The following is a 46,603-nucleotide window of genomic DNA, read 5'->3' as shown; positions in this document are numbered from 1 at the left end:
GGGGGTGGGGTTCGCGTGGCTTCCGCAGGCCGCGGCGGGGTGGGTTGCTGGGCTTCGGGTTGCTGGCCTTCGGGGGGCTGCGGCGTGGTGGGCCCGGTTCGGGGCAGGTGCCCGGGTGCCGCCAGTTGCGAGCGAGCTGCCACGGCATCGGCGGGCTGCGGGAGGAGCTCCTCGGGCGCGGCGGGTCGGGAGCCGGCTCGATCGGCTTCCACCGGCCGCGGCGGGGTGGGTTGCTCGGTGCTCGGCTCGGCCGGGGCGGGGGGCTCGGCCCCTTGGGTGGCTTGGGTGGCTTCGGTGGTGAGGCCAGGAGCCGGGAGCTGGTCGCCGCTCGGTGAGGGAGGGCTGAGCTTTTCGGTCCGCTCGGTCTCGGCGGCGGAGGATTCGGCCGGATCCGGGCCGGCCGGTGCGGGGGATCCGGGGAACCGGGGCGGTGCCGCGGCCTCGGTGCCCGCGACCGCTGGGCGCGCCGGGGGGTCGGCCGGGCTCGGTTCTTCCTGGGCGGAAGGCGCGAGCACTTCGGTGGGTTCGGCTTCGGTGGGTGGGGAAGTGGCCTCGGTGCCGGGGAACGCCGGCCGCGCCGGGGGATCGACCGGGGGATCCGTGGCCGGGCGGGGTTCGTCCTGCGCCGGAGAGGTGAGCCCCTCCGTGCGCTCGGACTCGGCGGCCGGAGAAACGGCCTCCTCGGCAGCCGAAGGGGCCTCCGCGGAAGGCTGCGGCTCGGCCGCGGGCTCCGGCCGGGCCCCGACCGGCGTCTCGGTCCGCCAGCCGGCCGGGCCTGCCGTGGTCGGGCCCGCCGTCGCTGGGCCCGCTGCGGTCGGCCCCGCCGTCGCTGGGCCCGCCGTGGCCGGTACCCCAGCTTCCGACCCCCGCGCGGCCAACCCCGCAGCCGCAGCGACCGGAGCCGCAGCGACCGGAGCACCAGCCGCCGGAGCACCCACCACCGCCGGCGGGGCACCGTCCCAAAGGGACTCCTCCGGTGGTGCGTCGTCGGTCAGCCTGCTGAAGCCCTCGGCCAGCAGGACCTCGTCCGAAAACTCCGGGGCCGATGGTGCCAGGCCGCGGATCAACGCCCGCACCTGGTCCACCGATCGCGGGCGGTGGGCCGTGGCCAGGGACACCGTGGCCGCCAGCATGGTCGTCGGGGTCGGGTGCAGGACGCGGACCGGGCCGGCCAGGTCGGCAGGCGGCTGGTCGACCGTCTCCACGTACGGGCCCACCGCGATGATCGTGCCCACCGGGGCCGTTCCCGGGACCAATGCCGCAATTTGCCGTTCGCAAGCCTGGGAAACGTCCAACGCCTCCGTGGCCGGGTTCACCGAAGCGTCGTCCGCGACCAGGGGCCAGCCGTCCGCCTTCCACGGGCCGCCCAGCGGCGCCTCCAGGCGCAGGGCCGGGTCCGGCAGGTCCACGCCGATCACGATGATCACGCCGTGGGGGAGGAGCACCACCGCCTCGATCGGGCGGTCGGCCACCGCGCCGACGCCGACCAGGGCGATGCCGCCGATCACGGTGCTGCCGCGGCCCAGGGACGCCAGTGCCGCCCGGATGTCGTCCGCCACCCGGGACTGCTGCCGCTCCAGGCGCACCAGTCGCACCGCTTTCCCCTCCCTGCTCGTCGTTCCGGGTCAACACGCTAGCGCGCCCAGCGCAACGAACCCCGCGACACGGGCGCGCCGCGGCCGCTTGCCCTCCGAAAGTGGGGCGGGGGGTGACTTGTGGTGTTCATGTGGCCAAACAGCACGGTTGGGGTGCAGAATGTGCTACAACGCATCGGAGGCGGCATTCGGGAGCCGCACTGAGGCCGCGCTGCAGCTCGAAGTAGGGCGTAGGGGAAGACGTCCCTCGTCGAGCAAGCGGAGGTAGCAGTGAGCACCCGTGGCAGCACCCGAGGTGTGGTGTACGTCCACTCGTCGCCGTCTGCGGTGTGTCCGCACGTCGAGTGGGCCATTTCGGGCACCCTGGGTGCCCGCGTTGACCTGAAGTGGACGGCGCAGCCGGCCAGTCCGGGTCAGCTTCGCGCCGAATGCGGCTGGCGCGCGCCCGCGGGCACCGGCGCCAAACTGGCGGCCGCGCTCAAGGCGTGGCCGATGATTCGGTTCGAGGTCACCGAAGAGCCCAGCGCGGGCGTCGACGGCGAGCGGTTCTGCTTCGCGCCCGGCCTCGGCCTGTGGCACGGCCGGACCAGCGCCAACGGCGACATCGTGGTGGGCGAGGACCAGCTGCGCGCGCTCGTCAGCATGACCCGCGGCGGCGAATCCCTCGCGCACAAGCTGGACGAACTCCTCGCCGCGAGCTGGGACGAGGCGCTCGAGCCCTTCCGCCACGCCGGTGACGGCGCGCCGGTGACCTGGCTGCACCAGGTCGGCTGAGGCCCGGGACGGGGGCCGGTACGCTCTCCGGCGTGACCACCCCCGCCCCCAGCTCTCGCCAGCGCTGGCTGGTGCCCGTCGTGGTCGTGGTGCTGTCCGTGACCGTCGGCGGCGGCCTGCTCGCGCGCGAGCTCTACCGCCGGCCGGAGCAGCCGGCCGACGACGCCTCCGTCGCGGTGTCGACGCCGACGCCGTCGAGCAGCGGCGAGCCCGGCGCGGCGGACGACGTCCGGATGACCGACGACGCGCGGGCGCACCCGCAGGCCGAAGCCGTCCGCAAGGTCCTGACCAAGTACTTCGCGGCCATCAACACCAAGGACTACCAGCAGTGGACGGCCGTGGTCAGCGACGAGCGGGCGGCGGCCCAGTCGTCGACCGACTGGAGGAAGGGCGTTCGCACCACAAAGGACAGCGACGCGCTCGTCTACCGGATCGAGCGCTCGGCCGGGAACTCGCTGCGGGTCCTGGTCGGGTTCACCAGCCGGCAGAAGCTCGAAGACGCCCCGCTGTTCTTCCGCGAGCCCTGCATCAAGTGGCGGCTCGTCATCCCGATGGTGGTCGAGGACAACTCCCTGAAGGTCGCCGCCGTCGACGGCGGGCCACCACCCGAACACGAGAAGTGCTGAACGCGAAGAAGGGCCCGGCCGGAGCCGGGCCCTTCTTCGGTTCGGGGAACTCAGGCCGCCGGGGTGAACAGCAGCGCGGTGTTGTGGCCGCCGAACCCGAACGAGTTGCTGATCGCCGCGGTCAGCTCGACCTTGCGCGGCTCGCCCGCGACGACGTCCAGCTGCACCCGCGGGTCCAGGTCGGTCAGGTTCCGGGTGGCCGGCACCAGGCCGTGGTACAGCGACAGGATCGTGATGATCCCCTCGACCGCGCCGGCCCCGCCGACGAGGTGGCCGAGCGACGCCTTCGGCGCCGTCACGACCACGTGCTCGCCGACCGCGTTGCGGATCGCCGCCGCCTCGCCGATGTCACCGACCACAGTGGACGTCGCGTGGGCGTTCACGTGCCCGACGTCCGCCGGGGTGACGCCGGCCATCTTCATCGCCGCGCGCATGGCGGCGATCTGGCCGATGCCCTCGGGGTGGTTGCCCGTGATGTGGTAGGCGTCCGAGGTGATGCCGTGGCCGGCGATCGTCGCGTAGACGCGCGCCCCGCGGGCCTTCGCCAGGTCCGCGCGCTCCAGGATGACCACGCCGGCGCCCTCGCCGAGGACGAAGCCGTCGCGGTTCGCGTCGAACGGCCGCGACGCGCTCGCCGGGTCGTCGTTGCGCGTGGAGACCGTGCGGGCCTGGGCGAACCCGGCCAGCGTGATCGGGTGGATGCACGCTTCGGCGCCCCCCGCGATCACGACGTCCGCGCGCCCGGAACGGATCATCTCCACGCCGCTGGCGATGCCCTCGGCACCCGAGGCGCAGGCCGAGGCCGGGGAGTGCACCCCGGCCCGCGCCTTGAGGTCGATGCCGACGTGCGCGGCCGGGCCGTTCGGCATCAGCATCGGCACGGTCAGCGGCGACACCTTGCGGAGACCCTGCTGGTGCAACAGGTCGTTCTGGGTGAGCAGGGTGACCGGGCCGCCGACGCCGGTGCCGATCGACACGCCGAGGCGGTCGGGGTCGACGTCGGTGTGCTCGTCGGTCGGCTCGCGGTACCCGGCGTCGGCCCACGCCTGCCGGGCGGCGATCAGCGCGACCTGCTCGCAGCGGTCCATCCGGCGGGCCTGCACCCGCGGGAGGACCTCCGAGGGATCGACGGCCAGCTGACCGCCGATCTTGACGGGCAGCTGCAGCTCCTCGACCCAATCGGCCTCGATCGCGCGAACCCCGCTCGCCCCGGCCAGCAGACCGTCCCAGGTGGACGTGACGTCCCCGCCGAGCGGTGTGGTGGCGCCGAGACCGGTGATCACGACGTCGATGTTGCTCATGGGAGTCTCCTCAAGGAGGGGAAAGACTTTACTTGGAGTTGGCCGACACGTAGTTCACCGCGTCGCCCACGGTCTTGAGGTTGGCGAGCTCGTCGTCCGGGATCTTGACGCCGAACTTGTCCTCGGCCTGCACGGCGATCTCGACCATCGACAGCGAGTCGATGTCCAGGTCGTCCACGAACGACTTCTCGGCGGTGACGTCGTCCTGAGCCACACCGGCGACCTCTTCGACGATCTCGGCGAGGCCGGCGAGGATCTCAGCGTTGTCAGCCATGGGGTAGTTCCCTTCTCGGTCCATCTGGGGGTCTTGGTCCCGTGGGCGAGTGCCCGCGGGGAGCGTAACGGTGATCAGGGGCAGATGAACGCCTGCCCGGCGTAGGACAGGCCCGCGCCGAACCCGACCGCCAGCACCACGTCGCCGGGCTTCGCCGTCCCGGCCTTGCGCATGTGGTCCAGCGCGAGGGGGATGGACGCCGACGAGGTGTTACCGGAGTACTTGATGTCGTCGGCGACGACCATGTCGTCGCGGGCGCCGCCGGCCCGCAGCTTCTTCGCGATCGCCTCGACGATGCGCAGGTTGGCCTGGTGCGGGATGAGCACGTCCACATCGGACGGCTTCAGCCCGGCGACCTCGAGCGCGCGCAGCGCGATCGGCGCGATCTGGGTGGTCGCCCACCGGAAGACCGACTGGCCCTCCTGGTAGATGTACTTCTGGTCGCGCATGTAGATCAGGTCGACCAGGTCGCCCGCGCTGCCCCACGAGACCGGGCCGATCTCCGGCTCGTCGGAGGCGCCGACCACCGCGGCGCCCGCGCCGTCGGCGAAGATGATCGCGTTGGCCCGGTCGACCGGGTCGACCGAGTCGGTGAGCTTCTCCGCCCCGATGACCAGGACCTTCTTCGCCGAGCCGGCCCGGATCAGGTCCGAGGCGACACCCAGGCCGTAGCAGAACCCGGCGCACGCGGCGTTGAGGTCGAACGCACCCGGGCTGGGAATGCCGATCCGGGCGGCGACCTGCGCGGCGGCGTTCGGGATGAGCGTCGGCATGGTGCAGTTCGGCAGGATGACCGTGTCCACTTCGGACGGGTCGACGCCGGCGTCTTCGAGCGCGGCCTTGCCGGCGGCGACGGCGAAGTCGGTCAGCAGCTCGTCCTTCTCGGCGAACCGGCGCTCGACGATCCCGACGCGGGCCTGGATCCACTCGTCGCTGGTGTCCATGATCTGCGAGAGGTCGTCGTTGGTGACGATCTTCTCGGGCTGCGCGCTGCCGATGCCCAGCACGCGGCTGCCGCGGGAGCCGGGGTTGAGGCTCAGGGCGGGTCGGTCGGTCACGAGGCGTCCTCCTGGCGCAGCGCCGCCAGCTCGGCCGGCGTCTTCAGCGCGGTGATAGTGGTGACGACGCCCTTGAGCTGCCGCTTGACCAGGCCGGTCAGGGTGCCCGCGGGCGCGAGTTCGATCGTGCGGGTGACGCCGAGGGAGGCCAGGCCGTCCATCGTCAGGTCCCAGCGAACCGGGCGAGTGACCTGGGAGACCAGCCGCGCCAGGTACTCCGCGCCGCTGGTGACGACGGTACCGTCCGCATTGGACAGCAGCGGGCGGACCGGGTCGGCCGGGGTCAGCTCGGCGGCGTGGGCGCGCATCGCCTCTTCGGCGGACGCCATGTAGTGCGTGTGGAACGCGCCGGCGACCTTGAGGGCACGGATCTTCGTGCCTTCGAGGGGCTCGGCGACGATCTTCGCGATCGCGTCGGCGGCACCGGAGGCGACGATCTGCCCGGCGCCGTTGCGGTTCGCCGCGGCCAGACCCTGTTCTTCGAGCCATGCGACGACCTGCTCGGGATCCCCGAGCATGACCGCGGCCATCGACGTCGGTTCCATCGCGCACGCCTTCGCCATCTCGGCCCCGCGGACGGCGGCGAGCGCGACGGCGTCTTCGGGCTTCAGCACCCCGGCGATGGCGGCGGCCGCGAGCTCGCCGACGGAGTGGCCGGCGACCGGCGCGTCCGCGGGCACCGGCGCGGTGGCCTGGAGGTGCTCGAAGGTGAGCAGCGACAGCGCGACGATCAGCGGCTGCGCGATCGCGGTGTCCTGGATCTCGTCGGCGTCCGCCTCGGTGCCGAGGTGGAGCAGATCGAGCCCGGCGCGCTCGGACCACTGCGCGACGCGCTCGCGCGCGCCGTCGAGGTCGAGCCAGGGCGTGAACATGCCGGGGGCCTGGGACCCCTGGCCGGGAGCGAGGACTGCTGCTGTCACCCTTCAAGACAACACGGGAGAGGGTGTTTCCGGGGATGCCGACGCTCACAGTGTCTGTGCGGCGTCTTTGTCGGAACCCTCCAAAGACGCGCCGCAGAAGCTCGCGCGTAACCCGGATGCCTTGTCGGGTTCAATCACCTTTCGCTGTTAAGTCCATCACGTGACGCGGCTCTCCTGCGAGGGCGGGTGCCCCTTCGGTCGAACTCTTCGGCCAGTGCGACGACGATGCCCTCGGGCCCGCGGAGGTAGCAGAGCCGGTGGTGTCCCCGTACCGCACGACTTCGCCGACGGGTTCGGCGCCGAGCGGGGCGGCCGGCCCGGCGGCGGCCAGGGCGGCCGACGCGTGGAACTTCATCAGCTCGAGCCACCGCCGCGAGGTCGTCGACGGCGATGCCGATGTTGTCCATCCGCCGGATCGTCATGGTTCCTCCTGCGTCACGCGGCCCCGGTGGCCGCTCGTGCCCCGGGGACGAAGCCGGCGACGCGGTTTCGACGTCCGCCGGTCACCAGAGGCCGCGGGCCCTCGCCAGGCGGCCGACGGTCAGGGCGATCCGCAGCACCAGCGCGTCGCGCGGGTCGGTCGGCTGGCAGCCGGTCAGGTCCGCCGCCTTCCGCAGCCGGTACCGGACCGTGTTCGGGTGGACGAACAGCGTCTTCGCGCACGTCTCCAGCACGCCGCCGCTCTCCAGGTAGGCCTCGACCGTGCGCTGCAACGTCGGGCCGGCCTCTTCCAACGGCCGGGCGATGGTGTCGACCAGCAGGCGCTCGGCCTCCGCGTCGCCCGAGAGCGCGCGCTCGGGCAGCAGGTCCGCCGACCGCACCGGTCTCGGCGCGCCCGGCCAGCCGACCACCGCCCGCAGGCCGGACAACGCCTCCGTCGCGCTGTGGTGGGCTTCGGCCAACGTCGGCACCGTCGGCCCCGCGACCACCGGGCCCTCGGCGAACGCCACCGACATCCGGGCGAGGATCTCCCGCTCCTTCACCCCGCCCTCGGTGGGGCCGCCGACCACGACCACCAGCCGGGACCCCTGCACCGACAGCAGCACCGGGCGGCCGACGCGGGCGGCGCGGCTGCGGACCTCGAACACCACCGTCGGCGGGTCCTCCGACGGCGGGTTGCCGACCAGCACCGTGGCGGCCGCGGACGGCTCCCAGCCCAGCGCGGTCGCCCGGGAGAGCACCGACTCCTCCGCATCGCCGCGGACGATGCCGTCGACGACCAGGGCCTCCAGCCGGGCGTCCCACGCGCCGCGGGCTTCCGCCGCGGCGGCGTACGAATTGGCCGCCGCGAAGGCGATTTCGCGGCCGTACCGGAGAATCCCTTCGATCAGGGCGGCCCGTTCCGCCTCGTTCGCCGCGAAATCGGGCAGCTGCTCCTCGAACACCTCGATGGCCAGCCGCACCATGCCGACCGCCTGGCGCAGGCTGACCCACCGCGACAGCTCGGCCGGCGCGTCGCGGAACGCCTCCGTCGTGAGCTTCAAGGCCTCTTTGGAGTCCCGCAGCCAGTCGACGAAGCCGGCGGCGCCGGCCTGGGTGATCAGCAGGACGCTCGCGCGCTGGTCGGCGGGCAGCCGGGCGAACCAGGGCAGCCGCCGTTCCATCACCGCGATGCTCGCGCTCGCCAGGCTGCCGGACGCGTGCTCCAGCCGCCGGAGCGTCTTCGCGGACAGTCCGTGGTGCTTGGGCACCCGGCGCGGGGCGGCGGTTCCATCCATGGCGCCCGCGATCCTACGTGCCCGCAACTTTGGTACCCCCGCGCGGCAACGCGCGAGGGTGGTCGACGCGTGTACGCACTGCCTAGGATCGGGCCACACGAGAACGGGGGAACCGGATGTGACCGGTTTAGAGATCGACGGGATATCCAAACGCTTCGGGGACGTGGTCGCCCTCCACGAGATGACGTTCGACGTCCGGCCGGGCGAACTGTTCGGCTTCGTCGGCAGCAACGGCGCCGGCAAGACCACGACCATGCGGATCGCGCTCGGCGTGCTGTCCGCCGACGCCGGCGAAGTCCGCTACGACGGCGCGCCGGTGACGCACGAAACGCGCCGCCACATCGGGTACATGCCCGAAGAACGCGGCCTCTACCCGAAGATGAAGGTGGCCGAGCAGCTGACGTACCTCGCGCGGCTGCACGGCATGCCGGCGGCCGACGCACGGGCGTCGGCCGGGAAGTGGACCGAACGGCTGGGCGTCGCCGCCCGCCGGGACGACGAGGTGCAGAAACTCAGCCTCGGCAACCAGCAGCGCGTCCAGCTGGCCGCGGCCCTGGTGCACGAGCCGCGGATCCTGGTGCTCGACGAGCCGTTCTCCGGCCTCGACCCGGTCGCGGTCGACGTGATGAGCCAGGTGCTCAAGGAAAAGGCGGCCGAGGGGGTGCCGGTCGTGTTCTCCAGCCACCAGCTCGATCTGGTGGAACGGCTCTGCGACCGGGTCGGGATCGTCCGCAGTGGACGGATGGTGGCCGTCGGCACGGTGGCGGAGCTGCGGGCCGGCGGCGCGCTGCGGCTGCGGGTCGACGTCCCCGATGCCGGCGACGGGTGGGCCGACGGCCTGCCCGGGGTCAAGGTGCTCGGCCGGACGGGCTCGGTGACCGAGCTCGAACTCGGCGAGGGCGCCGACGACCAGGCCGTGCTCAAGGCGGCGCTGGCCACCGGGCCGGTCCGCGAGTTCGCCCGCGAGCAGCCGTCGCTGACCGAACTGTTCCGCTCGGTCGTCACCCACGAGGAGGTGGCCGCGTGAGCACCCCGGTCCCGGACGTCCGGATGAGCCCCGCGGCGGCGGCGGGCCTGGTCGCCTCCCGCGAGATCAGCATCCGCCTGAAGTCGAAGGCCTACCGCATCAGCACCGCGGTGACGCTGTTGCTGATCGTGGCCGGCATCCTCGTGATCAAGCTGATCAGCGGCAACGGCGGTGCCGACGCGAAGGTCGGGTTCACCACCGCGACCGCCGGTTTCTCGGCACCGCTGCAGGCGGCCGGGAAGACCCTCGGCGAGACCATCGAGACCACGCAGGTGCCCGACGAGGCCGCCGGGCGGGCGAAGCTGGCCGACGGCTCGCTCGACGCGCTGCTCACCGGGGACGGCACGAGCGTGCACGTCCAGGTGAAGAAGGACCTCGACGGCAAGTTCGCGAACGTCCTGCAGCTCGTCTCCCAGCAGGTCGCGGTCGGTCAGCAGGTCACCGCGCTGGGCGGGGACCCGGCCCGGTTCCAGGCCGCCGTCGCCTCGGCGAAGTTCGTCGAGGACCCTCCGCTGGAGCAGCCGTACGACTACAACGGCCAGCAGCTCGTGCTGGGCATCATCGCCGGCATCCTGATCTACATGTCCCTGCTGATGAACGGCCAGATCGTCGCGCAGGGCGTCGTCGAGGAGAAGACCTCGCGGGTGGTCGAGCTGCTGCTGTCGACGATCAAGCCGTGGCAGCTGATGGCGGGCAAGGTGCTCGGCATCGGGGCGGTCGGGCTGATCCAGATGATCGTGATCGGCGTCGGCGGGCTGGTGGCCGGGCTGGCCATGGACGTGCTGACGATCTCCGTATCGGCCGCCGTGGGCACGGTCGTCTGGCTGATCGTCTGGTACTTGCTCGGGTTCTTGATGTACTCGATCGTGTTCGCCGCGCTCGGGGCGCTGGTTTCGCGGCAGGAAGACGTCGGCGGCGTGACGACGCCGGCCCTGATGTTCGTGATCGCCGGGTACGTGATCGGCATTTCCGTGCTGCCGTCGGATCCGGGCAACACGTTCGTCGAAGTGCTTTCGGTGATTCCGGTGTTCTCGCCGACGCTGATGCCGATGCGGCTCGCGATGGGCGGGGTGCCCGTTTGGGAAGCCGTGGTGTCGGTGGGGCTGGTGGTGCTGCTGATTCCGGGGCTGATCTGGTTCGCCGCGCGGATCTACCGGAACGCCGTCATGCGCACCGGCGCGAAGGTGAAACTCCGCGACGCCCTGCGCGCCGCCTGAGGTATTCGCCGGCGGTAATGCTCGAGGCCGCCCGGCGCTTGCGGTTTACGCTGCGCCGGACGGCCTCGTCTCCCCGGTCCCCACCGGTAGAACCAGTATGGCCACGGGTGATCTTCGCGCGCCAGTCGTCTCACTCGATCGTGGGGCGCACGAGTTGCCGCCCTGGGGTACTTGATCGACGATCCGGGGAAAATCCGTGGAGGGAGTCGATGTGGGCGAGCAACTGAAGGACGGGCTCGGACAGGCGTGGGCCATGGTGGCCACGTTCGTCCCGAAACTCGTGGGATTCCTGGTCGTCCTGCTGATCGGCTGGCTGATCGCGAAAGCCGTCTCGAAAGGGCTGGCGATCGTGCTCGGGAAAGCCGGATTCGGGAAACTCGTCGAGCGCACCGGCCTGAGCGGGAAGATCGGCCAGCAGAAGTTCGACGCGACGGGGATCCTCGTCAAATTGGTGTATTACTTCATTCTGCTGATCGCGCTGCAGCTGGCGTTCGGCGTGTTCGGGCCGACCAACCCGGTGAGCCAGTTGCTCAACGACATCATCGCGTTCCTGCCGCGGATCGTGGTGGCTCTGGTGCTCGTCGTGGTGGCCGCGGCGATCGCGAAGGTGGTGCGGGACGTCGTCGCGTCCGCGCTGTCCGGCCGCGGGGCGGCGCGCCCGCTGTCGGTGGCGGCCTACTGGCTGATCATGGCGTTCGGCATCATCGCGGCGCTGGGCCAGGTGAACATCGCGACGGCGATCACCGGGCCGGTGCTGATCGCGGTGCTGGCGACGATCGGCGGCGTGATCGTGGTCGGCTTCGGCGGCGGCCTGATCAAGCCGGCCCAGGACCGCTGGCGCGGCTGGATGGCGAACATGGAGCACCAGCTGGAGACGCCGGCGCAGCGCACGGGCGAGATGGGCACCGGCCCGGCGGCCCCGCGCGCCAAGGTCGGCGTGGACAGCACCCCGACGTCGCCGGTCGGCACCCCGCGCCCGCAGGGCTGAGGCAGCGGGAGCGGCGCGGGCCCGGCGGTCGGGGAAGCCGCCGGGCCCGCGCCGTGCCGTGCTCCGGAGGTCTTGGACGAGTGGCTAGGTCCGGTCGGGTGGTGCACGCCGAACCGCGGGCCCACGGCCTTCGGCGTGAGAACACCCGCCGCTCGAGGTCGAGCTGGAGGTCGCCGGCAAGGCCGTCCGCTGCGTGATGGTCGACCCGGGCTGGGACGGCCTCCCCGCCGCGCCGGCGCAAGACGATCACCGCCGTCAACGGCAGGACGTTCGGCGTGCACGCGCGCGTGGTCCGCGGTGGCACGCTGCGCGTCGGCGACGTCCAGACCGTGGGATGTTCCGCCCCTCACACTCCCTGGGGAATGCGTCCGTCAGCGAGCATGTTGGGAGCGGTAGGACGAAAGGGGCGTGACGTGGACTTCCTGCTGCACCACGGGATCACCGTGCTCGGCCAGTGGATTTCGATCGCGGAGCTCGCCGGGCAGGTGTTCGCGCTCGCCGTCGTGTTCCTCGCGCAGCGCCGCACCCTGTGGACGTGGCCGGTGCAGGTCGGGGCCACCGTGCTGCTGTTCGCCGTCTACGTGTCCGCGCACCTCGGCGGGCTCGCCGCCCGGCAGGTCGCCATCCTCGCCATCTCCGTCTACGGCTGGTGGGCCTGGACGCGCCGCCAGGACCCGGTGTTCGGCGTCGTCGTCCGCACGGGCCGGCCGGTCGAACGGCTCGCCATGGTCGGCGCCTTCGTCATCGGAACCACCGTGATGGCCCTGGTCCTCGACGCCCTGCACGCGTCCTGGGCGCCCTGGCCGGACGCCGCCATCTTCGTCGGCACCCTCGTCGCCTTCGGGGCACAGGGGCTCGGGCTGGTGGAGTTCTGGCTGGTCTGGCTGGCCGTCGACGCGATCGGCGTGCCGCTGCAGATCTCGTCCGGGCTCTACTTCTCCGCCGCGATCTACATCGTGTTCGCCGGGCTCGTCGTGCACGGCTGGTGGAGCTGGAACCGCTCGGCCCGGCGCGTCGCCGCCCGGCCCGGGGTCACGGCAGCATCCAGCTGAGCGCCGCGGTGCTCTGACCCCACACGATCAGGCACATCACCAGCAGCAGCCCGACGCTCCACGGCAGCACCTTCCGCAGCAGTTTCCCTTCTTCGCCGGGCAGGTTCGCCGCCACGCAGGCGATGGTGAGGTTCTGCGGCGACACCATCTTGCCGAGGACGCCGCCGGAGCTGTTCGCCGCGGCCAGCAGGTCCGCCGGGAGGCCGGTCTGGTGCGCCGCCGTCACCTGGAGGGCGCCGAACAGCGCGTTGGCCGAGGTGTCCGACCCCGACACCGCGACGCCGAACCAGCCCAGCACCGGGGACAGGAACGCCAGGCCGGCGCCCGCGGCGGCGATGAACGTGCCGATCGTGGTCGTCTGGCCGGACAGGTTCATCACGTAGGCCAGCGCGAGCACCCCGGTGACGGTGAGGATCGCGAACCGCAGCTCCTTGACCGTCGCCAGCCACTCCCGCGCGGTGTCGCCCGCCTTCACCGCCAGGATCGCCGCGGTGAGGACGCCGGCCAGCAGCACCAGCGTGCCGCCGGTGTTGAGCAGCGGTAGCGAGAACGTGTTGCCGGACACCGGTTTCCCGTTCGGCGCGACGACGTTCAGGCCGGGCCAGTGGAACTTCCAGGTCGCCTTGTCCAGCAACCGCTTGACCGGCGGCAGCACGGCGATCGAGAAGATCACGATGATGAACAGGTACGGCAGGTACGCCTTGACGACGTCGTCCCGCGAATCCTCCGGCGGCGCTTCGGCGGTCGTCGTCCCGCCGGTGCCGATCCGGACGGCTTCGGGCACCGGGCGCCGGGTCTGGGGCAGGGCCACGAGCGCGGCCGCGCCGGCGAGCGCCGCGCCGATGTCGGCCAGCTGCGGGGACACGTAGTTCGAGGCGAGGAACTGCACGAGCCCGAACGCGACGCCGCAGACGAGCGCGGGCAGCCAGGTGTCCTTGAGACCGCGCCTGCCGTCGACGATGATCACCAGCAGCAGCGGCACGACCAGGGCGAGCAGCGGCGTCTGGCGCCCGACGATCGACGAGACCTCCTGCAGCGGCAGGCCGGTGACCTGGGCGAGGGTGACGACCGGGGTGCCCATGGCGCCGAACGCGACCGGCGCGGTGTTGGCGACCAGCGCGACGACGGCGGCCTTGACGGGGTGGAACCCGACGGCCACCAGCATCACGGCGCTGATCGCGACCGGGGCGCCGAACCCGGCCAGTGCCTCCATGAGCGCGCCGAAGCAGAAGGCGATGATCAGGGCCTGGATGCGCGGGTCGTCGGAGATCCGGCCGAACGAGCGGCGCAGGACGTCGAAGTGCCCGGTCCGGACGGTGAGCCGGTAGATCCACAGCGCGTTGACGACGATCCACATGATCGGCCACAACCCGAAGGCGGCGCCCTGCAGCGCGCCGGAGACGGCCTGCACGACCGGCATCCCGTACGCGGCGATCCCGACGACCAGCGCGACGAGCAGCCCGATCAGGGCGGCGTGGTGCGCCCGCATCCGGACGGCGCCCAGCAGGACGAGGACGGTGGCGAGCGGCAGCACGGCCACCAGCGCGGACAGGCCCAGCGAGCCCAGCGGAGTCAGATCCTGCGTGAACACGGGCGACCTCCGTTTCCACGATGCGAAAACGGCCTTTCGGCGGGTGCCCGAGATCTTCGTCACAAACCAGGCGGTCCGTCAAGAACTTGAGACCGGTTGGCCCAACGAGTCAGCGCTTCACGGCTTCGGCAGCACCGCGAGGGCGGTCTCGGCGATCGTGCGGATGCGTTCCGGCTCCACGCCGCCCTTGCCCAGTGCTTCGAGGCCGCGCAAGACCGCCAGGACCAGCCCGGCGAGGTGGTCCGGGTCCTGGCCAGTGGCGATGTCACCCGCGCGCTGAGCCCCCGCGATGCACGCCGTCAAGTGGTCCTGCAGGTCGCCGAACAGCTGCCGGCTGCGGGTCGCGACCGCCTCGTCGTGCTCGGCGCATTCGGCCGTGCTCTTCGCGATCAGGCAGCCGCGGCGCTCCTGGTCGGTGGCCACCGATTCGGCGATCGCCCGGATGTGGTCGCCGAGCCGCCGGTAGGCCGTGTCGTCGGGGCCTTCGAGCTGATGCCGCGTGCCGATGGCCAGTTCGCCGCAGTAGTGGTCGAAGACGCGCAGGAACAGCGCGTGCTTGTCGCCGAAGGCGCCGTAGAGGCTGCCCTTGCCGAGGCCGGTCGCGGCGGCGATGTCGTCGACCTTCGTGCCCGCGTAGCCGGTTTCCCAGAACTGGTCCCTGGCCGCGCGCAGCACCGCCGCCTCGTCGAAGCTCCGGGGTCTCGCCATGGCCTCAGGGTACCCATTCTTGACTGCTTGGTCCAGAACGGCGTACGTTCTGGACCAGACAGTCAAGAACTTGGGAGGAATCGTGCAGCTGGAAAACAAGACCACCGTCGTCACCGGTGGCGGCACCGGCATCGGGCTGGCCGTCGCGAAGCGGTTCGCGGCCGAAGGAGCGCACGTCTTCATCACCGGGCGCCGCAAGGAGGTGCTCGACGACGCCGTGGCGGAGATCGGCGGCAGCGTGACCGCGATCCGGGCCGACTCGGCGAACCTGGCCGACCTCGACGAGGTCTACCGCGCGGTGGCCGAGCGTGGCCGCGGGCTGGACGTCGTCGTGGCCAACTCCGGCGGCGGGAGTTTCGCCCCGCTCGGCGAGATCACCGAGGAGCAGTTCGACGCGACGTTCGCCACCAACGTCAAGGGCGTGCTTTTCACCGTGCAGAAGGCGCTGCCGCTGCTGAACGCGAACGCGTCGATCATCCTCACGGGCTCGACGACGTCGACGCGGGTCGCCCCGGCCTTCAGCGTCTACGCGGCGACGAAGGCCGCCGTCCGCAACTTCGCCCGCAGCTGGGCAGTCGACCTGAAGGGGACGGGCACGCGGGTCAACGTCCTGAGCCCGGGACCGACGCGCACCCCGGGCCTGCTCGGCCTGGTTGACGCCGACGCCCAGCAGGGCCTGGTCGACGGCCTCGTGGCCGAGGTCCCGCTGGGCCGCCTCGGCGACCCGGCGGAAATCGCCGCCGCGGCGCTGTTCCTGGCCTCCGCGGAGTCGAGCTTCGTCAACGGCGTCGAGTTCTTCGTCGACGGAGGTCAGGCGCAGGTCTAATGCGAGGTCGCGTGGGAGGGCTTCAGGTCGGCGAGGGTGCGGACGCCCAGCAGCTGCATCGTGCGGACCATCTCGGTCCGCAGGATGTCGACGCAGCGCTGGACGCCGCGCTCGCCGCCGGCCATGAGGCCGTACAGGAACGCGCGGCCGATGAGGACCGCGTCGGCGCCGCGGGCGATGGCCGCCACGATGTCGCCGCCGGACAGGATGCCGGTGTCGATCCAGACCTCGGCGCCGCCCTGGATCTCGTCGAGCACCGCCGGGAGCAACTCCAGGGGTGTCGGCGCGCGGTCGAGCTGGCGGCCGCCGTGGTTGGACAGCAGCACCGCGTCCGCGCCGTGCTTCACCACGTCGCGGGCGTCGTCGACGTTCTGCACGCCCTTGACCACCAGCTTGCCGGGCCAGGTGCGGCGCACCCAGTCGAGGTCGTCGTAGTTCAGCGTCGGGTCGAACAGCTTGTTCAGCAGCTCGGCGACGGTGCCGTCGAAGTGGTTGAGCGAGGCGAAGGTCAGCGGCTCGGTGGTGAGCAGGTTGAACCACCACGCGGGGTGCAGCGCGCCGTCGAGGAACGTCTTGAGCGTCAGCGCCGGCGGGATGGTCAGGCCGTTGCGGACGTCGCGCAGCCGCGAGCCGCCGACCGGGGTGTCCACGGTCAGCATGAGGGTGTCGTAGCCCGCGGCCCAGGCGCGATTCATCAAATCTTCACCGGCGCCGTGATCGCGCCAGACGTAGAGCTGGAACCACTTGCGGGCGCCCGGCGCGGCTTCGGCGAGGTCCTCGATCGACGTCGTCGCCATCGTCGAAAGCCCGACCGGGATGCCGTTGCGCTCGGCGACGCGGGCCACCGCGCGCTCGCCCTCGTGCTGCATCATGCGGGTGAACCCGGTGGGGGCGAAGGCGAACGGCAACGCCGACGTCTTGCCGAGGATCTCGCGCGTGGTGTCCACATCGGACACCCCGCGCAGCACGTTCGGGTGGAACTCGATGCGACGGTACGCCTGCCGGGCGCGGCGCAGGCTGTCCTCGAGCTCGGCCGCGCCGTCGGTGTAGTCGAACGCGGCCCGCGGGGTGCGCTTGCGGGCGATCATCCGCAGGTCGGCGACGGTGTGCGCGTTCGCCAGCCGCCGGTCTGTCGGGTTCAGCACGATCGGCTTCGGTCGCAGGATCTGCTGCAGCTCACTCGGCCTCGGCAGCCGGCGCTTCGTCACCTTCATCAACTCCCTGCGTGCAGCGGGACCCGACAGACATCGGATGTCTGCCGGGTCCCGAACCTAGCATCGTTTCCCCAGCGCGGGGTCACGCGTTCCCGGACTCCGACGTCTGCGGCCCGGCGGCCGCGATGTCGTCGAGCCGGTACTTCGTGGCCGCTTCGAGGACCTTCGCCTGGTCGACCTCGCCGCGCTTGGCCAGGATCGACAGCGCGCCGACGGTGATCGACTCGGCGTCGACCAGGAACTTCCGCCGCGCCGCCGGCCGGGTGTCGGAGAAGCCGAAGCCGTCCGTGCCCAGCGTCAGCATGTCGGTCGGGACGTACGGGCGGATCAGGTCCGGCACCGCGCGCATCCAGTCCGACACCGCCACGACCGGCCCGTTCGCCCCGGAAAGCGCCTCGGTGACGTACGGCACGCGCGGCTCGCTGCCCGGGTAGAGCAGGTTGTCGTGGTCGATCTCGACGGCCTCGCGCCGCAGCTCGGTCCACGACGTCGCCGACCACACCGCGGCCCGCACGCCCCACTCCTCGGCCAGCTTCCGCTGCGCCTTGAGCGCGTCCGGCATCGTGACGCCCGAGACCAGGATCTGCACCTCCGGCCCGTCGCCCTCGGGGGCGTCGGCGTACTTGTACAGGCCCTTCAGCAGGCCGTCGACGTCGAGGTTCTCCGGCTCGGCGGGCTGCTGGTACGGCTCGTTGTAGATCGTCATGTAGTAGAAGACGTTCTCGCCGTTGCCGTCCGGGCCGGTCTCGCCGTACATCCGGCGCAGGCCGTCCTTGACGATGTGCGCGATCTCGAACGACCACGCCGGGTCGTAGGCCACCGCGGCCGGGTTGGTCGCCGCCAGCAGCAGCGAGTGCCCGTCCGCGTGCTGCAGGCCCTCACCCGTCAGGGTGGTGCGGCCGGCGGTGGCGCCGAGGACGAACCCGCGGGCCATCTGGTCGGCGGCGGCGTACAGGCCGTCACCGGTCCGCTGGAACCCGAACATCGAGTAGAAGATGTAGATCGGGATCATCGGCTCGCCGTGCGTCGCGTACGACGTGCCGACGGCGGTGAACGACGCGGTGGAGCCCGCCTCGTTGATGCCCTCGTGCAGCAGCTGGCCCTTCTCGGACTCCTTGTAGGCCAGCATCAGGCTCGCGTCGACCGACGTGTACGTCTGGCCGTGCGGGTTGTAGATCTTGGCCGTCGGGAACATCGAGTCGAGGCCGAAGGTGCGGGCCTCGTCCGGGATGATCGGGACGACGCGCTTGCCGATCTCGGAGTCCTTCGCCAGCTCGCGGACCAGCCGGACGAACGCCATCGTGGTGGCGACCTCCTGCTTGCCGGAGCCCTTCCGGATGCCCTCGTAGACCTTGTCGCCGGGGAGCACGAGCGCCTTCGCGGCCTTCGGACGGCGTTCCGGCAGGAAGCCGCCGAGCGCCTTGCGGCGGCCGATCATGTACTCGATCTCGGGCGAGTTCGCGCCCGGGTGGTAGTACGGCGGCAGCTTCGGGTTGCGCTCCAGCTCCTCGTCGCTGATCGGGATCCGCTGCGAGTCGCGGAACAGCTTGAGGTCGTCGAGGGTGAGCTTCTTCATCTGGTGCGTGGCGTTGCGGCCCTCGAACGCCGGGCCCAGGCCGTAGCCCTTGATCGTGTGGGCCAGGATCACCGTCGGCTGGCCGTGGTGCTCCAGCGCCGCCTTGTAGGCCGCGTACACCTTGCGGTAGTCGTGGCCGCCGCGCTTGAGGTTCCAGATGTCGGCGTCGGAGAGGTCCTTGACCAGGTCCTTCGTCCGCGGGTCGCGGCCGAAGAAGTGCTCGCGGACGAAGGCGCCGTCGTTGGCCTTGTACGTCTGGTAGTCACCGTCCGGGGTGACGTTCATCAGGTTGACCAGCGCGCCGTCGCGGTCGGCGTGCAGCAGCGAGTCCCACTCGCGGCCCCAGATCACCTTGATGACGTTCCAGCCGGCGCCGCGGAAGTACGACTCCAGCTCCTGGATGATCTTGCCGTTGCCGCGCACCGGGCCGTCGAGCCGCTGCAGGTTGCAGTTGATCACGAAGGTCAGGTTGTCGAGGCCCTCGCCGGCGGCCACGTGGATGAGGCCCCGCGACTCGGCCTCGTCCATCTCGCCGTCGCCGAGGAACGCCCAGACGTGCTGGTCGTCGGTGTTCTTGATGCCGCGGTCGCGCAGGTAGCGGTTGAACCGCGCCTGGTAGATCGCGTTCATCGGGCCGAGGCCCATCGACACCGTCGGGTTCTCCCAGAACTCCGGCATCAGCCGCGGGTGCGGGTACGACGGCAGGCCGCCGCCCTCACCCGCGTGGCTGAACTCCTGGCGGAAGCCGTCGAGCTGCGATTCGCTCAGCCGGCCCTCGAGGAACGCGCGGGCGTAGATGCCGGGGGAGGCGTGACCCTGGATGTAGATCTGGTCGCCGCCGCCGGAGTGGTCCTTGCCGCGGAAGAAGTGGTTGAAGCCCACCTCGTAGAGGGCGGCCGAGGAGGCGTAGGTCGAGATGTGGCCGCCGACGCCGACGCCGGGGCGCTGCGCCCGGTGCACCATGATCGCCGCGTTCCAGCGGATCCAGGCCCGGTAGCGGCGCTCGATGTCCTCGTCGCCGGGGAACCACGGCTCGTTCTCGGTGGGGATGGTGTTGACGTAGTCCGTCGAGGTCAGGGCCGGGACGCCGACGTTCCGCTCCCGGGCCCGCTCGAGGATGCGCAGCATCAGGTACCTGGCTCGCTGCTGCCCGCCCCTCGCGAGGGCTTCGTCGAAGGAGTCCAGCCACTCGGCGGTCTCCTCCGGGTCGATGTCGGGCAGGTGCGCCGCCAGTCCGTCACGGATGACGCGTACGCGTGCCGGGGTCTCCTTGCCGGAGGCGCCGTCGTTCTGCGGGGCCAAGGGGTCTCCTTGCGAAAAGTTGTAGCCGGTGGTGCTCGTACTCGGGGGTGTACGACTCTCCATCGTCGTCTTCCGTCCCGGCTTCCGCACCGCTACTTGGCGGTAACATAGACCGGCCCGGTCGAGCCACTCCCAGCGCGCGGTGTATCGCGCGCGCGTTTTCTTCCTCTCCACCCTAGGGGACGACCCCCGGAGGGGTCGCAGAGCGGGGGCGCCAGGCACCCGAAACGCCGTCGCGGAGGGCCGGTGGCGGGCCGTATCCTGCGACACGAGTTGTCACAGATCCGGTGTGGACGGTTGCGCGCGGAGCCTCACCAGTGTTCGCTATCGGCAACCGGGTAGCCGAGTGTGGCCCAGGCGTACCCTTGACGGGTGCTTCGAAGCCACGCTCCGTCGTAGTTGGAGGAGTGAAAGCAGTGGTCGCCGCGGGAGACGCTGATCAGAGCAGCGTCGCCGAGAGGCTCGGCATCAAGCCCGAGATGGTGGTCCAGGAGATCGGCTGGGACGAGGACGTCGACGACGACGTCCGCGCGGCGATCGAGGAGCAGATCGGCGGGGACATCCTCGACGAGGACGCCGACGAGGTCATCGACGTGGTGCTGCTGTGGTGGCGCGAAGACGACGGCGACCTCGGTGACGCGCTCATCGACGCCAGGGGCCCCCTGGAGGAGACGGGCGTGATCTGGGTGCTCACCCCCAAGACGGGACAGCCCGGGCACGTCGAGCCGAGCGAAATCGCCGAAGCGGTGCCCGCCGTGGGCCTGGCCCAGACCGCCAACATCAGTGTCGGCCCGAACTGGATCGGCACCCGGCTGGTGTCGCCGAAGTCGAAGTCGAAGCAGCGCTGAGCCGGTCCCGCCGGACGGACACGATAGGGTTGTCGTCGCAGGCACGTGTCCGTTCGGGAGAGGAAACGCTGGTATGACCGTCGAGGTCGGTTCTCAGGCCCCTGACTTCACGCTCAACGACTACAACAAGCAGCCGGTCCAGCTGTCGTCGTTCCGGGGTGACAAGCCGGTGCTGCTGGTCTTCTACCCGTTCGCGTTCAGCGGCATCTGCACGGGCGAGCTGTGCCAGCTCCGCGACGAGTTCGCCGACTACGACAACAAGGGCGTCCAGGTCCTGGGCGTCTCGGTCGACACGCCGTTTTCGCTGAAGGCGTGGGCCGAGAAGGAGGGCTACCAGTTCCCGCTGCTGTCGGACTTCTGGCCGCACGGCGAGGTGGCCCAGGCGTACGGCGTCTTCAACTCCGACGCCGGCTTGGCGGTCCGCGGCACGTTCCTGATCGACACCTCCGGTGTGGTCAGGTTCGCCGAGGTCAACGCCCCGGGCGAGGCCCGCGACCAGCAGGGCTGGAAGAAGGCCGTGGCCGAACTGACGGCCTGAGTTTTCCGGCCGGCGGTCTCGTCGCGGGCCCGCCGGCCACCGGGCGCATAGCTCAGCGGAAGAGCACTCGGCTTACACCCGAGCGGTCGCAGGTTCGAACCCTGCTGCGCCCACCAAACCACGCTTGTTCCAACCCCATCCGGTGAATTCCCCACCGGATGGGGTTTCGTCGTTTTCGCCGCCCAGACCGTCCCTGACGTGGTCGAACGTCCCGTGGAGGTTCATTGCCCGGCCGATGCCGATCGGTGGCGTCTCCGTCCGTCTCGGCGGCCTGGTCGCGGATGCCGATGACGTCCGAGCCGCGTGGGCTGTCGAGCACGCGGCGAAGGCTCAGTGAGCACGCGGCCGACCACGGACCCGGTCCTCCCCTGATGTACCGCCTTGCGACGGAGCCTTGGTTGATCTGCAGCCGGGTCTTGTCCGGGTGCTGGCGTAGGCCGCCGGGCACTGCGAGCAGGACGTTGCCCGGCTCCCTCGCCGTGAGCCTCCTCACAGGGTTCGCTCGGTCGCCGGCTCACATTTCTGCTTGGCCAGTTCACCGCGAACGGCGTTGTGGATGTGAACGCGTGATGCGCTGGTAAGCGACGACGCCCATGTAGGAGGACTCCGCAGCAGCTGGCGCATACCGTTGACCGAGATGGGCTGGCTTGGCCGCCTGGATGACGCCCGGGTGCTCAGGTCTTTGGCGCGAGCCGCCGAGTGAGATCTGCCGCAGTCCACTCCCTGGTGGCGTACTGCTCCAGGCGCTAGCGGACGCGGTCGGCGCGCTGGGGATCGAGTACCACGGTCGCGACCGCCACGCCCTTGAACTGGCTCACGGACCTCCAGCAAGGTGGCCGGGATCAGAACTGCGCGATGTCGGCCATGGGGCGGAACCGCAGACACGTGACGTCTGGACTCTGCTTCGTCACGATCCGGTCTCTGTTGGCTGACTGGCGTACCAAACTTTCGATTGTCGCAGACTTGTGCATCACAGGTGTCTTGATTCAGACGCGAATGCTTGACTAGGACGGGGTATGTAGATGCCAAGTGATGTCATTCAGGCGAGGACATCTCTGTCTGTCGCTGATGTTGCGGGCGTGTTCCAGAGCACCTTGAGCGGTAGGCGTGTTGTCTTCGGCAAGATCGATCCGGGCGACGATCCCTTCGCCGGATTGGTGGATCAGCCGACGTTCAGCGCAGTCGCATCGCACGACAAGAACATCGGCAGCTGGGCGGTGCAGATCTACGTCTATGAGGAGAACGACTTCCGGCTGGTGGAACTGCATGCTGTTTACCACTCGGGGTTCAACCGGGCGATGAGTGGTACCAAGAACACCTACTCAAAGACGGCGAGTGTCAAGAACGCGCGCGCAGTCTTCGATGCACTGCAAAGCTCGGACCCGTCGGTGGTGCTTGTCTAGATTCACTGGCGGGTGATGCCACCGTCTCGGGGCGGTCAGCGCTGATCAGCACCGGCATCAGCTATCACGGTTCGTAATCTGGGCGGGCGACGCCTTGCGGGTATTCGATGATTGTGGCTCCGGTCGAGTGTCGCGGCTCGAAACTCATCTCCTTGTCGCCGTAACAAACATTCTGTCGGACCGACTTCATGTGCGTCAGCGTCGACTTGAATGTCGGTAGATCTCATATTGTGGAGGCTTACATGCCGTACACTCCGCCGCCGAACTACAGTCATCAGCAGCAGGCGGACGCCGAAGCGGCGAAGCGAGTGCAGGAGTACCAAAAGCAACTGGCCGACGAGCAGAAGCGGGAGATGCTGGAGCGGCAACGCCGCCGTCAAGAAGAGCAGGCGGCCGAGATGCGCCGCCGCTCTGAGCAGACGCAGCAGCGCCGCTGAGGCGTAAGTAAAGGAAGCCGCCTCGCGAAAGACGAGGCGGCTTCCTTTACTGGGTGGTCAGCATGTGCGCAGAAAAAAGCGGCCATTATTTCGAACTGGCGGAGGTCTGGTGACCTTCCTCTAGGCTTGACGTTGCTGGGTGCGAGCCGGTCCGGGTGCCCGCGACGGCCGACTGATCAGGCGGTGACCGGTTCGGGGGCGACCGCCGTCCGGCGCATCGACGTCACCAGCAGGGCCAGGCCCGCGAACAGGACCGCCGCGATCACGCCGGTCACGTTCAACGCCGTTATGAACGCCGCCTTCGCCTGGTCGGCCAGCTCCGGCCGGGTGACGTCGGTGGCGAGGGTCGTGCCCGCCGGGAACGCGCCGCGGTACACCGCAGCCGCCGTCAGGCCGATCAGGGCCATGCCCAGGGAGCCGCCCAGGTAGTTGCCCGTGTCCGCCATCGAGGCCGCCGAGCCCGCGCGCTCCGGGGGCACCGCGCCCATCACCAGGCCGATGCCCAGCGCGAACAGCGGGCCCGTGCCGAGCGTCAGGATCGTGATGCCCGCCACCACCGGCGCCAGGCCGTCGGTCAGCGCCAGCAGGAGGCTGCCCGCGGCCGACACCGCCAGGCCGCCCGCGATCGCCGTGGCCGGGGTGACGAACCGGGTCAGCGCCGGTGCCGCCATCGTGCCCGCCGCCACGCCGAGGCCCATCGGCGCGAACAGCAGCGCCGAGGCGAGCGGGGAGTGGCCGAGCACGCTCTGCAGGTACTGCGTCACCAGCAGGCCGACGCCGGCCATCGCGACGCCGGCGAAGACCAGCGCGACCAGCACCGCGGTGAACGGGCGGTTCCGGAACAGCCGCAGGTCCAGCAGCGGCGACGCCGTGGTCAGCTGGCGGCGGGCGAAGACGGTACCCAGCAGCGTCCCGGCGGCGATCGCCGCGAGCGGCAGGGCGAGCGAGCCGGCCGCCAGCTGCTTGAGGCCGAACACGATCAGCAGCACCGCGGTCAGGGAGAGCGCCACCCCGGGCAGGTCCAGCCGCCCCGACGCCGGGGCGCGGAACTCGGGCAGCAGGAACGGGCCCGCGACGAGCAGGATCGCCACGGCCGGGACGGCGACCAGGAACACCGAGCCCCACGAGAAGTGCTGCAGCAGGAAGCCGGCGAACACCGGACCGGCCGCGCCGCCCGCGAACTGGCAGGTGGCCCAGATCGAGATGGCCTTCCCGCGCTGCTTCTCGTCGCGGAACATGTTCGTGATCAGGGCGAGCGTCGAGGGCATCAGGGTCGCCCCGGCCACCCCGAGCGCCCCGCGCACGACGATGAGCATCACCGGGCCGGTCGAGCACGCGGCGACGATCGACAGCAGGCCGAAGGCCCCGCCGCCGGCGAGCAGCAGCCGCCGTCGCCCGATCCGGTCGCCGAGCGTGCCCATGGTGATGACGAACCCGGCGACGACGAAGCCGTAGCTGTCGGTGATCCACAGCTGTTCGGTGCTGCTGGCGCCGAGATCCGCGCTGAGCTGCGGCAGCGCGAGGAACAGCGACGTCATGTCCATCGCGACGAGCAGGGTGGGCAGCACGAGCACCGCCAGTCCCAGCCACTCCCGCCGTCCGGCCGGCTTCTCCATGTCCGCTCCTTCTCCGTGGTCCGTTCGCCAGGAGGTCGGAGCCGCCGCGGGCGACCGGACACGGGTGCGGAGATTTTTTCCGGCGAATCCCGGTTGCCGGGGTGGCTAGCGTCGAGGGGTGAAGATCCTCCTGCTCGGCGCCACCGGGCTCGTCGGCCGAGCCGTCACCGCCGCCCTCGAACCCCGCCACGAGGTCGTGCCCGTCTCGCGGACCTCCCCGCTCGTCGCGGACCTGACCGAGCCCACGTCGCTCGACGCGCTCTTCGAGACCGCCCCGGACGCCGTCGTGTGCTGCGCCGCCCACGTCCCGCTGCGCCCGCTCGCCGAGCTGACCGACGAACAGGTCCTCGGCGACCTGCGCGCCAAGCTGCTCGGCCAGGTCGCGCTCGCGCGGCGCGCGGCGGAGCGCCTGCCCGCCACGGGCTCCGTCACGCTCACCGGCGGGACGTTCACCGAGCCGATCCCGGGCAGCGGGCTCGGCGCGCTCGTCAACGCCGGCCTCGAGGGCTTCGTCCGGTCGGCCGCCGCCGAGCGGCCGGGCGGCCCGCGGCTCAACGTCGTCAGCCCCGGCTGGATCAGGGAAACCCTCGAAGCGATGGGGGAGGACGGCCGCCGCGGGACACCGGTGGCGGTGGTCGCCGAGGCTTACCGCGAACTCGTCGAAGGCGACGCGAACGGCCGCACCGTCGTCCCCCGCTGATCGGGAAACTTGTCGAGATGTGCGCGGGGAATCCGGTGTTGTTGCGCGAAAAGCAAAAATCGCCGTTCGGGCGTAACGGGTGATCGGCCGGTGCCGACAGGCCAGTCGGCAAGTGACCAACTCACCTCTGGGGGAACCTGTGAAGGGTTCAGGGTTTTTGAAGCGAGCCGCCGTTGCCGCCGTCGCGGTGCCCGTGCTCGCCGCGCTCGTGGGGGCCGGGCCGGCGCAGGCGCAGCCGGTCGCCACCGGATCACTGTCGTTCAGCGGGGACGGGGGCGACTACATCAGCCAGGGCGGTTCCTACGCGTACTCCACCGAAGCGAACGACCGGCTCACGGTCAACGCGTCGGAGGACCGCAACCACATCGCCGTGAGCGTCAGCGCCTTCAACAGCGACTGGTGGACGGTGGACCTGGCCGCACCCAGCGGCACGGGCCTGACCGCCGGCACCTACGACGCGGCGACGCGGTACCCGTTCCAGGAGCCCGACGCGCCGGGGCTGGACCTGAGCGGGAACGGCCGGGGCTGCAACACCCTGGTGGGGACGTTCACCGTCCAGAACGTCGTCTTCGGGCCGCGCGGGTACGTCCAGACGCTCGACGCCACGTTCGAGCAGCACTGCGAAGGGGCCGAGCCCGCCGCGCGCGGTGAGGTGCACATCGCGAACCCGCCGGCCCCGCCGGACCTGGCGATCGGGCTCAAGGTGGCCACGGACGGCACCGCGAGCACGCTCAACGGCAACGCCTACCTCCACGGCACCGTCGACTGCACCGCCGCGGCCAAGGTCACCCTGAGCGGGGCGGCCACGCAGGTCAAGCGCAACGTCATCATCCGCGGCACCTACACGGCGCAGGTCGCCTGCACGCCGGGCACGCCGGCGCCGTGGACGGCGACCGTGGTGCCTGCCGGCACCACGCCGTTCCAGAAGGGGAAGGCCGAGGTCGTCACCCAGGCGACCGCGCTCGACCCGCAGTCCAACACGAACGTCTCGGTCGACGACACCACCGTCGTCACCTTGGTGAAGAGCTGAACCCAGGGCCGTGGGGCCGCCGGGAAGGCGGCCCCACGGCCTACGCCGCGTGCCAGGCGTGCTCGGCGAAGACCTCGTCGAGCGGGGCGCGGGTGAGCCGGTTCGCGTACGTCGACAGCGTGTACGTCCCGATCCCCAGCACCACCTCCAACGCGTTGCGCTGGGTGTACCCGGCGGCGGTGAACGCTTCCAGCGCCTCGGCCGGAGCCTCGCCGCGCGTGTCCATGACGGTGTGCACGAAGACGCGCAGCGCCTCCAGCCGCGGCTCCGGGAGCGGGGCCTCCGCCCGCAGCGCTGTCACCAGTTCCGGCGAGGCGGCCAAGCGGGTCAGCGTGGCCGTGTGCATCGCCACGCAGAGGTGGCACTCGTTGCGCGCGGCCACCGTCATGATCAGCACTTCGCGTTCCAGCGCCGTCAGGGTCGTGGACTCGAAGATCGCGCTGAGTTTCAGGAAGCCGTTCAGCAGTTCCGGCGAGGTCGCCAGCCGGGCGACGCCGGACGGCACGCGGCCGAACTTCTTCGCGGTGGCCGCCATCGCGGGGCGCGCGGCGGTGGGTGCAGACTCCGGGGTGTGATCGGCGAACAAGGCGTCTCCCGACGTAGGATCGACAACATGGTTGTCGAAACCGTAAACCTGGTTGTCGAGTTTGGCAAGGGCCCGTGACCGACACGCCGGGATACGAGCTGCCCTTCCTCCTCTTCGGCGGCTTCCGCACGCTCATCGACCGCCTGCACGCCGAGCTGGCCCGGCAGGGGCACCCCGACATCCGGCCGTCGTACGGCTTCGCCATGCAGGCCGTCGGCGTCCAGGGGGCGACGGCGTCGGAAATCGGCCGCCGCCTGGGCGTGTCCAAGCAGGCGGCGGGCAAGACGGTGGAACGGCTCGAGGCACTCGGCTACGTCGAGCGCGCCGACGACCCCGCCGACGCCCGCCGCAAGATCGTGCGGCTCACCGCCCACGGCGTCGACGTGCTCCGGAAGTCGGCGGAGATCTTCGACGAGCTGCGCGCGGACTGGGCGCGCACGGTCGGCGCGGAGCGGATTGCCGCGCTGGAGAACGACTTGCGCGCGGTGGTGGGCCCGGCGGCTTACCGGCTCGACGCCGCCGGGTGGTTCTCGGGCTAGAAGCCGCAGCCGGGGTCGGGGGCGTCCTCCGAAAGCGGGCTGCCCGCCGGAAGCACGTACAGCACCTCCAGCACCAGCGGCGTCGACCCGAGGTTGCGGCCGATGTGCACCTGGTCGGGCTTCTCGGTGAACGCGCGTCCGGTGGCGAAGATGCCGTCGATGCTGCAGTCGGCCAGGTTGTGCGTGAGCGTTCCCGCCTTCACGTACGCGTACAGCGTGCCGTCGTGGAAGTGCCAGCCCGTGTAGCCGCCCGGCTGGATCGTGACCTCCCGCAGCGTGTAATCGGTGTGCCCGATGGTCTTCTGGGCCAGGATCGTGCCCGTGACGCCGCTGCCCGGGGTCGCGGAGGCGGTCGAGGGGAGCACCAGGGCTGCGGCGAGAGCGGCCGTGACGACGGCGATCGGCTTGCGCATCGGCCCAAGCTACCGCGCCCGGGCGTGCCCGCGGGAGCGGTGATCCGGGTAGCCTGCCGACGCATGGACGCGGACGTTTTCGGGCAGGTCCTCGGTGCGGTGCGGGAGTTCGTGCGCAAGGAGGTCGTGCCGCGCGAGGCGGAGATCGACGAACGCGACGAGATTCCCGGCGAAATCCGGGAAAAGGCCGCCGGGCTCGGGCTGTTCGGCTGGGCGCTGCCGGAGGAGTACGGCGGGCTCGGCCTCGGCATGGCCGAAGACGTCCGGCTGGCGATCGAACTCGGCTGGACGACGCCCGCCTTCCGCTCGCTGTTCGGCACCAACAACGGCATCGCCGGCCAGGCGATCGTGCACCACGGGACGCCCGACCAGCGCACCCGCTGGCTGCCGCGGCTGGCCGCCGGGCAGGCGATCGCGTCGTTCGCGCTCACCGAAGCCGAGGCGGGCTCCGACCCGGGCGGCCTGACCAGCCGCGCGGTGCGCGACGGCGACCGCTACCGGCTGTCGGGCACCAAGCGGTTCATCACGAACGCGCCGCTCGCCGAAGTGTTCGTCACCTTCGCGCGCACCGATCCGGACAGCACCGGCAGCCGCGGCATTTCCGCCTTCCTCGTGCCCGCGGGCACGCCCGGGGTCACCGTCGGCCCGCACGACGCCAAGATGGGCCAGGCCGGCGCCTGGACGTCGGAGGTGGTCTTCGACGACGTCGAGCTGGCCGCCGACGCGCTGGTCGGCGAAGAGGGCAGGGGCTTCGGCATCGCGATGGCCTCCCTGGCCCGCGGCCGCCTGCACATCGCGGCTTTGTGCGTCGGCCTGGCCGAGCGGGCGCTCGCCGAGGCGGTCGAGTACGCGCGGACGGCCCGCCAGGGCGGCCGGGTCATCGGTGAGTACCAGCTGGTGCAGGCGCTGCTCGCGGAGTCCCACGCCGAGCTCGCGGCCGGCCGCGCGATGGTCCACGAAGCCGCGGCGAACTACGACTCGGGCGAGGACCGCAAACTCGGGCCGTCGTCGGCGAAGCTGTTCTGCACCGAGATGCTCGGCCGGGTCGCCGATCGCGCGGTGCAGGTCCACGGCGGGACGGGGTACGTCCGCGGGGTGACGGTCGAACGGATCTACCGGGACGCGCGGCTGTTCCGGATCTACGAAGGGACCAGCGAGATCCAGAAGCTCGTGATCGCGCGGCAGCTGCTCAAGGGCTGAACTTGCGCTGGAGTCCGCTCCAGGTCGTAGCGTCGGGACCATGACCACCGCACAGCACAAGATCGGCTCGGGCTTCGGTGCCACCACCACGGCGGCCGAGGTCCTGGGCGGCATCGACCTGACCGGCAAGCTCGCGATCGTCACCGGCGGCTACTCCGGCATCGGCCTGGAGACCACGCGGGCGCTGGCGGACGCGGGCGCGCACGTCGTCGTCCCGGCCCGGCGCCGCGCGACGGCGGAAGAAGCCTTGCGGGGCTTCGAAAACGTCGAGATCGACGAACTCGACCTCGGTGACCTCGAGAGCGTGCGCGCGTTCGCCGAGCGGTTCCTGGCCTCGGGCCGGGGGATCGACCTGTTCATCGGCAGCGCCGGGATCATGGCGTCGCCGGAAACCCGGGTCGGACCGGGCTGGGAGGCGCAGTTCGCCACCAACCACCTCGGCCACTACGCGCTGGTGAACCGGCTTTGGCCGGCTTTCCGCACCGGAGCCCGCGTGGTTTCGGTGTCCTCGCGCGGCCACCACTACGGCCCGGTGCGCTTCGACGACCTGAACTTCGAGCGGGGCTACGACAAGTGGCTCGCCTACGGCCAGGCGAAGACGGCGAACGTCCTCTTCGCGGTGCACCTCGACAAACTGGCGCGCGACCACGGCATCCGCGCCTTCGCCCTGCACCCGGGCCGGATCCTCACCGACCTCGTGCGCCACCTGGACCGGCAGGAGCTGGTCGACGCGGGCATGGTCGACGAGTCCGGCCGGGTCACCGGAGGCGCGAAGACACCGGAGGAAGGCGCCGCGACGCAGGTCTGGGCGGCGACCTCGCCGCAGCTCGACGGCCTCGGCGGCGTGTACCTCGAGGACTGCGACATCGCCGAGCCCGCGCCCGTCGACGGCACCCGCACCGGCGTCAAGGACTACGCGATCGACCCCGTCCTCGCCGAGCGGTTGTGGACGGTTTCGGCCGAGCTCACCGGCGTGAACGCCTTCTAGAGCTTCTCGACTTCGCGCACCAGCAGGTCGATCTCGTCCTCGGTGTTGTAGTAGTGCACCGACGCCCGGACCATCTCCGGCAGCGCCCGCGCGGTGAAGTCGTACTGCGCCGAGGTGCGGACCGACACCGACGTGTTGATGTTCGCCTTCGCGAGCCGCGCCTTGATCTCCGCGGCGGGCGTGCCGTCGACGCTGAACGTGACGATGCCGCACTTGCGCGCGCCGGCGTCGTGGACGCGCGCGCCGGCTTCACTCAGCCGGTTTCGCAGCGTCGCCGCCAGCGACGCGACGCGCTCTTCGATCGACGGCAAGCCCCACTCGAGGGCGTAGTCGATCGCGGCGCCGAGGCCGCACACCGCGGCGAAGTCGCGCTCCCACACCTCGAACCGCTTGGCCGTCGGGTCGACGACGTACTCCGTCGGTGACTCCCAGCTGGCCGAGTGCAGGTCGAGCATCGCCGGCTCGAGCCGCTCGCGCAGGCGCGGGTGCACGTAGAGGAATCCCGTGCCACGCGGGCCGCGCAGGTACTTGCGGCCCGTTCCCGACAGCGCATCGCACTTCAGGCGCGAGACGTCGAGGTCGAGCTGGCCCGCCGACTGGCACGCGTCCAGCAGGAACGGGATGCCGGCCGCCTCGGCGACCGCGCCGATCTCCTCGGCCGGGTTCACCAGGCCGCCCTGGGTGGGCACGTGGCTGACGGCGATCAGCTTGACGTCGCCGTCGACGCGCCGCCGCAGCTCTTCGACGTCCAGCTGCCCGGACTCGTCGTCGCCCACCACCTCGACGACCGCGCCAGTGCGCCGCGCGACCTGCAGGAACGCGATCGCGTTGCTGGCGTACTCCGCCCGCGAGGTCAGGATCCGGTCGCCGGGCCCGAACGGCAGCGCGTAGAACACCGCCTGCCACGAGCGGGTCGCGTTGTCGGTGAGCGCGATGTCGTCGGCGCCGGCGCCGAGCAGCCGGGCCACCGACGCGTACACCGCGTCCAGGCGGTCCGCGGCCGCGGCGGCCGCTTCGTACCCGCCGACCAGCGCTTCGTGGCGCAGGTACTCGACGACGGTGTCGGTCACGACGGCCGGGGGCAGCGCCGCGCCCGCGTTGTTGAAGTGGACCACCTCGGCGCAGCCCGGGGTTTCGCGGCGCGCGCGTTCGACGTCGAAGCTCATACGAACTGAATACAGTAGATATCTATTGTATGCAATACTGCCCGCCATGGCCCGCACCCCGCTGCGCAGCGACCTCCTCGAGCAGATCACCGCCCGCGTGCTCGACGGGCGGCTCGCGCCCGGCACCCGCGTCAACGAGGTGCACCTGGCGCGCGAGCTGGGCGTCAGCCGGACGCCGCTGCGGGAGGCGCTGATCGGGCTCGCCGACCGCGGCCTGCTGGTCTCCGCGCCCGGCCGGGGGTTCCTGGTGCCGCCGTTCGACCCGGACGAGGCGCGCCGGCTCTACCCGCTGGTGGCCGAACTCGAAGCCCTCGCCCTGCGCTGGACGTCCCCGCTGGAGCTGGCCGGGTTGCCGGACGCGCTCGACACCGTCGCGGACGAAATGGCGCTCGCCGACGGCGGTGATCTGTCCGCATTGGACGATCGGTGGCACGCGCTGCTGCTGTCCCGCTGCCCGAACCCGCACCTGCTGCGGCTGATCGAGCAGACCAAGCCCCTGCTCAAGCGCTACGAATCGGCGTACTTCGCCCGGCAGGGCCACGCCGGGGAGAGCATCGGCGAGCACCGCCGCATCGCCGCGGCCCTGCGCGACGGCGACGTGGCCGCCGCGTCCGCGGTGCTCGTCGCCAACTGGGTGAAGGCACTGACCTACCTGGGGAAGGACGAAAGATGATCATCGCGCACCTGAGCGACCTGCACCTCGACGGCGGTTCGCGAGCGGAAGACCGGGTCGCCGCCGTGCTGGCCTACCTCGGTGGCTTGGCGCGGCCGGTCGACGCGGTCGTCGTCACCGGCGACATCGCCGACCACGGCGCGGCCGAGGAGTACGCGCGCGCCGCCGAGCTGCTGAAGCACCCGGCGCCGGTGCTGGTGTGCCCGGGCAACCACGACATCCGGGCGGCGTTCCGCACGGGCCTGCTCGACCGGCCGGCGTCCGACGGCCCGATCGACTCGGTGCGGGAGATCGACGGGGTGCTGTTCGCGCTGTGCGACTCGACGATCCCGGGCCGCGGCGCGGGTTTCCTCGCCGACGAGACCCTGGACTGGCTCGACGGCGTCCTTTCCGGCGGCGACGGCCCGGCGCTGGTCGCGTTCCACCACCCGCCGGTCGAGGTCGGCGTCCCGCTGGTGGACGCGATCCGCCAAGCCGGCGAAGACCGGCTGGCCGCGGTGCTGCGGCGGCACCCGCGGGTGACGGCGCTGCTGGCCGGGCACGTGCACACGGGCGCCTCGACGACGTTCGCCGGCGTGCCGCTGCGCATCGCGCCGGCCGTCGTTTCGGGCTCGCTGCTGCCGGTCGAGCCGGGCGCGGACCGCGGCTGGGCCGACGGCGGGCCGCTGGAGTACGACCGCCCGCCCGCGTTGCTGCTGCACGTCCTGCACGACGACGGCCGGGTGACGACCCACCACCGCACGGTCCCGCTCTGACCGAGCGCCACTTTCACGTGAAAGTGGCGCTTTGCCGCGCAAAGCGGCACTTTCACGTGAAAGTGCCCGCCGGGGCCTCAGCCGGTGAAGATCGGGAGGGTGAGGCGGGACGGCCGGGTCGCGTCGTGGAAGACCTCGAAGCGGTTCGGCTTCCCGGTCACCGCGGACGTGACCGGCTCGCCCGTGCCGTGGTTGCGGGCGAACCGCGGGAACGCGCCGCCCGCCACCTGGACCCGCAGCCGGTGGCCGCGGCGGAACCGGTACGCCGTCGGGTCCAGCGTCACTTCCGCCGTCACCACGCCGTCCGCGTCGGGCGTCGGGGAGCCCGGGCGGAGGCGCAGGATCCCGTCGGTCACGTTGCGGGAGACGCCGCCGGCGTCGACGTCGCAGAGGCGCACGTAGACGTCGGCGTGGCCCAGCTCGGTGCGCACGTGGACGGTCGCCGACACCTCGCCGATGACGTCGACGTCCGACGCCAGCGGTTCGCCGGTGAACACCAGGACGTCCGGGCGGGCCTCGACCTCCTGGTTGTCGCGCTGCTTCCACTCGCCGGTCAGCAGCGGGCCGCCGACCGCCGGTGTCGGGTCGGCCGGGTCGTAGGTGAACGTCGTCGGCAGCGCCGGTTCACCGAACGCTTCGCCGAGCCCGCCGATCGGCCGCAGGTGCGCCTCGGTCGCCTGCGACGGCGGCGGCCACGACTCGAAGTCCAGCCACGTCCCGGCGCCCTGCAGGAACAACCGGACCGGGGACCGCTGCAGCTGGGTCCGGTCGCCGAGCAGGTGCGCGCGCAGGAAGCCGAGCTGGTCGCGGATCATCGGGCCCATGCTCGCCGGCTCGCCGTGCGCCCACGGCCCGATCGTGATCCGCGGCGCCTTGCCCGCCTCGGCGAGGGTCCGGAAGTCGCGCAGCTGCCCGCGGACGAACAGGTCGTACCAGCCGGTGACCATCGACACCGGGACGTCGAGCTTCGCGGCTTCGGCGCTGTGGTCGGACATGGCCCAGTAGTCGTCTTCGGGCGCGAAGTGCGCGGTGACGTCCTGGAGGAACGTCACCGGCTTCCCGATCGCGGCGACGTCGGCGCCGCTGATCGGCAGGTGGGCCATCGCCCGGCGGGTCCGGCGCGTCTGCAGCGGGTTCGGCAGCGCGGCGAAGCGTTCCTCCTGGCGGCCGATCATCGCCGACCACGAGACCATGTTGTCCGCCGCGAGCACGCCGCCCGGGTAGAACGTCGAGACGAACTCCGACGCCGTCACGCCGAGGCACATCGCGGCCAGGGGCGGATCGAGGTACGGCCCGACCGCCCACTGCGTGTGCCCGAGGTAGCTGGCCCCGGCCATGCCGATGGTCCCGTCGCACCACGGCTGGGCGCGCAGCCATTCGGCGGTCGCGATCCCGTCCTCGCGTTCGAGGTGGAACGGCCGGAACTCGCCGCCGGAGCCGAACGAGCCGCGGGTGCTCTGGACGACCGTCTGCAGGCCGTGCCGGGCGAAGGTTTCGCCGAACAGCTTCGAGGCCAGGCCCTTGCGCCCGTACGGCGTGCGGATCAGCACGACCGGCGCCGACGTCGTCCCGGCCGGGGCGTACCGGTCGGCGAGCAGCGTGACGCCGTCGGGCATCGGGACGGCGAGGTCCCGTGCCACGAGCGGCTTGGGGCCTTCGGTGCGGGGGAGGCCGAGCAGCTTGTCGACAAGTCGGTCCAGCACGGGCGCCCGCCTTCGGAAGTGGAGTGGATCGTTCCGGATCCGACCGTACCTCAGTTCGCGCGCGCGAGGGTTTCCGGCCGCAGCAGCCTGGCCAGCTCTTCGGCCGGGATCAGGCCCTTTTCGACGACGAGCTCGGCGACCCCGCGCCCGGTGGCCAGTGCCTCCTTCGCGATCTCCGTCGCGGCCGCGTAGCCGATGCTCGGGTTGAGCGCGGTGACGAGGCCGATCGAGTTCTCGACGTACCCGCGCATGACGTCGACGTTCGCGGTGATCCCGGAAACGCACTTCTCCGCGAGGGTCCGGCAGGCCGCGCCCAGGTGCGTGATGCTCTCCGAAAGGGAGTGCAGGATGATCGGCTCGAACGCGTTGAGCTGCAGCTGCCCCGCCTCGGCGGCCATCGTCACGGTGACGTCGTTGCCGATCACCTCGAACGCGACCTGGTTCACCACTTCGGGGATCACCGGGTTGATCTTGCCGGGCATGATCGACGAGCCGGCCTGCACCGGCGGCAGGTTGATCTCGTTCAGCCCGGCGCGCGGGCCGGAAGACAGCAGCCGCAGGTCGTTGCAGCTCTTGGACAGCTTGACCGCGATCCGCTTGAGGACGCCCGAAAGGTGCACGAACGCGCCGCAGTCCTGGGTGGCCTCGACGAGGTCCGCGGCGGTGACGACCGGCAGGCCGGTGCTCTCGCGCAGGTGACGGCACGCGGCCTCGGCGTAGCCGGGCGCGGCGTTGAGGCCGGTGCCGATCGCGGTCGCGCCGAGGTTGATCTCGTGCAGCAGCGCGACGGCTTCGCCCAGCCGCTGCCGGTCCTCGCCGAGCATCACCGCGTAGGTGCCGAACTCCTGCCCCAGCGTCATCGGCACGGCGTCCTGCAGCTGCGTGCGGCCCATCTTCAGCACGTCGTGGAACTCGACGGCCTTGGCCGCGAACGCCTTCTCCAGCACGATCATGGCTTCGGACAGCTGCCGCACCGCGATGATCGTCGCGACGTTGACCGCGGTCGGGTAGGCGTCGTTCGTCGACTGCCCGAGGTTGACGTGCTCGTTGGGGTGCACGACGTGGTAGTCGCCCTTGGCGTGCCCGAGCAGCTCCAGGGCCCGGTTCGCGATGACCTCGTTGGCGTTCATGTTGGTCGACGTCCCGGCGCCGCCCTGGATGACGTCGACGACGAACTCGCCGTGCAGCGCGCCTTCGCGGATCTCCCGGCAGGCGGCCGCGATCGCGTCGGCGATCCCGGGGTCGAGCAGGCCGAGTTCGGCGTTGGCGCGGGCCGCGGCCTCCTTCACCGCGGCCAGCGCCTCGATCAGGTGCGGGTAGGCGGCGAGCGTCGTGCCGGTGATGGGGAAGTTCTCGCGGGCGCGGGCGGTGTGCACGCCCCAGTACGCGTCGGCGGGGACGTCCTTGTCGCCGAGCAGGTCGTGTTCGCGTCGGGTGGTCATACGGTGCTCCCCACAGAGAGGTTTCCGGTGAAACGCAGGTTGTCCGGGCCGGGCGGCACGGCCACCCCGCACAGCCCGAGCAGCGCGGCCAGCACCGGGTACCGCGCCCGGTCGCCGCCGTCGGCGATCTTGACCGCGATCGCGGTGCCGTCCGGCAGTGCGGCGACCTGGACGGCTTCGAAGCCGTCCTTGGCGATCAGCCCGGGCACCGCGCGCATGACGGCGGTGACGTCCCGGCGGCTGCCGCCCACCAGCTCCGGGTGCGTCCGGATCCCGTCGGCGACCAGGTGCTCGGCCGTGCCGGGCGCGGCCGTGGCGATCTTCGACACGGCCGTCGCGAGGCCCCGCAGCGTCGTCGCGAAGAGCGGCGCGCCGCAGCCGTCGACGGCCACCCGGGCGATGGCCCGGCCGGTCAGGTCCTCGACGGTGGCGGCGATCGCGCGCTGCAGCGGGTGGGCGGGGTCGAGGTAGCCCGCCGTGGCCCAGCCGGTGAGCTCGCAGGTCGCGAGCATGGCCGCGTGCTTGCCGGAGCAGTTGTGCGCCAGCCGGGACGGCGCCCGGCCGCCGGCGAGCCAGCTGTCCCGCTCGACCGGGTCGAAGGGGAAGTCCGCCGGGTTGCCCAGCAGGTCGGGGGCGCGTTCGCCGAGGACTTCGAGCGCGGCGTCGAGGTGCATCGGCTCGCCGGAGTGGCTGGCCGCGGCGATCGCGAACCCGGCGGGGGACAGGCGCAGGCCCAGCCGCGCCATCGCGGTGGCCTGCAGCGGCTTCGCCGTCGATCGCGGGTACATCACGGCGTCGGGGTCGCCCGCGGCGAACCGCGTCGAGCCGTCCGGGGCGAGCACCACGGCCGAGCCGTGGTGGACGCCCTCGACCAGCCCGTCGCGGATCAGCTCGACGAGGGGTTCGTGGCTCACACGCCCTCCTCGTCGAACGCGCGCATGTCGATCCGCTTGCGCACGCCGAACCAGCCGGCGACCAGGGCGACGGCGATCGCGGGCAGCGCGAGCAGGGTGATCCGGCCGGTCTCGTCGAAGCCCATCAGCACGACGACGGCGGCGAGGAACACCAGCGTCGCGATCTCCGTGTACGGCGAGAACGGCAGCCGGAACGACGGCCGCTCGATGCCCTCGCGCCGGGTCTTGCGCACGTACAGCAGGTGGCAGAGCACGATGATGGCCCAGGTGGCGAGGATGCCGATGGCGGCGAAGTTCAGCACGATGTCGAAGGCCTCCTTCGGCACCAGGTAGTTGAGCCCGACGCCGAGCACGCAGACGGCCGCGGTGAGCAGGATCCCGCCGTAGGGCACGTGGCTGCGGTTCATCACGCCGGTGAACTTCGGCGCCGAGCCCGCCATCGCCATCGACCGCAGGATCCGGCCGGTCGAGTACAGGCCGGAGTTCAGGCTGGACAGCGCCGCGGTGAGCACCACCAGGTTCATCACGCTGTCGGCCGCGGGCACGCCCAGGTGCGAGAGCACGGTGACGAACGGGCTCTGGTCCTTGGTGTAGGAGCTCCACGGCAGCAGCATCGCCAGCAGGACGACCGAGCCGACGTAGAAGACCAGGATGCGCCACATGATGGAGTTGATCGCCTTCGGCATGATCTTCTCCGGGTGCTCGGTCTCGCCCGCGGCCACGCCGACCAGCTCGACCGAGGCGTAGGCGAACACCACGCCCTGCACGATCAGCACCATCGGCAGCAGCCCGGACGGGAAGATCCCGCCGTGCTCGGCGATCAGCCGCGGGCCGCCCGCGACGCCGTCGATCGGCGTCTGCGTCACCAGCAGGAAGATGCCGATCACCATGAACAGCACGAGCGCGGCGACCTTGACGATGGCGAACCAGAACTCCATCTCGCCGAACAGCTTCACCGACACCATGTTCAGCGTCAGGACGACGGCGAGGGCGACCAGCGCGAGCACCCACTGCGGGATCGGCGAGAAGAACGACCAGAAGTGGGCGTACAGCGCGATCGCCGTGATGTCGGCGATGCCGGTGGTCGACCAGTTGAGGAAGTGCATCCAGCCGGCGACGTACGCGCCCTTCTCGCCCATGAACTCGCGGGCGTAGGAGACGAAGGCGCCGCTGGAGGGCCGGTGCAGGATCAGCTCGCCGAGCGCGCGGACGACGAAGAAGGCGAAGAGCCCGCAGACGCCGTAGACGATCGCCAGCGCCGGGCCGGCCTGGGCGAGCCGCCCGCCCGCGCCGAGGAAGAGGCCGGTGCCGATCGCGCCGCCGATGGCGATCATGTTGACGTGCCGGGGCTTGAGGGCCTTGCGGTAGCCGGCGTCGCCCGCGTCGGTGGTGTCGCCGGTCGTGGCCGGGATGGTCTGTTCGGTCACTGGTCCCCGTTCACGATGCTGGTCAGAGTGGCTTCGACGTGCTGCAGGTGCGCCGTCATGGCCGCGACGGCGGCGCTTTCCGAGCCGTCCGCGATCGCGGTGACGATCTCCCGGTGTTCGGCGTCCGACCGGCGGCGCCGGTCGCCGAGCTGGTTGAGGAAGGCGGACTGGCGGGCGAGCGCGTCCCGGATCTCCTCGATCACCTTCCCGAACACGGGGTTGCCCGAGGCCTGGGCGATGGTGATGTGGAAGAGCGAGTCGAGGGCGACCCAGGCGGTGTTGTCGGTCTCGGCCTCCATCCGGTCGAGCAGGTGGGCGAGCAGGTCGAGGTCGTCCTGGCTCCGCCGCACGGCCGCGTACCCGGCGACGGGGATCTCGACGTGCCGACGCACTTCGATGAGGTCGCGGGCCGAGTAGGGCCCGAAGGTGGGGTTGTCGGCCGGGCCGGTCGCGGTGACGAAGGTGCCCTTGCCGGTCTTCGACTCGGTCATGCCGAGCGCCTGCAGGCCGCGGAGGGCTTCCCGGACCACCGACCGGCTGACCTCGAACTCCCTGCTCAGCGCGGCTTCGGAGGGAAGCTTGCCGCCGACGGCGTACTCGCCGCGTTCGATCGAGGAGCGCAGGTGGGCCAGCACGGCTTCCATGGCGCTCACCCGGCGAGGACCACCTTGTCCGGCTGTCTGGCTGTCAGACAGGTTCATGGCGGGAATGCTCGGTGCCGGTGCTTCCGGTGTCAACGCGAACTCCGGCGGGTGTGCCTCAGCTCACCGCGCCCGAGGCTCCCCGTGACCGCCCGGCAGCACGCTGTGTCGTGATCGTTCCCGCCCGAAGGAGCCGCGCGTCGGTGCTCTCGTCCGGTCCCGCCGAGGGGCAGAATCGAGCCCGGCGAGTGCGGGATAGGGTGGGAGACCCGGGCGCGCCGGTCCGATCCACCTAGGGGAGGTTTTCGCTGGTGTCGAACGATTCTTTCGTCCACCTGCACGTCCACACCGAGTACTCGATGCTCGACGGTGCGGCGAAGATCGCTCCCCTCTTCGCGGAGGCGGCGCGCCTCGGCATGCCCGCGGTCGGCATGACCGACCACGGCAACATGTACGGCGGCGACGAGTTCTACCAGCAGTCCAAGAAGGTGGGCATCAAGCCGATCATCGGCATCGAGGCCTACATCGCGCCGGAGAGCCGGTTCCACAAGAAGCCCGTCTTCTGGGGGCAGGCCAACCAGCGCGGCTCGGACGAGTTCGGTGAAGGCGGCGACGTCTCCGGTGGCGGTGCGTACACGCACATGACCATGCTCGCGTCGAACGCGACCGGCCTGCGGAACCTCTTCAAGCTGTCCTCGCTGGCCAGCATGCAGGGCTACTACCGCAAGCCCCGGATGGACCGCGAGCTCATCGCGGAGAACAGCAGCGGCATCATCGCCACCACCGGCTGCCCCTCCGGCGAGGTGCAGACCCGGCTGCGGCTGGGCCAGCGCGAGGAGGCCATCCAGGCCGCGTCCGACTACAAGGACATCTTCGGCGCGGACAACTTCTTCCTCGAGCTGATGGACCACGGCCTGCCGATCGAGCGCTCGGTCCGCGAAGGCCTGCTGGAGGTCGGCAGGCTGCTCGACCTCAAGCCGATCGCCACCAACGACTCGCACTACGTCACCAAGGACCAGGCGGACACGCACTCGGCGCTGCTGTGCGTCCAGGCGGGCAAGACCCTCAACGACCCGACCCGGTTCAAGTTCGACGGCGACGGCTACTACCTCAAGTCCGCCGCGGAGATGCGCGAGTACTGGGACAAGGAGGTCCCCGGCGCGGCCGACACGACGCTGATGATCGCCGAGCGCGTCGAGTCCTACGAAGAGGTCTACTCGCACAAGGACCGGCTGCCGTTCTTCGAGGTGCCGGAGGGCTACGACCAGGGCAGCTGGCTGCGCGAAGAGGTCCAGCGCGGCCTCAAGTGGCGCTTCCCGGACGGCGTGCCGGACGAGTACTACAACGAGCGCATCGAGATCGAGCTCGACGTCATCATCGGCAAGGGCTTCCCGGCCTACTTCCTCATCGTCGCCGACCTCATCAGCTACGCCCGCCGCGTCGGCATCCGGGTCGGCCCCGGCCGTGGTTCGGCCGCCGGCTCGCTGGTCGCGTACGTCCTCGGTATCACCAACCTGGACCCGATCCCGCAGAAGCTGCTGTTCGAGCGGTTCCTCAACCCCGAGCGCGTCTCGATGCCGGATATCGACATCGACTTCGACGACCGCCGTCGCGGCGAGATGATCCGGTACGCCACCGAAAAGTACGGCGCGGACAAGGTCGCCCAGGTCATCACCTTCGGCACCATTAAAACCAAGGCGGCGATCAAGGACTCCGCCCGCGTCCACTTCGGCCAGCCGGGGTACGCGATCGCGGACAAGATCTCCAAGGCGCTGCCGCCGCCGATCATGGCGAAGGACATCCCGCTCTCGGGCATCGTCGACTCGAAGCACGAGCGCTACGGCGAGGCCGCCGAGGTCCGCGCGCTGGTCGAGACCGACGAAGAGTGCAAGACGATCTTCGAGACCGCCCGTGGCCTCGAAGGCCTGATCCGCAACGCCGGCGTGCACGCCTGCGCGGTCATCATGTCCAGCGAGCCGCTGACCAACGCCATCCCGCTCTGGCAGCGCGACGACGGCTCGATCATCACCGGCTGGGACTACCCGTCGTGCGAGGCCATCGGCCTGCTCAAGATGGACTTCCTCGGCCTGCGCAACCTCACCGTCATCGGTGACGCGATCGACAACATCAAGGCCAACCGCGGGATCGACGTCGACCTCGACACCCTGGGCGTCGACGACCCCGAGACGTACAAGCTGCTCGCCCGCGGCGACACGCTCGGCGTGTTCCAGCTGGACGGCGGCCCCATGCGCGACCTGCTGCGCCGCATGGAGCCCACGGTGTTCGACGACATCGTCGCGGTCGGCGCGCTGTACCGCCCCGGCCCGATGGGCATGAACGCGCACAACGACTACGCCGACCGCAAGAACAACCGGCAGAAGGTCAAGCCGATCCACCCGGAGCTCGACGAGCCGCTGCGGGAGATCCTGGCCGACACCTACGGCCTGATCGTGTACCAAGAGCAGATCATGCACATCGGCCAGAAGGTGGCCGGGTACACGATGGGCCGTGCGGACGTGCTGCGCCGCGCGATGGGCAAGAAGAAGAAGGAAGTCCTCGACAAGGAGTACGAGGGCTTCGAGGCCGGCATGCGGGCCAGTGACCTGCGGCCCGGCGGGTTCTCGCCCGAGGCGATCAAGGCACTCTGGGACACGATCCTCCCGTTCGCCGGCTACGCGTTCAACAAGAGCCACGCGGCCGCGTACGGCCTGATCTCGTACTGGACCGCCTACCTCAAGGCCAACTTCACCGCCGAGTACATGGCGGCCCTGCTCACCTCGGTGGGTGACAACAAGGACAAGTCGGCGGTCTACCTGTCCGAGTGCCGCCGGCTCGGCATCAAGGTGCTGCCGCCGGACGTCAACGAATCGGCCATGCGCTTCGCGGCCGTCGGGGACGACATCCGCTTCGGGCTGGGTGCCGTCCGCAACGTCGGCGCGAACGTCGTCGAGTCGATCATCAAGACCCGCGAGGAGAAGGGCAAGTACGCCTCCTTCACCGACTTCCTCGACAAGTCCGAGCTCGTGGCCTGCAACAAGCGGGTGATCGAGTCGCTGATCAAGGCGGGCGCGTTCGACTCCCTCGGCCACACGCGGCTGTCGATGATCCAGGTCCACGAAGACGCGGTGGAGGCCGTCGTCCCGCTCAAGCGCCAGGAGGCGATGGGCCAGTTCGACCTGTTCGGCTTCGGCGGCGAAGACGGGGAGGCGGCTCCGTCGTCGTCCCCGCTGGCGCACCTGAAGTTCGGCGAGGAGGAGTACCCGCGCAAGCAGCTGCTCGCCTACGAGCGCGAGATGCTCGGCCTGTACGTCTCCGCGCACCCGCTGGACGGGGCCGAGCGGATCCTGCGCAAGCACGCCCCGAAGCCGATCGCCGGGATCCTCGCCGATCCGCCGCGGGAAGGCGAGATCGTCGTCTCCGGGCTGATCACGTCGCTGGAGCGGCGGGTCAACAAGAAGGGCGAGCCCTGGGCGATCTGCACGGTCGAGGACATGGACGCCTCCCTCGAGGTGCTCTTCTTCCCGAAGGCGTACGCGCTCTTCGCGGGTGAGCTGATCGAGGACAACGCGGTCCTGGTCAAGGGCCGGGTGAACTGGCGCGAAGACAAGATGTCGGTCTTCGGCGGCGGCCTGGCCACGCTGGACCTGTCCGAGGTCGGCACGGGCAACGGCGACGACGAGCCGCCACTGGTGCTGCTGGCCGCGGCCGAGAAGATCGACCAGTCGGTGGTCAGCGAGCTGCGGTCCACGCTGCTGGCGCACAAGGGGGAGACCCCGGTGCACCTCAAGCTGGTGGGGAAGAACCAGACGGTCTTCGCGCTGTACGACTACCCGGTCAAGGTCAGTTCGATGCTGATCGGCGAGCTCAAGGGCATCCGGGGCATCACCGCTTCGACGTGACGCTTGCAGGGCGGGATCCGCGCGCACAACGCGCGCGGATCCCGCCTTTCGTGTTTGCTCAGTGGGGTATCCCCGGCCCGTGAACACGCGTGAGGTCCGCCCCTCGATGACGTACGAACCCGATCCCCGCCGCTGGAAAGCGCTCGCCGTCTCGCTCACCGCCGGGTTCATGGGCCTGCTCGACGTCAGCATCGTCAACGTCGCCCTGCCCTCGATGCAGTCCGGTCTGCACGCGAGCAGCGGCGGGATCCGCTGGGTCGTCTCCGGGTACGCCCTGGCGTTCGGCCTGGTCCTGGTCACCGGCGGCCGCCTCGGGGACGCGTTCGGCCGCCGGAACATGTTCCTCGGCGCCCTCGCCGCGTTCGTCCTCACCAGCGCGCTGGCCGGCGCGGCCCCGAACGAGCTCACGCTGGTGCTCGCCCGCCTGGCCCAGGGCGTGGCGGCGGGCATGCTCACCCCGCAGAACACCGGCCTGATCCAGGACCTCTTCCGCGGCGCCGAGCGCGGCCGCGCGTTCGGGATGTTCGGCGCGGTCGTCGGGATCTCGACGGCGGTCGGCCCCATCCTCGGCGGCGCCATCATCGCGCTCTTCGGGGCCGAGGACGGCTGGCGCTGGGTGTTCTACGTCAACGTGCCGATCGGCGTGCTCGCGTTCGCCCTGGCGCTGCGGCTGCTGCCGCGCAGTGAAAAGAAGCAGCTCAAGGTCTCCTCGGAGATCGACTTCGTCGGCATCGCCCTGCTCGCCGTCGCCGTCCTCGGCGTGCTGCTCCCGGTCGTCGACGCCGACCAGGGCGGCCTCGGCGGGCTGTGGTGGCTGTTCCTCGTCGCGCTCGTCTTCGGGGTCGCGTTCGTGCGCTGGGAGCATTCGGTGGTCCGGCGCGGCCGGTCGCCGCTGCTCGACACGCGCCTGTTCACCGGCACCCCCGGCTACGCCGCCGGCGCGGCGGTCGGCGCGCTGTACTTCTGCGGGTTCGCCGGGATCTGGCTGGTCTTCGCGATGTACTTCCAGCAGGGCCTCGGCTACACGCCGCTGCAGTCGGGCCTGTCGGTGACGCCGTTCGCGCTCGGTTCGGCGGTGTCGGCCGCCGTCGCCGGCCGGCTCGTGCCCCGCTTCGGCCGTCGGCTCACCGTCACCGGGCTGACCATGGTCGCCGCCGGCCTGCTGGTCGTCGCGCTGCTCGCCGAGCTGGTCCCGCCGTCGGCGTCCGGGTGGGCGTTCGCGCTGCCGCTGCTGTTCGCGGGGGTGGGCGGCGGCATGGTGATCTCGCCGAACACGACGTTGACGCTGGAGTGCGTGCCGGTGCGGATGGCGGGCGTCGCCGGCGGCGCCCTGCAGACCGGGCAGCGGATCGGCACGGCCATCGGCACCGCCGTGCTCGCGTCGGTCTTCGGCCTGGTCCTCGGCCACGGCTACCCGGTCGCGCTCACCGTCGCGCTCGGCTGCGCGGCCGTCCTGACGTGTGGCGCACTCGCCCTGGCGGTCGCCGAGCTGCGGGCACGGCGGCACCGGGCCGCCGAGGAGGAGCACGAAGCCCGGAAGGCCGCCGCCGACGTCCACCGGAGTTGAGAAACTACTTTCTGCAGATTCGCGATGCTCCATCCGAGTGACGAGCACGGAAAGACACTGGCGCTACGGAGAGCAACCGGGTAGATCTTATGGAGCCTTCACTGCGCGGCTTCGGCTACCGACAGTGGCAATCGGTCGGCCACCCGGGGATGGGGTGACCGGCTTGAGCGATCGAGGCGTCCGGAGTTCGACGGAATGGACACACTCGGTCACCTTCCGACCTCTGGGTGTCGGCGTCCGCGGGGGACCGTCCGGCGCACACGGAAGGGCTGCCCATCGGTGCCCGCCGGCGCGTGACGGCGGCGGGCGGGCCCGGGTGAGGGGGAACCGGGCCCGCTCGTCCTGTTTCCCTCGTGTCGTGCGCGCCGCTACCGTCCCGGTCGTGCTGGGATGATCGCGTCCGTCCGAGGCCGACGCGGGGAGTCCCGATTGACCGAGCAGCCGTCGCGGATCCGGGTCTGGTACCGGCCGATGCGCTCCCGCGACCGCGATGAACACCACCGCGTCGCGACACCCCTGGAACTGCTGTTCGACCTGTGTTTCGTGGTCGCCGTCGGCCAGGCCGCGGCCGCCCTGCACCACGCGCTGGCCGAGGGGCACGCCGCGCACGGCGTGACGTCGTTCGCGATGGTGTTCTTCGCGATCTGGTGGGGCTGGCTGAACTTCAGCTGGTTCGCCTCGGCGTTCGACACCGACGACGTCCCGTACCGGCTGGCCACGCTCGTGCAGATCGCCGGCGGGCTGACCGTGGCGGCGGCGGTGTCGAGCGCGTTCGAAGGCGACTTCCGGCTGATGGTCGCCGGGTACGTCCTGATGCGGCTCGCGCTGGTGTTCCAGTGGCTGCGGGCCGCGCGGTCGGACCCGGGCTGCCGGGCTTCCGCCCTGCGGTACGCGATCGGGATCGCGGCCGCGCAGGTGCTGTGGATCGGCTACCTGTGGCTGCCGGCCGGGCTGCGGGTGCCCGCCTTCGCCGTGTTCGTGGTGCTGGAGATGAGCGTCCCCATCTGGGCCGAGAAGCGCCAGGGCACCACCTGGCACCCGCACCACATCGCCGAGCGGTACGGCCTGTTCACCCTGATCGTGCTCGGCGAGGTGATCCTCGGCGCGACGAACGCGGTCAAGGAGGGCGCCGCGGAGCCGGGCCACACCGGCGCGCTGATCTCGCTGGCCGCGGCCGGCCTGGTGCTCGTGTTCTCGATGTGGTGGCTGTACTTCGACCGGCCGGGACACGCGCGGCTCCTCCGCCGCCCGACCATGTTCACGTCGATGAGCTGGGGCTACGGCCACTACTTCATCTTCGCCTCCGCCGCGGCCGTCGGCGCCGGCCTGGAGGTGGCGGTCGCCCACGATACGGGAACGCTGCACCTCGGCGGGGTGGCGGCGGCGCTGCCGACCACGGTCCCGGTCGCGGTGTTCCTGCTGAGCGTGTGGCTGCTGCACATCGGCCCGACGAACGAGTGCCGCCCGATCGCCATCGGCTTCCCGGTGACGGCGGTGCTCGTCCTGGCGGCGTCGTTCACGCCGGCGCCCATCCACGTCGCCGCCGGGCTCGCGGCCGCGTTGGTCGTCCTGACGGTCGTCGCGACCCACGGGTCGCCGCAGCCGACCTGACGGCGTATCGGTGCAGGTCAGCGGCCTGGCGCGAAAAAAGGGACCCCCCTGTGCGAGGGGGTTTCGGGGGCATGTAAAGTTCTCCAAGTCGCCAGGGAAACCGAGCGGCCGCCGGGAACACGAACCAAGCTCCCACGATCGTGGTAGAGTGGGTGGTCCCGAACCAGGGTGGTATCCCTGGAACAAAGCTTGAAACAAAAGCCGAAGACCAAGGCGCTTGGCGGCGCGGCGGTCCGAAGTGTGTTGCTTGAGAACTCAACAGTGTGCTAGTGAACTAAGCCAGTAGAGCTTATGTATTGAACCTCGTGTGAGGTTCCTTTGAGAGCAAGTATTTGCCTCGATTGAATTCGAAGACATTGTTGGAGAGTTTGATCCTGGCTCAGGACGAACGCTGGCGGCGTGCTTAACACATGCAAGTCGAACGCTGAACCACTTTCGGGTGGGGATGAGTGGCGAACGGGTGAGTAACACGTGGGTAATCTGCCCTGCACTCTGGGATAAGCCTTGGAAACGAGGTCTAATACCGGATATCACAATCTCTCGCATGGGGGGTTGTTGAAAGTTCTGGCGGTGCAGGATGAACCCGCGGCCTATCAGCTTGTTGGTGGGGTAATGGCCTACCAAGGCGACGACGGGTAGCCGGCCTGAGAGGGTGACCGGCCACACTGGGACTGAGACACGGCCCAGACTCCTACGGGAGGCAGCAGTGGGGAATATTGCACAATGGGCGCAAGCCTGAT

40 protein-coding genes, 1 tRNA gene and 1 rRNA gene are annotated in these 46,603 nt (G+C 70.8%); 23 read left to right on the top strand and 19 right to left on the bottom strand.

Annotated elements, in window-relative coordinates:
• Nucleotides 1-1,595, bottom strand: a 1,595-nt coding sequence (locus DV20_RS46650) for a hypothetical protein (RefSeq protein ID WP_235190891.1), incomplete at its 3' end; no start/stop codon positions are given.
• 270 nt (nt 1,596-1,865) lie between these two features.
• Here DV20_RS46650 and DV20_RS19660 point away from each other — a divergent pair.
• Nucleotides 1,866-2,369, top strand: a complete 504-nt coding sequence (locus DV20_RS19660; RefSeq protein ID WP_026469134.1) for a DUF3145 domain-containing protein — start codon at nt 1,866-1,868, stop codon at nt 2,367-2,369.
• A gap of 32 nt (nt 2,370-2,401) precedes the next feature.
• Nucleotides 2,402-2,995: a hypothetical protein gene (locus DV20_RS19655; RefSeq protein WP_043782305.1), complete on the top strand. Its 594-nt coding sequence runs from the start codon at nt 2,402-2,404 to the stop codon at nt 2,993-2,995.
• Between the two features lie 50 nt (nt 2,996-3,045).
• On the opposite strand, the gene DV20_RS19650 is transcribed toward DV20_RS19655, so the two are convergent.
• The 5 genes from DV20_RS19650 to DV20_RS19630 form a co-directional block, all read right to left on the bottom strand.
• Nucleotides 3,046-4,296 (bottom strand): beta-ketoacyl-[acyl-carrier-protein] synthase family protein, encoded by a 1,251-nt coding sequence (locus DV20_RS19650; protein ID WP_043782303.1) that lies wholly within the window; start codon nt 4,294-4,296, stop codon nt 3,046-3,048.
• 28 nt (nt 4,297-4,324) lie between these two features.
• Nucleotides 4,325-4,570: an acyl carrier protein gene (locus tag DV20_RS19645; protein WP_004559006.1), complete on the bottom strand. Its 246-nt coding sequence runs from the start codon at nt 4,568-4,570 to the stop codon at nt 4,325-4,327.
• A 74-nt stretch (nt 4,571-4,644) separates the two neighbouring features.
• Entirely contained in the window at nt 4,645-5,628 is a 984-nt protein-coding gene (locus DV20_RS19640; protein ID WP_043782301.1) for a beta-ketoacyl-ACP synthase III, read from the bottom strand.
• On the bottom strand, nt 5,625-6,548 hold the full coding sequence (locus DV20_RS19635; protein WP_084093568.1) for an ACP S-malonyltransferase: 924 nt from the start codon (nt 6,546-6,548) through the stop codon (nt 5,625-5,627). Before DV20_RS19635 ends, DV20_RS19640 begins: the two co-directional genes overlap by 4 nt.
• 503 nt (nt 6,549-7,051) lie before the next feature.
• On the bottom strand, nt 7,052-8,266 hold the full coding sequence (locus DV20_RS19630) for a PucR family transcriptional regulator (RefSeq protein WP_043782298.1): 1,215 nt from the start codon (nt 8,264-8,266) through the stop codon (nt 7,052-7,054).
• A 118-nt stretch (nt 8,267-8,384) separates the two neighbouring features.
• Here DV20_RS19630 and DV20_RS19625 point away from each other — a divergent pair, with 118 nt between their 5' ends.
• The 4 genes from DV20_RS19625 to DV20_RS19610 all read left to right on the top strand — a co-directional run bounded on the left by DV20_RS19625 (nt 8,385) and on the right by DV20_RS19610 (nt 12,550).
• The gene (locus DV20_RS19625; RefSeq protein WP_043782295.1) at nt 8,385-9,293 is read left to right on the top strand and encodes an ABC transporter ATP-binding protein; all 909 of its coding nucleotides are present in this window, start codon (nt 8,385-8,387) and stop codon (nt 9,291-9,293) included.
• Between the two features lie 23 nt (nt 9,294-9,316).
• Nucleotides 9,317-10,510, top strand: a complete 1,194-nt coding sequence (locus DV20_RS19620; RefSeq protein WP_043782315.1) for an ABC transporter permease — start codon at nt 9,317-9,319, stop codon at nt 10,508-10,510.
• Nucleotides 10,511-10,721: 211 nt separating this feature from the next.
• Nucleotides 10,722-11,498, top strand: coding sequence for a mechanosensitive ion channel family protein (locus DV20_RS19615; RefSeq protein ID WP_043782293.1), 777 nt, complete (start codon nt 10,722-10,724; stop codon nt 11,496-11,498).
• A gap of 413 nt (nt 11,499-11,911) precedes the next feature.
• Nucleotides 11,912-12,550: a nicotinamide mononucleotide transporter family protein gene (locus tag DV20_RS19610; protein WP_043782291.1), complete on the top strand. Its 639-nt coding sequence runs from the start codon at nt 11,912-11,914 to the stop codon at nt 12,548-12,550.
• Here the strand turns inward: DV20_RS19610 and DV20_RS19605 are convergent.
• Entirely contained in the window at nt 12,531-14,141 is a 1,611-nt protein-coding gene (locus tag DV20_RS19605) for an L-lactate permease (RefSeq protein ID WP_043782288.1), read from the bottom strand. The two genes, DV20_RS19610 and DV20_RS19605, sit on opposite strands and share 20 nt — an antisense overlap.
• A 117-nt stretch (nt 14,142-14,258) precedes the next feature.
• Nucleotides 14,259-14,849, bottom strand: a complete 591-nt coding sequence (locus DV20_RS19600) for a TetR/AcrR family transcriptional regulator (RefSeq protein WP_043782287.1) — start codon at nt 14,847-14,849, stop codon at nt 14,259-14,261.
• A gap of 70 nt (nt 14,850-14,919) precedes the next feature.
• On the opposite strand from DV20_RS19600, the gene DV20_RS19595 reads away from it, so the two are divergent.
• Entirely contained in the window at nt 14,920-15,675 is a 756-nt protein-coding gene (locus DV20_RS19595) for an SDR family oxidoreductase (RefSeq protein WP_043782286.1), read from the top strand.
• Here DV20_RS19595 and DV20_RS19590 read toward each other — a convergent pair.
• A complete protein-coding gene (locus DV20_RS19590) occupies nt 15,672-16,883 on the bottom strand; it encodes an alpha-hydroxy acid oxidase (RefSeq protein WP_043782314.1) in 1,212 nt (403 codons plus the stop codon). The genes DV20_RS19595 and DV20_RS19590 overlap by 4 nt on opposite strands.
• Before the next feature lie 88 nt (nt 16,884-16,971).
• The gene (gene aceE, locus DV20_RS19585) at nt 16,972-19,767 is read right to left on the bottom strand and encodes a pyruvate dehydrogenase (acetyl-transferring), homodimeric type (protein ID WP_043782285.1); all 2,796 of its coding nucleotides are present in this window, start codon (nt 19,765-19,767) and stop codon (nt 16,972-16,974) included.
• A gap of 416 nt (nt 19,768-20,183) precedes the next feature.
• On the opposite strand from aceE, the gene DV20_RS19580 reads away from it, so the two are divergent.
• The 5 genes from DV20_RS19580 (at nt 20,184) to DV20_RS19560 (ending at nt 22,993) form a co-directional block, all read left to right on the top strand.
• Nucleotides 20,184-20,615 (top strand): DUF3052 domain-containing protein, encoded by a 432-nt coding sequence (locus DV20_RS19580; protein WP_003084504.1) that lies wholly within the window; start codon nt 20,184-20,186, stop codon nt 20,613-20,615.
• 73 nt (nt 20,616-20,688) lie between these two features.
• Nucleotides 20,689-21,153, top strand: a complete 465-nt coding sequence (locus DV20_RS19575) for a peroxiredoxin (RefSeq protein WP_043782282.1) — start codon at nt 20,689-20,691, stop codon at nt 21,151-21,153.
• Between the two features lie 41 nt (nt 21,154-21,194).
• Nucleotides 21,195-21,269: transfer RNA gene (locus tag DV20_RS19570), tRNA-Val, on the top strand.
• 963 nt (nt 21,270-22,232) lie between these two features.
• Nucleotides 22,233-22,556: a hypothetical protein gene (locus DV20_RS19565; protein ID WP_043782275.1), complete on the top strand. Its 324-nt coding sequence runs from the start codon at nt 22,233-22,235 to the stop codon at nt 22,554-22,556.
• A gap of 242 nt (nt 22,557-22,798) precedes the next feature.
• Nucleotides 22,799-22,993: a hypothetical protein gene (locus tag DV20_RS19560; protein WP_152603738.1), complete on the top strand. Its 195-nt coding sequence runs from the start codon at nt 22,799-22,801 to the stop codon at nt 22,991-22,993.
• Between the two features lie 176 nt (nt 22,994-23,169).
• On the opposite strand, the gene DV20_RS19555 is transcribed toward DV20_RS19560, so the two are convergent.
• A complete protein-coding gene (locus DV20_RS19555; RefSeq protein ID WP_043782269.1) occupies nt 23,170-24,609 on the bottom strand; it encodes an MFS transporter in 1,440 nt (479 codons plus the stop codon).
• A 118-nt stretch (nt 24,610-24,727) separates the two neighbouring features.
• On the opposite strand from DV20_RS19555, the gene DV20_RS19550 reads away from it, so the two are divergent.
• Both DV20_RS19550 and DV20_RS19545 read left to right on the top strand, forming a co-directional pair.
• Nucleotides 24,728-25,309 carry a short chain dehydrogenase gene (locus DV20_RS19550; protein ID WP_043782262.1) on the top strand — a complete coding sequence of 194 codons (582 nt, stop codon included), beginning with the start codon at nt 24,728-24,730 and terminating at the stop codon, nt 25,307-25,309.
• 157 nt (nt 25,310-25,466) lie between these two features.
• Complete coding sequence (locus tag DV20_RS19545) at nt 25,467-26,339, top strand: hypothetical protein (RefSeq protein WP_235190890.1); 873 nt, start codon at nt 25,467-25,469, stop codon at nt 26,337-26,339.
• A gap of 40 nt (nt 26,340-26,379) precedes the next feature.
• Here the strand turns inward: DV20_RS19545 and DV20_RS19540 are convergent, their stop codons facing one another.
• Nucleotides 26,380-26,874, bottom strand: a complete 495-nt coding sequence (locus DV20_RS19540; RefSeq protein ID WP_043782261.1) for a carboxymuconolactone decarboxylase family protein — start codon at nt 26,872-26,874, stop codon at nt 26,380-26,382.
• 125 nt (nt 26,875-26,999) lie between these two features.
• Here DV20_RS19540 and DV20_RS19535 point away from each other — a divergent pair, with 125 nt between their 5' ends.
• Nucleotides 27,000-27,464, top strand: coding sequence for a MarR family winged helix-turn-helix transcriptional regulator (locus DV20_RS19535; RefSeq protein WP_043782260.1), 465 nt, complete (start codon nt 27,000-27,002; stop codon nt 27,462-27,464).
• Here DV20_RS19535 and DV20_RS19530 read toward each other — a convergent pair.
• The gene (locus tag DV20_RS19530; RefSeq protein ID WP_043782258.1) at nt 27,461-27,877 is read right to left on the bottom strand and encodes a cupin domain-containing protein; all 417 of its coding nucleotides are present in this window, start codon (nt 27,875-27,877) and stop codon (nt 27,461-27,463) included. The genes DV20_RS19535 and DV20_RS19530 overlap by 4 nt on opposite strands.
• A 63-nt stretch (nt 27,878-27,940) precedes the next feature.
• On the opposite strand from DV20_RS19530, the gene DV20_RS19525 reads away from it, so the two are divergent.
• Together DV20_RS19525 and DV20_RS19520 are read left to right on the top strand one after the other, a co-directional pair.
• Nucleotides 27,941-29,077: an acyl-CoA dehydrogenase family protein gene (locus DV20_RS19525; RefSeq protein ID WP_043782256.1), complete on the top strand. Its 1,137-nt coding sequence runs from the start codon at nt 27,941-27,943 to the stop codon at nt 29,075-29,077.
• A gap of 40 nt (nt 29,078-29,117) precedes the next feature.
• The gene (locus DV20_RS19520; protein WP_043782254.1) at nt 29,118-30,065 is read left to right on the top strand and encodes an SDR family NAD(P)-dependent oxidoreductase; all 948 of its coding nucleotides are present in this window, start codon (nt 29,118-29,120) and stop codon (nt 30,063-30,065) included.
• Here DV20_RS19520 and DV20_RS19515 read toward each other — a convergent pair.
• Nucleotides 30,062-31,231: an aminotransferase class V-fold PLP-dependent enzyme gene (locus DV20_RS19515; RefSeq protein WP_043782253.1), complete on the bottom strand. Its 1,170-nt coding sequence runs from the start codon at nt 31,229-31,231 to the stop codon at nt 30,062-30,064. The two genes, DV20_RS19520 and DV20_RS19515, sit on opposite strands and share 4 nt — an antisense overlap.
• A 46-nt stretch (nt 31,232-31,277) precedes the next feature.
• Between DV20_RS19515 and DV20_RS19510 the strand changes: the two genes are divergently transcribed.
• The gene (locus DV20_RS19510; protein ID WP_043782251.1) at nt 31,278-31,904 is read left to right on the top strand and encodes a GntR family transcriptional regulator; all 627 of its coding nucleotides are present in this window, start codon (nt 31,278-31,280) and stop codon (nt 31,902-31,904) included.
• On the top strand, nt 31,901-32,659 hold the full coding sequence (locus DV20_RS19505) for a metallophosphoesterase (RefSeq protein ID WP_043782250.1): 759 nt from the start codon (nt 31,901-31,903) through the stop codon (nt 32,657-32,659). The genes DV20_RS19510 and DV20_RS19505 overlap by 4 nt, the downstream gene beginning before the upstream one ends.
• Nucleotides 32,660-32,736: 77 nt before the next feature.
• Here DV20_RS19505 and DV20_RS19500 read toward each other — a convergent pair whose 3' ends face one another.
• From DV20_RS19500 to DV20_RS19480, 5 genes are read right to left on the bottom strand one after another with little or no spacing between them, the layout of a single operon-like run.
• A complete protein-coding gene (locus DV20_RS19500; RefSeq protein ID WP_043782248.1) occupies nt 32,737-34,362 on the bottom strand; it encodes a CocE/NonD family hydrolase in 1,626 nt (541 codons plus the stop codon).
• 50 nt (nt 34,363-34,412) lie between these two features.
• On the bottom strand, nt 34,413-35,804 hold the full coding sequence (gene aspA, locus DV20_RS19495; RefSeq protein WP_043782246.1) for an aspartate ammonia-lyase: 1,392 nt from the start codon (nt 35,802-35,804) through the stop codon (nt 34,413-34,415).
• Nucleotides 35,801-36,718 carry an asparaginase gene (locus tag DV20_RS19490; protein WP_043782244.1) on the bottom strand — a complete coding sequence of 306 codons (918 nt, stop codon included), beginning with the start codon at nt 36,716-36,718 and terminating at the stop codon, nt 35,801-35,803. The genes aspA and DV20_RS19490 overlap by 4 nt, the downstream gene beginning before the upstream one ends.
• Nucleotides 36,715-38,145 (bottom strand): amino acid permease, encoded by a 1,431-nt coding sequence (locus DV20_RS19485; protein WP_043782243.1) that lies wholly within the window; start codon nt 38,143-38,145, stop codon nt 36,715-36,717. The genes DV20_RS19490 and DV20_RS19485 overlap by 4 nt, the downstream gene beginning before the upstream one ends.
• Nucleotides 38,142-38,789, bottom strand: a complete 648-nt coding sequence (locus tag DV20_RS19480) for a FadR/GntR family transcriptional regulator (protein WP_043782241.1) — start codon at nt 38,787-38,789, stop codon at nt 38,142-38,144. The genes DV20_RS19485 and DV20_RS19480 overlap by 4 nt, the downstream gene beginning before the upstream one ends.
• A 308-nt stretch (nt 38,790-39,097) precedes the next feature.
• Here DV20_RS19480 and dnaE point away from each other — a divergent pair, with 308 nt between their 5' ends.
• The 4 genes from dnaE to DV20_RS19460 form a co-directional block, all read left to right on the top strand.
• Nucleotides 39,098-42,685, top strand: coding sequence for a DNA polymerase III subunit alpha (gene dnaE / locus DV20_RS19475; RefSeq protein ID WP_043782240.1), 3,588 nt, complete (start codon nt 39,098-39,100; stop codon nt 42,683-42,685).
• Between the two features lie 106 nt (nt 42,686-42,791).
• Nucleotides 42,792-44,252 carry an MFS transporter gene (locus tag DV20_RS19470; RefSeq protein WP_043782239.1) on the top strand — a complete coding sequence of 487 codons (1,461 nt, stop codon included), beginning with the start codon at nt 42,792-42,794 and terminating at the stop codon, nt 44,250-44,252.
• Between the two features lie 429 nt (nt 44,253-44,681).
• Nucleotides 44,682-45,863: a low temperature requirement protein A gene (locus DV20_RS19465; protein WP_043782237.1), complete on the top strand. Its 1,182-nt coding sequence runs from the start codon at nt 44,682-44,684 to the stop codon at nt 45,861-45,863.
• Nucleotides 45,864-46,219: 356 nt separating this feature from the next.
• Nucleotides 46,220-46,603 (top strand): 16S ribosomal RNA (locus DV20_RS19460); the annotation flags it as partial.

Origin of the sequence: Amycolatopsis rifamycinica (assembly GCF_000695625.1) — a bacterium.
GTDB lineage: Bacteria > Actinomycetota > Actinomycetes > Mycobacteriales > Pseudonocardiaceae > Amycolatopsis > Amycolatopsis rifamycinica.
The sequence above is the reverse complement of the archived record's forward strand: the minus strand, read 5'-3'. Positions and strand labels throughout refer to the sequence as shown.

Excerpts from the sequence above, each read along its gene's own strand:
- DV20_RS19650 (WP_043782303.1), bottom strand. The coding sequence starts at position 4,296 with ATGAGCAACATCGACGTCGTGATCACCGGTCTCGGCGCCACCACACCG.
- DV20_RS19645 (WP_004559006.1), bottom strand. The coding sequence starts at position 4,570 with ATGGCTGACAACGCTGAGATCCTCGCCGGCCTCGCCGAGATCGTCGAA.
- DV20_RS19630 (WP_043782298.1), bottom strand. The coding sequence starts at position 8,266 with ATGGATGGAACCGCCGCCCCGCGCCGGGTGCCCAAGCACCACGGACTG.
- DV20_RS19620 (WP_043782315.1), top strand. The coding sequence starts at position 9,317 with ATGAGCCCCGCGGCGGCGGCGGGCCTGGTCGCCTCCCGCGAGATCAGC.
- DV20_RS19600 (WP_043782287.1), bottom strand. The coding sequence starts at position 14,849 with ATGGCGAGACCCCGGAGCTTCGACGAGGCGGCGGTGCTGCGCGCGGCC.
- DV20_RS19575 (WP_043782282.1), top strand. The coding sequence starts at position 20,689 with ATGACCGTCGAGGTCGGTTCTCAGGCCCCTGACTTCACGCTCAACGAC.
- DV20_RS19560 (WP_152603738.1), top strand. The coding sequence starts at position 22,799 with ATGCCGTACACTCCGCCGCCGAACTACAGTCATCAGCAGCAGGCGGAC.
- DV20_RS19555 (WP_043782269.1), bottom strand. The coding sequence starts at position 24,609 with ATGGAGAAGCCGGCCGGACGGCGGGAGTGGCTGGGACTGGCGGTGCTC.
- DV20_RS19540 (WP_043782261.1), bottom strand. The coding sequence starts at position 26,874 with ATGGCGGCCACCGCGAAGAAGTTCGGCCGCGTGCCGTCCGGCGTCGCC.
- DV20_RS19530 (WP_043782258.1), bottom strand. The coding sequence starts at position 27,877 with ATGCGCAAGCCGATCGCCGTCGTCACGGCCGCTCTCGCCGCAGCCCTG.
- DV20_RS19525 (WP_043782256.1), top strand. The coding sequence starts at position 27,941 with ATGGACGCGGACGTTTTCGGGCAGGTCCTCGGTGCGGTGCGGGAGTTC.
- DV20_RS19520 (WP_043782254.1), top strand. The coding sequence starts at position 29,118 with ATGACCACCGCACAGCACAAGATCGGCTCGGGCTTCGGTGCCACCACC.
- DV20_RS19515 (WP_043782253.1), bottom strand. The coding sequence starts at position 31,231 with ATGAGCTTCGACGTCGAACGCGCGCGCCGCGAAACCCCGGGCTGCGCC.
- DV20_RS19510 (WP_043782251.1), top strand. The coding sequence starts at position 31,278 with ATGGCCCGCACCCCGCTGCGCAGCGACCTCCTCGAGCAGATCACCGCC.
- DV20_RS19505 (WP_043782250.1), top strand. The coding sequence starts at position 31,901 with ATGATCATCGCGCACCTGAGCGACCTGCACCTCGACGGCGGTTCGCGA.
- aspA (WP_043782246.1), bottom strand. The coding sequence starts at position 35,804 with ATGACCACCCGACGCGAACACGACCTGCTCGGCGACAAGGACGTCCCC.
- DV20_RS19480 (WP_043782241.1), bottom strand. The coding sequence starts at position 38,789 with ATGGAAGCCGTGCTGGCCCACCTGCGCTCCTCGATCGAACGCGGCGAG.
- DV20_RS19470 (WP_043782239.1), top strand. The coding sequence starts at position 42,792 with ATGACGTACGAACCCGATCCCCGCCGCTGGAAAGCGCTCGCCGTCTCG.